Genomic DNA, 52,299 nt, shown 5'->3' on the forward strand with positions numbered 1-52,299 from the left:
GGAGTACAACAAACGACTGCTCGTTGCGACGACCACGTGAACCCGTCTCGAGTTTTCACTCACCTGCGGCGAAGCCGCTCTAGAGGTGCGGCAGCACCTTGTCCAGGGTGATCGGCAGGTCGCGGACTCGGACGCCGGTGGCGTTGTAGACCGCATTGCCGATGGCCGCCGAGGATCCGACCGCACCGATCTCACCGATTCCCTTGCCGCCCATCGGCGCGAGTTCGGTGTCGACCTCCTCGACCCACACGGCCTCGAGATCGGTGACGTCCGCACACGCCGGGATGTGGTACTCGGCGAGATCGTGATTGGCGAACCCGCCGAACTCGTGATCGGTGATGCCGTTCTCCATCAGCGCCATGCCGAGTCCGAACGTCATGCCGCCGATGAGCTGAGACCTCGCCAGCCGAGGATTCATCACCGCGCCGATGCCGAAGACTCCGAGCATCCTGCGGACCCGCACCTCACCGGTGTCGATGTCGACCGCGACCTCGGCGAACTGGGCACCGAAAGCCATGCGCGCCAGCTCCTTCTGCCCCTCGACGTCGTCGGTGGTGTCGGCCTCGGCGGAGTTGCCCGGCTCGTACGAACCCTGAGACTTCAACGAGTGGCAGACCTTGGTGACGGCCCAGCCCCACGACGAGGTGCCCGAGGATCCACCGGCTCCCGGAGCGGTCGGCAGAGCGCTGTCGCCGAGTTCGACGGTCACGCTATCTGCATCGACCTCGAGCGCGTCTGCGGCGATCTGTCGCAGCACGGTGCGCGCGCCGGTACCGATGTCCGACGCGGCGACGGACACCGTGATCGTGCCGTCCGACTCCACTCGCGCCGACGCGGTACTCGGCGAGATCAGCACTGGGTAGCTGGCCGTCGCGACTCCCATGCCGACGAGGGTGTTGCCTTCTCTACGCTGTCCGGGCGTGGGATCGCGGCGGTCCCAGCCGAACTTCTCCGCACCCTCGCGAAGGCACTGCACCACACTGCGTGAGCTGAACGGGTTACCACTGGCGGGATCGACGTCCGGCTCGTTGCGAACGCGCAGTTCGATCGGATCGACGCCGGTGACCGCGGCCAATTCGTCGATGGCCGTCTCGACGGCGAACATGCCGGGTGCCTCGCCGGGTGCCCGCATCCACCGCGGCGTTCCGACGTCCAGCTTCGCGAGACGGTGGGTGGTGCGACGGTTGGGGGCCGCGTAGATGTGCCGAGTCGATTCCGCCGTCTGCTCACAGAACTCGAAGATCGTGCTGGTCTGCTGGAACGAATCGTGTGCGATCGCCTGCAGCGCACCGGTCGAATCAGCGCCCAGACGAACGTGATTGAGCGTCGGAGTGCGGTACCCGACGACATCGAACAACGCCTCCCTCGGCAGCACCAATTTCACGGTGCGGCCGGTGGCTCGCGCGGCCATCGCAGCGAGGATCGCATTGGGCCGAGTACTTCCCTTGGCTCCGAATCCGCCGCCGACGTTCTCCGCGACGACGCGAACGTTCTCGGGCTCGAGGTCGAACGCCGTGGCGAGATCGCCCTGCACACCCGACGGTGCCTGCGTCGAATCCCACAGCGTCAGAACGCCGTCGGCCCACTGCGCTGTGGTGGCATGCGGCTCCATCGGACTGTTGTGCATCGGCGCGGTGGAATACCAGTTGTCGACGACATGCTCGGCAGTCTTCAGCGCTGCATCGGGATCCCCGATCGTCACGTCGGTCGGAAAGCCGGCGTTGACGGACTCGGGTGCGTAGAGCGAGCCGTGCTCGACCGTCAAAGTGTTGTCGGGTGAGCGGACATCGGTGTACTGCACCCGCACTCGGGCTGCGGCGGCGCGGGCGTCCTGAAGAGTATCTGCCACGACGACGGCCACGATCTGACCGCGGTACGCGACGGTGTTCGATTGCAGGACATGCAGTTCGGCGTCCTCGACCTCACCCAGCTTCTCCGCGTTGCCGTGCCAGACGACCGCATGCACCGTGGGGTCGTCGTCCAGTTCGACTCGTTCGACCGTGCCCGCAGGAACTGTCGCGGGCACGTACCAGGCGTACAGCTGCCCGACGGCCGGCGGTTGCTCGGCGGCGTACCGAGCCCGGCCGGTGACCTTCGCGATCGATTCGGTGCGCTGAATCGGTTGTCCGATCGATGCAGTCATGACCGGTCTCCCGACACTGTGAGTTCCGCCAAGGTGCGGGTGACGAGGTTGGTCACCAGTGGGATCTTGAACGCGTTGTCGCGCAACGGTTCCGCCGCGTCGAGTTCCAACGCGATGGCCCGCCGGAACGACGCCTCCTCGGCGGCCGCGCCGAGCAGCGTGTGCTCGGCCGTACGAGCCCGCCACGGCTTGTGCGCCACACCGCCCAGCGCGATCGACACCCCGCGCACGATTCCGTCCTCGACATCGAGAGTGGCGGCGACCGAGGCGACCGCGAATGCGTAGGACTGCCGGTCTCGCACCTTGCGGTAGGTGGAGACGGTGCCGTCCGCCGGTGCCGGTATCTCGATGGCCGTGACGAGTTCGTCCCGCGCGACCGTGTTGTCGCGCTCGGGCGCGTCGCCGGGGAGCCGATAGAAGTCGTCGATCGCGAGGGTGCGCTCTCCGTCGACTCCGCGCACGACCACACGCGCGTCGAGAGCGGACAGCGCAACCGCCATGTCGGAGGGATGCGTTGCCACGCAGGCCTCCGAGGCCCCGAGGATGGCAAGGTTGCGGTGCTCACCGGTCCGGGCCGGGCAGCCCGACCCGGGTTCGCGCTTGTTGCACGGCTTCGATGCATCCATGAAGTACACGCACCGAGTGCGCTGGAACAGGTTCCCGCCGGTGGTGGCCATGTTCCGCAATTGACCCGAGGCACCGGCCAGCACCGCCCGCGAGAGCACCGGATAACGCTGACGCACCACCGGGTGCACCGCGAGATCACTGTTGCTCACGCCGGAACCGACACGAAGCGAGCCGTCGTCCGATACATCGATGTCGTGCAACGGAAGTCGCGTCACGTCGATCAGCGTCGTCGGACCCACGACTCCGAGTTTCATCAGGTCCACGAGGTTGGTTCCCCCGCCGAGCAGCATCGCGTTCTCGTTCTCGGCGAGGCGGGCCACGGCGTCGTCGACGGCGGTGGCTGCGTCGTACTCGAAGGTCTTCACGACGCGTCCCGTACGGCCGACACGATATTGCAGTAGGCACCGCAACGACAGAGGTTGCCGCTCATACGTTCTCGTATTTCGTCGGGATCGAGTTCGACGTCGGCACCCTCGATGTCCTCGGTGACCGCGCTGGGCCATCCCTGCTTGGCCTCTTCGATCACCGCGACCGCCGAACAAATCTGCCCGGACGTGCAGTACCCGCACTGGAACGCGTCGCGATCGACGAAGGCCTGCTGCACGGGGTGCAGGGTGTCGCCATCGGCCAACCCCTCGACCGTGGTGATCTCACGATCCTGCTGCGCCACTGCGAACGTCAGGCAGCTGTTGATCCGCCGTCCGTCCACCAGCACCGTGCAGGCCCCGCACTGCCCGTGGTCACACCCCTTCTTGGCACCGATCAGGTCCAGGTTCTCGCGGAGAGCGTCGAGCAGGGTGGTTCGGGTATCGCAGTCGAAAGCGCGGTCGGTCCCGTTGACACGGAGAGTGACGTTGGTCATGCACGGGCGGATACCCGCGGCCTCGGCCACCAAACGCTCGCGCTTGGGTCGTGCGCGGAAACTCGTAGCGGGCTACGAAGTGCCGTGCACGTGCGCTAGCGCCGCCCCTTGTACTTTCCGCCGCCGCTACGTCCGGGAGGACCGGAATCGGGTTGCAGTTGAATCAGTACGCCACTGATGCGGGTGCGGCGCAACGCCTCGACGGTCTCGTCGGCGAGGTCGGCCGGCAATTCCACCAACGAATGATCGGGCCGAATGCTGATATGGCCGAAGTCGCTTCGACGCAGACCGCCCTCGTTGGCGATGGCACCGACGATCGCTCCCGGGGCGACGTGATGCCGCTTGCCGACGCTGATGCGGTACGTCGCCATCTCCTGGCCGGTCTTGCGATGATGCGAGCTGGCCGCGTCCTCGTCGAACGTGCGCGGTGGCCGGGGTTCGCGCGGTGCCCGTGGCGGGGCAGGCGGCTCTGGCTTGAGCAGGAACGCTTCGCCGTCGCGGGACTGAATGGCCAGAGCTGCCGCGATGTCGACCAGGGGCACGTCGTGCTCGCGCTCGTAGTCCTCGATGAGCCGGCGGAACAGCGCCAGATTCTCGTTGCCGAGGCTCTCGGTGATGGAGTCCTTGAACTTCGTCACGCGCTGCGCGTTGACGTCGTCGACGCTCGGCAGCTGCATCTCGGTGATCGGCTGACGCGTCGCACGCTCGATGGCCTTGAGCAGGTGCCGCTCGCGCGGCGCGACGAACAGCAGGGCCTGCCCGGCGCGGCCGGCTCGGCCGGTACGACCGATGCGGTGCACGTAGGACTCGGTGTCGTGCGGGATGTCGTAGTTGATGACGTGCGAGATGCGGTCGACGTCGAGACCGCGGGCCGCGACGTCGGTGGCCACCAGGATGTCGATCTGACCGTTCTTCAGTTGACCGATGGTGCGCTCACGCTGGGCCTGCACGATGTCGCCGTTGATCGCCGCGGCCGAGAAGCCCCGTGCGCGCAGCTTCTCGGCGAGCTCCTCGGTGGCCTGCTTGGTACGGACGAACATGATCATCGCCTCGAACTCTTCGACCTCGAAGATTCGAGTGAGCGCCTCGAGCTTGCGCTGATGTGCCACCTGGACGTAGCGCTGAGTGATGTTCGGTGCCGTCGACGTCTTGGTCTTGACGGTGATCTCCACCGGATCGTGCAGGTACTGCTTGGAGATCTTGCGAATCGCGGCAGGCATCGTGGCCGAGAACAACGCCACCTGCTTGTACTCCGGGGTTTCGGAGAGGATGCGCTCGACGTCCTCCTGGAAGCCCATCTTGAGCATCTCGTCGGCCTCGTCGAGCACCAGGTACTCGAGCCCGGACAGGTCGAGGGTGCCCTTCTCGAGATGGTCGATGACGCGGCCGGGAGTACCGACGATGATCTGCGCACCCTTGCGCAGACCGGACAGCTGGATGCCGTACGCCTGACCGCCGTAGATCGGCAGGATGTGCAGACCGGGAATGTGGGTGGCGTACTTGCCGAACGCCTCGGCGACCTGGAGCGCCAGCTCGCGGGTCGGGGCCAGCACCAGAGCCTGCGGCACCCGACGCGAGACGTCGAGACGCGAGAGGATCGGCACCGCGAACGCGGCGGTCTTGCCGGTTCCGGTCTGCGCGAGTCCGACGACGTCGTTGCCTGCCATCAGCGGCGGAATGGTGGCCGCCTGAATGGGCGACGGGCTCTCGTAGCCGACATCGCGGAGGGCCTTCAGGACCCGCTCGTCGATCCCGAGGTCGGCGAAGGTGATGTCGTCGCCCGCTGGAACGGCGGACTCCTGCGGGGGCGAATTCGTCTCGTCGGACGTCACGGCGGCATCCTGTTCAGTTTCTGAAGTGCTCATATGTCGCACGAGTTTAGTACCTGCTCGGGCCCCGCGAACCCTTCTACGCTGATCAGGTGACGAAAACGGTCACGACGGCCTGCGGTGCGAGCGGCCTCACACCGACGACCCCACACCCGAACGCGACTGCGGACGGTTAAGTTGTACCCCGAGTCACACTCAACTCCCCCGGACTCGCGGCAAAGTCGACAAACCGGACACCCCGGATGGTGCGCCACGGCCTCGAATGTGATGAAATGCACAACTACCACGCTATTTTTCCGTAAGGGGTCCAGCAGTGCGCGAATATTCTGTGCCGGCGTCGTTCACCATTCCTGACGACGCATCCATGGCCGACACCGTCTACAGGTACGAGAAGGAATCGCCCAACTTCGTACCCTTCCAACGTCTGGTGAACGGCAACTGGACCGATGTCACCGCAGCTCGCTTCGCGACCGAGGTCGCGGCAGCAGCCAAGGGACTGATCGCCTCCGGTATCGAACTCGGCGACCGTGTCGCGATCCTCAGCGCGACGCGCTACGAGTGGGTCGTCCTCGACTACGCCATCTGGTCCGCAGGTGGCTGCACCGTCGCGATCTACGAGACCTCCTCCGCCGACCAGGCGCAGTGGATTCTCGAGGACTCCGCCACCAAGTTGCTAGTCGTCGAGACCGCAGCGCACGCCTCGAACCTCAAAGAGGTCACCGAGGGTGCCAAGGATCTGCGTGAGGTTCTGCAGATCGACGCCGGAGCCATCGACGAGCTGACCACCCGCGGAGCCTCTGTCAGCGACGAGGAACTGCATGCACGACGCCATCAGGTCAGCGCCGCATCGCCCGCGACCCTGATCTACACCTCGGGCACCACCGGACGGCCCAAGGGCGTTCAGCTCACGCACGCCAACTTCTACGCCGAGGTGCAGGCCACCCAGATCGCGCTGCACGACTCGATGAAGGAGGGCAACCGCACGCTGATGTTCCTCCCGATGGCGCACGTGTTCGCCCGCGCCGTCTCGTTCGGCTCGTTCGAGTCCAAGGTCACCGTCGGACACACCTCGGACGTGACGACGCTGGTGGATCAGTTCGCCGTGTTCAAGCCGGACTTCATCCTGTCGGTGCCGCGTGTGTTCGAGAAGGTCTACAACTCCGCCAAGCAGAAGGCACACGACGGCGGCAAGGGTTCCATCTTCGACAAGGCCGCCGCGACGGCCATCGAGTGGAGCGAGGCCCAGGAGAAGGGCGGAGCCGGGCTGGTTCTGAACCTCAAGCACACGGTGTTCGACAAGCTCGTGTACTCCAAGCTGCGCGCCGCACTCGGCGGCAACTGCACCCGCGCGGTGTCCGGTGGTGGACCTCTCGGTGCCCGCCTCGGCCACTTCTTCCGCGGTGCGGGCGTCCCGGTCTACGAGGGCTACGGCCTGACCGAGACCAGCGCGGCCATCACCGTCAACACCACCAAGGAACAGCGCGTCGGTACCGTGGGCAAGCCCATCGACGGCCACTCGGTGAAGGTCGCCGAGGACGGCGAACTGCTGCTCAAGGGACCGGTCGTGTTCAGCGGCTACTGGCACAACGAGAAGGCCACGTCCGAGGCCATCGTCGACGGCTGGTTCCACACCGGCGACCTCGGTGCCATCGACCAGGAAGGCTACGTCTCGATCACCGGCCGCAAGAAGGAGATCATCGTGACCGCGGGTGGCAAGAACGTCGCCCCCGCAGTGCTCGAGGACGCCCTCCGCGCGAACGCGATCATCAGCCAGTGCCTCGTCGTGGGCGACGCCAAGCCGTTCATCGGCGCGCTCATCACCCTCGACCCGGAAGCACTGCCGGGCTGGCTAGAGCGGCACAACCTGTCCGCGGACATTCCGTTCTCCGAATTGTCCAAGAATCCCGACATGGTCGCCGAGATCGACAAGGCCGTCGCCGAGGCCAACAAGAAGGTCTCGAGCCCGGAGCAGATCAAGAAGTACACGATCCTCGAGAACGACTTCACCGTCGAAACCGGTGAGCTCACCCCGACGATGAAGCTCAAGCGCAACATCATTCATGCCGAGCGCGGCAGCGACATCGAAGCCATCTACTCGTAGATCGACCACAAGAGAACGGGCCCGGCGCGATCCTCGCGCCGGGCCCGTTCTTTTTGTTTGTCAGGACATGTGGTCGTCGAGGAATTCCGCCACCACCGACGTCACCTGCAAGTGGATCTTCTCGTGCAGCAGGTCGTGGCCACCGTCCTCGAATTCGCGCAGGGACGCGTCGGGAACGCCGCCGATCCACTCGCGCACCGCATCGACCGGAGCCAGACGATCGTCCACGCCGTGCACGGCCAGCAGCGGAATCACGTTGTCGGCGAGATCGGTGACCGAGCCGGTCACCGACTTGGGCGTTCCGCACAGTACGGCGCACTGCACCGCTTCCGGATGCGCACCGAGGGCTGCGATGGCCGTCGCCGCCCCCAACGAATGCCCCATCAGTGCGAACGACAGCTCCGGGTGTTCGGCCTCGGCGATCTCGAGCAACTGCAGCGCGTTCTGCGCGAGTGCGGGAATCTGAGCGGCGTCCGTCAACTCACCCTCGGTGAGGCCGTGGCCCACGTGATCGACCGCCCACACATCGACTCCGCGTCCGTTGAGGACGCGAGCGAAACGGTGATAATGGCCGCTGTTCTGGCCGAGACCGTGCAGAAAAACGAGACCGAAACGAGCATCGGGGACAGTCCAGTTTCGGTAATGGACCGCGCCGGTGGCTCCGTCGAAAAAAGGCATTCGATCATTTTGCCTCCTCGCGACGGCATCCGCGCGCAACGTGACCGGTACCGCTCGCGGCGGTGACTAGGGTGGGCGCGTGTTCCTCATCGGCGATCGCGTCATCTACAGCGCCAGCGACCTCGCCGCGGCAGCGTCGTGCGAATTCGGACTGCTGCGCCGACTCGATGGCCTCACCGGTCTGATCCCGCGGGCCACCGCCGAGCCGGATCCGATGCTCGACCGCACCTCTGCACTCGGATTCGAGCACGAACGCCGTCAACTCGAGACATTCCAGCAGCGGTTTCCCGGCGGTGTCCTGACGATGGACCGACCGGGACGCACCGCGCAGGAAATGGCCGACGCGGCCTGGTCGACGTTCACTGCCCTGACCTCCCGCACACCCGTGGTCTATCAGGCCACGTTCTTCGACGGCCGATTTCTCGGGTTCTGCGACTTCCTGGTGGCCGAGGGCGATCGGTACGCCGTGTACGACACCAAGCTGTCGCGGCACGCGAAGGTGTCGGCACTGCTGCAGTTGGCGGCCTACGCGGACGCGCTGCGGTCCGGCGGCATCACCCCGAGCGACGAGGTGCACCTGATGCTCGGCGACGGCAGCGACTCTGCGCACTCGCTCGCCGAGATCCTGCCGGTCTACCGACAGTCCAGGGAACACCTGCAACACATCCTCGACGAGCACCACGCCGAGGGGACCGTCGTCGACTGGTTCGACTCGCGCTACTCCGGCTGCGGACAGTGCGAGGCCTGCACGGTCGAGGTGGAACAGCACCGCGACCTGGTTCTGGTCGCAGGCATGCGCGCGAGCACCAGGGACAGACTGCTCGACGCCGGCATCTCGACGGTCGACGAACTGGCTGCATCGACCGGAAGCGTGGACGGCATGTCGTCTCGCACGGTCACGAATCTGCGAGCTCAGGCCGCGCTGCAGGTTCGTCAGGAACACAGCGGCGACGCCGAGTTCGAGATCTTCGACGCCGACGCCCTCGGCGTGATCCCCGAGCCCGATCCGGGCGACATCTTCTTCGATTTCGAGGGCGACCCACTGTGGGCCGAGGCCGGCAGTACCGAGTGGGGACTCGAGTACCTGTTCGGTGTCTACACCGCCGACGGCGATTTCCTCCCGTTCTGGGCGCACGATCGCGCGCAGGAACGCCGCGCCCTGATCGACTTCCTCGACTACGTGACCACCCGTCGCGCCGCCTACCCGAACATGCACGTCTACCACTACGCGCCGTACGAGAAGACCGCGCTGCTGCGCCTCGCCGGACGCTACGGAGTGGGTGAGGACGCGGTCGACGACCTACTGCGGGACGACGTTCTGGTCGACCTCTACCCGATCGTGCGATCTGCGGTGCGCATCGGAGCCAGGTCCTACAGCATCAAGAAGCTCGAACCCCTGTACATGCCCGCGGCCCGCGACGGGGACGTCACCGATGCGGCCGCGTCGATCGTCGAATACGCGAACTGGTGCGATCTACGAGACCAGGGCAAGGACGCCGAGGCTGCTGCGCTCCTCGCCGATATCGCCGAGTACAACCGCACCGACTGCGAATCGACGCTGCGACTGCGGGATTGGTTACTGAGGCGCGCGTCGGATGCCGGTGTGCAGCCGCGGGCTCGGCAGCATCTCGAACTCGAAGACGGTGCGACGGACACCGCGAGCCCGCTGGAGCTCGAACTCGCCGACTACGCCGGTCTGCCGTGGGAGCGCACCTCGACGCAGCAGGCCGTCGCAATGTTCTCCGGTTCCATCGGCTACCACCGACGCGAGCGAAAGCCGTTCTGGTGGGCGCACTTCGATCGCCTCACCCACCCGCTCGACGAGTGGGCCGACGCAGCCGACGTGCTGAAGGTCGAGCGCGCCGAGCTGGTGCACGACTGGATGAAAACTGCACCGAAGCAACGGGTCCTGCGACGACAGATCAAGCTGTTGGGACACCTGAGCAGCGGAGTCCTGTCGAGCTCCAAGGTCAAGCTGCTCTACGAAAACCCGGCCCCGGAGGGATTACCGAAACAGCAGCCGACCCATCGCGCGACCACGACGGTCGAGATCGTGGAGGCGGGCTACGAGGGCACCCTCGACATGGTGGTGGTGCAGGAGAACCTGCGCAAAGGGGTGGACGAGTACCCCGACTTTCCCGTCGCCACCGCACCCGAGCCGCCCCCGGCCACCAAGTATCTGGAGCAGGCGATCGTTGCCGTCGCGGCCGAGGTCCACGCCGCGCTGCCGCACCTTCCGCGCACGGCCGTCGCCGATCTGCTGACGCTGTCGCCGCCCCGAACCCGTTCCGGCACCGGCCTTCCCGAGGTGCGCGCCGGTGACTACGCGACGGCCGTCACGGCGGCGCTGCTCGATCTGGACCGGTCCTACGTTGCCGTGCAGGGTCCGCCCGGGACCGGGAAGACGTACACCGCCGCCCGGGTCATCGCCGAGTTGGTCGGTGTCCATCACTGGAAGGTCGGGGTGGTGGGCCAGTCGCATCACGTGGTGAACAATCTGCTCGACACCATCGTGGCCGCAGGCGTCGACCCGGCTCGGGTGGGAAAGAAAGCCCCGACCGCCCACACCGTCCTGGACCCGACGGACTATTCCCGCTTCGTCACCGAGGCCGAGGACGGCTGCGTCATCGGCGGTACCGCCTGGGATTTCTCCAACCCTGGCCGCATCCCGCCCGAGTCTCTCGATCTGCTGGTCATCGACGAAGCCGGGCAGTTCTCGCTGGCCAACACCATCGCCGTCTCGGTGTCCGCACGCAATCTGCTGCTGCTCGGCGACCCGGCACAGTTGCCGCAGGTCAGCCAGGGCACCCACCCCGAACCCGTGGACGAGTCGGCTCTGGGTTGGATCACCCGCGGTCACCCGACCCTGCCCGCCGACCGCGGGTACTTCCTGGCCACGACGTGGCGGATGCATGCAGATCTGTGTGCGCCGGTGTCGGCACTGTCGTACGAGGGCAAGCTCGAGTCCAACCGTGCTGTGACACAGGCACGTTCACTGGAGTCGCTCGAACCCGGCCTGCACCTCGTCTACCTCGACCACCACGGCAACTCCACCGACTCGGGGGAGGAAGCCGACGAGATCGTCACTCACGTGCAGAATCTGCTGGGCCGACTGTGGAGCGACCCGCAATCCTTCGAGGGTGCGCGGCCGATGGACCAGGGCGACTTCCTGGTCGTCGCGGCCTACAACGCGCAGGTGGCCGTCATCGCCCTGCGACTCGCGGCAGCGGGACTCGACAAGGTCTCGGTGGGCACCGTCGACAAGTTCCAAGGACGACAGGCACCGGTGGTGTTGATCTCGATGGCCGCGTCGGCAATCGAAGACGTGCCACGGGGCATGGGATTCCTGTTGTCCCGCAACAGACTCAACGTCGCCGTCTCGCGTGGCCAGTGGGCCGCGATACTGGTCCGGTCGCGGGCACTGACCCGGTACCTGCCGTCGACCCCGGCCGGACTGGTCACCCTCGGCACTTTCATGAGCCTGTGCGAGAACGGAATTCAGCCGAACGCCATGCCCTCACCACGATAGGTGGGGACCGCCTCGACGGACCCGTCGGCGTGTACCAGATGCAGGGTGTCGAACCGCTCGCACAGCTCGCCGGCCTTGGCATGCCGGAACCAGACGCGATCACCGATCCTGATCTCGCCCGCTCCGCTCACCGGAGTCTGCACCTCGCCCGCACCTTCGTTGCGCAGCAACTTCAAACCGGACGTCACCACGCCCCTGGCCTTTCTCGACCACGCGATCGGCCGCGGGGACCTCGACGTCGACGCCGGGCCCGACGCGATGTAGCCGCCGCCGAACAGCGTCGCGATCTGTGGCGTCGGCTTGCGCACCGCGGGCAGCGCGAAGAACAGCGAGGGCTCGGCCGAGAACGCGCGATACCGATCGAAGAGCGTCGGCGCGAACAGACCCGATCCCGCGGTCACCTCGGTGACGACCGGATCGGCCGCCGAGAACTCGATCGACCCGGTACCGCCACTGTTGACGATCTCGATCCGGCCGACGGCCGCAGTCACGGCCTCGACCACCGCCGTTCTGCGCGTGGAGATCTCACGAGACGACAGCGACTTCATCCATTCCACCGCGAGATTGGCGTCGGGCACACCGGCGATCTGCGCCTCGTAGAACATCAGCCCGACCACCCGGAACCCCCGCGCCTGCGCCGCCCGCGCGAAGGCGGCGACCTGCTCGGGTTCACGCAGCGGCGAACGTCTGACACCGATGTGCAGCGGCCCGATCCGCAGCGAGGCATCGACGTCGAGAGAGATACGGGGCTTGAGAAGATCGCTGGCGGTGGCGTCGCGCACGATGTCCAGCTGTGCGACGTCGTCGACCATCAGCGTGATGCGCCCCGACAGAACACGATCGTTGACGACCTCGGCGAGGGCGGTGCGGTCGACCGTCGGGTACCCCATCAGGATGTCTTCCACGCCGTGGCGTGCCAACCAGATCGCCTCACGCAGGGAGTACGCCATGACCCCGCTCACGCCGTCGGCCGCGAGCACCCGCTCCAGTACCGCCCGGGACCGAACGGACTTGCTCGCGATCCTGATCGGCACTCCGTCCGCCCGTGCTCGCAGCGCCGCAGCATTGGCATCGAGGGCCGCCAGATCGACTGCAGCCAAGGGTGATTCGAACCCTTCGGTGGCAGCGGCGATACGGGACAGTGGTGTCGTGTCGGTGGTTGCGACACCGGCGATCGAACTCATGCGGCTCATTCCTTTGTCGTTGCCAGGTCCGAACAGTCAAACACTCCACAGCCGAGAAGTCCCGGCGAGCATTCAGCGGTCCTGAGCCTTGGCCGCTATCAGACCCGACAGGTCGTCGATCTGCGCCAGCACCTCGAGATCGTCGCCGTCGACCAACCACCGCAGCACCAGGCCGTCGAGGGTGGCCATCCCGAAACGCGCGATCGACGCCACCGGCTCCAGCCAGCGCGTCCCGGTGTGGGCGGAACACTTCTCGAAGAACAACCGGGCCTCGGAGTCCCGGATTCGGTACTGCCCACTGGCGATCTCGGCGGCCGTGGCCGATCCGAGCGCACGATGGCGCAGCAGATATGTCTTGATCTCGTACGCGAGCAACTGCCGACCCGGTGACTTCTCGATCAGCAACCACACCGCGCTCAGACCGCCGTGCACCAGCTCTCGCAGACCACGGACACCCGGAAGTTCGCGCGTGCCCACCGCGCTGTCCAACGCGGCATGCAGAATCTCGGTGACGTCGACGATGAGGTGCTCCCCCATCGCGATCACCAGATCCTGCTTGGTCTCGAAGTGGTACTGCACGATGCCCTTGGTGACGTCGGCGTGCTCCGAGAGAGCACGGACGGTCAGAGACTCGATGCCGACCCGCTCCGCCACATCGATCGCAGACTGCACCAGTTGTGCGCGCCGCACATCAGCGGGCAGCCTCGATTGCATCACCCGATCCTAGGGCGCGGACGAGTTCTGTGCCTCCGATTGACCCACGGGAGTGGAGCCTGCGGAATGACCTGGAGGTTGCAGCAGTGGAGCCTGCGGAATGACCCTGGGGTTTCGGGAGTGGAGCCTGTGGAACGACCCACGGTTCGAGCAGTGCGATAGTGATTCGATGATCGAGCGGTCGTGGCAGAACTGGGCGGGCAACCAGCATGCGTATCCGGTGCATCGAGCCGAGCCCTCGTCGGTGGACGAATTGCGGGCGGTTCTGCGGGATGCCGTCGAACGATCTCGGACGGTGCGGTGCGTCGGAGCAGGCCACTCCTTCACCCCGATCGCGGTCACCGACGGCGTTCAGATCAGCCTGGATTCGCTGCAGGGGATCGACTCGGTGGTGCACGAGGACGACGGCTCCGCCCGGGTGACGGTGCTCGCAGGCACTCGGCTGCGCGATCTGACCGCGCGGTTGTGGGACCTCGGCCTGGCCATGACCAACCTCGGCGACATCGACGAACAATCGGTTGCCGGAGCCATCTCCACGGGCACTCACGGAACCGGGGCCCGCTTCGGCGGCATCGCCACCCAGGTGCGCGCACTGGAGCTGATGACCTCGGACGGCCGGCTCGTGCAGTGCTCTCGCGAAGAGAACACGGAACTGTTCGACGCGGCCCGCGTCGGGCTCGGTGCGCTCGGCGTCATCACCCGAGTCACGCTCGAGTGCGTTCCGGCCTTCGCCCTCCGGGCCGTCGAGGAGCCGTCGACGCTGCGGGCGACGCTCGCCGATCTCGATGCGATCGTGGCAGGCGTCGACCATTTCGAGTTCTACTGGTTTCCGCACACCGACCGGGTGCTGACCAAACGCAACACCCGACTGCCCGGCGACGCTGCGCTGCGTCCGCTGGGAAAGGTGCGGTCGTATCTCGACGACGAATTGCTGTCCAACACGGCCTTCGAGGGCCTCAACCGCGTGGTGACGCGGGTGCCTGCCCTGATTCCGCGCCTCAACTCGGTCTCGGCCCGGGCGCTGTCGGCCCGTGAGTACACCGATCGTTCGTACCGGGTGTTCGCGTCGTCGCGGACCGTCAAGTTCGTCGAGATGGAATATGCCGTGCCTGCAGCCGAGATCGGCCGGGTGCTGCGCGAGGTGGATCGCTGGCTCGAGCGGTCTGCTGTGTCCATCGCGTTCCCCGTCGAAGTGCGGTTCGCCGCGGCCGACGACATCTGGCTCTCCACCGCGTACGGGCGCCCGACGGCCTATATCGCCGTGCACCAGTACCACCGACGCGATCACCGCGAGTACTTCGACGCCGTCGAGGCCATCTGCCGCAGCGTCGGCGGCCGACCGCACTGGGGCAAACTGCATTCCCTCGGCGGCGGCGAGCTGCGCGATACCTACGAACACTTCGACGACTTCCTGCGTGTTCGGGATGCGATGGACCCGATCAAGCTGTTCGGCAGCAGATACCTCGAACACCTACTGTCCTGAGTGGCCTACCGGTGTAGCGCTGCGCGCAATTTTTGCTCCACTCCTGCGACCGTCGAGTGGGTTTCCCCAGGTGAACGCGTCGAGTGGAGTGTCCTGTGCACGCAGCCACTCCTCGCACGCTTACATTGGAACGAGTGAGCACAGGAAAACGCGCGCTGTCCGGCATCGTCGCCGCCGGGGTGGTCCTCGGCGTCGGTGAATTGATCGCCGTCCCCATCGGACCCAACTCGTCACCGCTGACCGCAGTCGGCTCCTCGGCCGTCGACAACAGTCCGGCCCCGATCCGTGAATGGGCCATCGACACGTTCGGCACCTCCGACAAGCTCGCCCTGTTCATCGGCATGGCAGTGGTGATCGGAGCGATCGCCGCGGCGGCAGGCATCGCCCGCAAGCCGATCGGAGCCGTGGTGTTCGCTGCGCTGGGCGTCGTGGGCGTACTCGCGGCGGTGACCCGACCCGACGCAACGGCTCTCTACGCAGTCCCGACCATCGGCGGCGTCATCGTCGGCATCGTCGTGCTGCACGCCCTCATCGGTGCCGCCGCGCCTGCGACCGAAGGAATGAATCGACGCAGCTTCCTCACTCTCGCCGCCGGTGCCGCGGTGCTCGGCGTCGTCGCCGGAACAGCCGGACGGATGCTCACCTCCGCCCGCGCCGTCACCGCCGATCGACTCGGCTTCATGCTGCCCACACCGACGCCGCAACCCCCGATACCGGCCGGGGCTGACCTGCAGATCGACGGCCTCGCGTCGTACATCACCCCGAACGACGACTTCTACCGCATCGACACCGCGTTGGTCGTGCCCCGCGTGGCGTCCGAGGACTGGTCGCTGCGCATCCACGGCATGGTGGACCGCGAGATCGAGCTGACGTTCGCCGACCTCGCCGAGCGCCAGGCAGTGGAGAAGACGGTCACGTTGACCTGCGTGTCCAATATCGTCGGCGGCGACCTCGTGGGCAATGCGACGTGGATCGGCTACCCGCTCAAGGACATTCTCGAAGAAGCGGGCATCTCCCCCGACGCCGACATGGCCCTGTCGTCGAGCAGTGACGCCTTCACCGCGGGCACTCCCCTCGAAGTTCTGCTCGACGGCCGCGACGCCCTCCTGGCCGTCGGGATGAACGGTGCCCCGCTGCCCGTCGAGCACGGCTACCCGGCCCGGCTCGTCGTCCCCGGTCTGTACGGATACGTCTCGGCGACCAAGTGGGTCACCGACATCGAGATCACCCGCTTCGACCGCGCGACGGCATACTGGACCGACCGCGGTTGGGGCGAACGCGGACCGATCAAGACGGCCTCGCGGATCGACACCCCGCGATCGGGCAGTTCCGTGCCGGCCGGGCAGACGGTGATCGCAGGAGTGGCGTGGGACCAGCACACCGGGATCGACGGCGTGGAAGTGCAAGTGGACGAGGGCAACTGGGTGCCAGCCACGCTGTCGGAGGAGTACTCCAAGGACACGTGGCGGCAATGGACGGTCGAGCTCGACCTACCCTCGGGGCAGCATTCGATCCGCGCCCGCGCCACCAACTCCGCCGGAGAACCGCAGACCAACAGAACCGCGGACACCGTTCCCGACGGAGCGACAGGCTACCCCAGGATCTCGGTCACCGCCGACTGATCTGGACAGTCGCGAAACTCGCACGGATCGAATTCTCGGCCAACACGTTTCGCTCCTGCGCGGTCAGCCCCATACCTGCTTCGAGGGCAGCGAAATTGTCGTCGACGTAGCCGCCGAAGTAGGCGGGATCGTCCGAGTTGATCGACACCGACAGGCCCCGCTCGAGCATCTGCCGCAGCGGCAGCTGCTCTACATCGTCGATCACCTTGAGCCGGACGTTGGACAGCGGGCATACCGTGAGCGGAATCTGTTCTTCGACAAGACGATTCACCAGCGCCTCGTCTTCGAGGCACCGCACCCCGTGGTCGATGCGCTCGACCTTCAGCAGATCCAATGCCTGCCAGATGTAGTCGGGTGGACCTTCCTCACCGGCGTGGGCGACGACGTGCAGACCCTCGGCGCGGGCCTTGGCGAACACGTCGACGAACAGCGATGGCGGGTAGCCCACCTCTGCGGAATCGAGGCCGAGACCGATGATCGGGGCCTGCATGGCCAACAGATCGTCCAACAGCTGATTGGCATGCAGCACGGGCTTGTCCCGCAGGATCGACGCGATCAACCCACTGGAGACACCGAATTCGCGCTCGCTGGATGCGCAGGCGTCGGCCAAACCGTCGACGACGGCCTCGAGCGGGACACCACGCTCGGTGTGCGCCTGCGGATCGAAGAAGATCTCCGCGTGCGTCACCCCGGCCTGCGCGGTGCGGCGGAAGTAGGCCCGAGCGAGGTCGGCGAAATCCTCGGCAGTGCGCAGCACGGCCATGTTCGCGTAGTACAGATCCAGGAACGACTGCAGGTCGCTGAACTCGTACTTCGCCCGCAATTCATCGATGTCGTTGTACGGCAGTGACAATCCGTTGCGCTCGGCGAGATCGAATATCAGCGGAGGCTCGAGCGACCCTTCGATGTGCAGGTGCAGTTCGGCCAGCTGATCGGTACTCACTCACCCGATGCTACTTGCCCGTGTACGTAGCCTTCCCCGGGCCGACCTCGAGGAAGCTCTTCACCGCACCCCGCAGATCCTCGGTCTCGAACAGTGCACCCGAGACCTCCGAGGTGATCTCGTCCGCATGGGCCACGCCGCCCGAACGCCACGCTGCCACAATCTGTTTCGTTGCCGCATGCGCGACGGTGGGGCCGTCGGCCAGGCGATGCGTCAGAGCCAGCGCCGCGGCATCGACGTCGTCGTGAATCTGATTGACCACGCCCCACTCCTTCAGCGTCTGCGCGTCGTACAGATCACCGGTCATGACGAGCTCGCGAGCTCGACCCGAACCGGCCCGCTCGGCGAGGCGCTGCGGTCCACCCATCGACGGTGTCAGACCGACGACGGTCTCGACCAGACCGAACTTGGCCTTGGGACCGGCGAGAATGATGTCGCACGCCAGCGAGATCTCGAACGCCGCCGTGAGCGTCAAACCGTGCGCGGCGTAGATCACCGGGCAGGGCAGCGCCTCGAGCGGATGGGCGATCTGTGCGAACAATCCACGCCACAGATCGGCACCCTGCGCAGCGGACAGACCATCGAAGACGTGCACGTCGACGCCCGCAGAGTTCACCTTGCCCTCGGCGCGCAACAACACCGCCCGGGGAGGTCTCGCGACGAGATCGGCAACGTTCGCGGCAACCGCGTCGAACATGGCCTGATCGAACAGGTTGAGCGGACCGTGGTCGAAGGTCAGGACGGCGAGCTCGGCGCCTGCCGCGGTGGTCGATCGAACGAGCGAAGTGGGTGCGTCAGCCATGGTTCGCATAGTGCCACACCGGTCCGGGACGGTTGTTACCAACGAGTATTGTTCGCTGATAACTCACCGTTACCGAGAGGAACAGATAGATGAAGCGCAGCTTGTTCGAGGCCGATCACGAGGACTTCCGCGCGTCGGTACGCGAATTCGTCACCCGGACCATCACACCGGTCGAGGAAAAGCTCGTCGAGCAGCGATACATCGACCGCGAGATCTGGCTCGAAGCCGGACGCAACGGCTTCCTGGGACTGGAAGTACCGGAAGAATACGGCGGCAGCGGAGCCGAGGACTACCGATTCAACGCCGTCCTCGCCGAGGAACTCGCCCGCTCGAGCGCCGCGGTGGCGTCGTGCTTCGGTATCCACGTGGACATCGTCGCGCCCTACTTGGTCAAGCTCACCACCGAAGAGCAGAAGAAGCGCTGGCTGCCCGGCTTCTGCAGCGGCGAGATCCTCACGGCGATCGCGATGACCGAACCGTCCGGTGGCTCCGACTTGGCCGCGCTGAAGACCACTGCTGTCAAGGACGGAGACGACTTCATCATCAACGGTTCGAAGACCTTCATCACCAACGGCAACTCCGCAGACCTGGTCATCGTCGCCACCCGCACCACGCCGGAGAAGAAGGCCAAGGGCATCACGCTGTTCGCCGTCGAGAACGGCACCGAAGGGTTTTCCCGCGGCCGCAAGCTCGACAAGGTCGGTCAGCCCGAATCAGACACGGCCGAACTGTTCTTCGAGAACGTACGAGTCCCGAGCTCGAACATGATCGGCGAGTTCGACGGCGGCTTCATCCACATGATGCAGCTACTCCCCCAGGAACGAATCAGCTGCTCGGTGGCCAACCTCGGACACGTCCGTCCCATTCTCGAGGAGACGCTGCAGTACGCCAAGGACCGCAAGGCCTTCGGCCAGCAGATCGGCTCACTGCAATGGAACAAGTTTCTGCTCGCCGAGCTCGTCACCAAACTCGATGTGGCACAGGCGTACATCGACAATTGCATCGCCGCACACGGGATCGGTGAACTGACCGCCATCGACGCCGCGAAGGCGAAGTGGTGGAGCTCGCAGGTGCAGAACGAAATCCTCGACCACTGCGTCCAGCTACACGGCGGCTACGGATTCATGAACGAATACCGCGCCGCTCGGGCGTGGAAAGACGCTCGCGTGACGAAGATCTGGGCCGGATCGAACGAGATCATGAAGGAACTGATCGGACGCGATCTGGGGCTGTAGGTGAGTGCCTGCGGCAGTGGTGTGAACAAGTGCCCTGGAAGGCACCCAACCGCACCACTGCCGCAGGCACTTCGAAACAGACGAAGACCGGATACTCGGAATTTCTTCCATGTATCCGGCCTTGTCACCGAGTTTCTGGTGGAATTTACTTCGGAAAGGTCACTCCACCAGGAGAAGTCGGGTTACGAAGCTTGAATCAGATGGCGCGGACGCCGGTAGCCTGGGGGCCCTTCTGACCCTGGCCCACCTCGAACTCCACGCGCTGGCCCTCGTCGAGCGACTTGAAGCCGCTACCCTGAATCTCCGAGTAATGAACGAAAACGTCCGGTCCGCCACCATCCTGCTCGATGAAGCCGAAGCCCTTTTCGCCGTTGAACCACTTCACACTGCCCTGCGTCATTCTGTAAACCTTCTGTAAGCGAGCTAGATCTTCACGTCGAAGCTCTAATCTCAAAAGTGAGTCTGCCATCTATCGGCGCTGAGCGAAACACCGGGGGCGAAAAAGTTCGAAAGATTGCTTTTGGACGGTGAAACCGGAACGTCGCTCAGCGCCCCGGTGGCTAGGGTTTCAGACGTGGATCTCCCCTCTCACGATGCCGGCCCTTTCGATCCCCATCGACTCGACATCGTCCGTCTGGCCTGGTGCCGCCGATTGCAGATGGACGATCGGGCCCTCGACACCGACGCCGCGCGCGTCGAACATGTCGGTGCCACCGACGACGTCACCGTGCTGCGACTGGCCGAGACCACCGTGATCGTCGGACCGTCCTGGGCCGTTGATGCCTCTCGCGCGATCAGCGGCCCGGCGACCGCGGATCGAACCTTGATCTCCTCACTGCTCGGCTGCCGTTCGGCGCACTACGAAATCGGCACCCACACGCTGGCGTACGGCTCGGACATCGGCCACACCATCGACGTACACGACCCGCTGATCTCCCACGATGCGCAGCACGCACGCAACCTCGCCGCGCACTGCAGTGACGCCGACGTCGCCGAAGCGTTCGGCGAGCCGGTCTCGCGGAACTGGTTCACGCTGCTCGGCGACGACCGACCCGCCGACTCGGCACATTCCCTCGCATCGGCCGGCTACTCGGAGGAGCAGCTGATTCTGGCCGACATGCGCGTGCTGACCGACCCGAACCATCGCAGACGGGGCCACGCCCAGGTGGTCGGCAGGCTGGCCACCAACGACGCCATCGACGACGGCCTGATTCCGCAGTGGCGATCGCGACCCGAGAACGCCGTTGCTCGACGCCTCGCCGCGCGGCTGGGATATGTGGAAATCGGCGCGTGCCACACCGCAGTGCTCCGACTGTGACCCGGTTGAGCCGGCTCCGAACTGGGTAGCGTCGAGATGAGAGCGATCGATGTGAGGAGTTCGAGAGCATGGCCGACGATGCCGCATATGTGGAACCGGGCAAGGAATTCAAGCGCGACACCAACTACATCCCGACGCGGATCACCGCCGACGGCCGGGACGGGTATCCGGTGGAGCCGGGGCGGTACCGACTGATCGCCGCGCGCGCCTGCCCATGGGCCCATCGATCCATCATCGTCCGACGGCTACTCGGCCTCGAAGATGTTCTCTCGCTGGGCATTCCGGGTCCGACCCATGATCCTCGGAGTTGGAACTTCCAGGACGAGCCCGGCGGCGTCGACTCGGTACTGCAGATCCCTCGACTTCAGGACGCGTTCTTCGCCCGCTTCCCCGATTACGAGCGCGGCATCACCGTCCCCGCGATCGTCGACGTTCCCTCCGGCGAGGTCGTCACCAACGACTACCCGCAGATCACCCTCGATTTCTCGACCGAGTGGACGCAGTATCACCGCGACGGCGCACCCGATCTGTACCCGGAGGCCCTGCGCAGCGAGATCGACGAAGTGGCCCAGCTGGTGTTCGAGGACGTCAACAACGGCGTCTACCGCTGCGGATTCGCTGGATCGCAGGAGGCATACGACAAGGCTTACGACCGACTGTTCGCCCGCCTCGACTGGCTCGTCGAACGCCTCTCCACGCAGCGATACCTGGTCGGCGACCACATCACCGAGGCCGACGTGCGCCTGTTCACCACACTGGTGCGCTTCGATCCCGTCTACCACGGCCACTTCAAGTGCAACCGCAGCAAGCTCAGCGAGATCCCGGTGCTGTGGAACTACGCACGCGACCTGTTCCAGACCCCCGGATTCGGCGACACCGTCGACTTCGACCACATCAAGCGGCACTACTACGAGGTGCACACCGACATCAATCCGTCGGGCATCGTGCCGAACGGACCGGACCTGACCGGGTGGCTCGAACCCCACGGCCGCGAAGCCCTGGGAGGATCACCCTTCGGCGACGGCACCGCTCCCCCGCCGCCGAAGCCCGACGAGCTCGTTCCGCCCGATCACTGGGTGCGTTGACCCCCAGGATCGACCGGCAACCACACACGCGACCGAAAGAGACATCGATGGCAGGCAAGAAGGACGACGCACAGGTCGAGGTCTCGAACGGAGGCAAGCTCGAACGCGCGCTCGTCAACATCCTCGACAACGCCAGCCGCCTCCAGGGACCCGCCGTCGACAAATACGTCGCGCACGTGCGTCGAGCACACCCGTACGACACCCCGGCGCAGATCATCGAACGGCTGGAGAAGCGATTTCTGCTCGCCGTCACCGGCAGCGGCTCCGCGGTGGGCGGGGCGGCGGCGATCCCCGGCGTCGGGACAGTCGCCTCGATCGCGGCGGTGGGTGCCGAAACCGCGTTCTTCATCGAGTCCTCGGCATTGCTGACGCTGTCGGTCGCGGCCGTCCACGGCATTCCCGTCGAAAACCACCAGCAGCGACGCGCCCTGGTGCTTTCGGTCGCGCTGGGCGAATCGGGCATGCAGATCGTGCAGCGAACCGTCGGAAAGACCGCCAAGAACTGGGGACCGCTGATCACGTCTCGAATTCCCGGTGGATCGATGACCAGCATGAACAAGTCCCTGGTGAAGAAGTTCATCACCAAGTACCTCGCCAAACGCAGCGCGTTGTTGGTCGGCAAGTTGCTTCCCGCCGGAATCGGCGCGGCGATCGGCGGGGCGGGAAACCGCGCCGTCGGCAAGGGCGTCATCAAGAACGCCCGCGACGCGTTCGGTCCTCCGCCTGCCCGGTTCCCGGAGAACCGCATCATCGAGCCGGATGCCTGAATCGATGGGGCATCCGCGGAATCATCACGCGAGGACGGCGTTGAACCCGATATGACTTCCACACCTGAACTCGGCAAGTACGGCGTCTGGCGACTGCATTCGGCGTTCACCCCGGAACTGTCACGCGCGATCGAATCCTTCGGCTACGGCACGATCTGGCTCGGCGGCTCACCGCCTGCGGATCTGACCACCACCGAGGAGATCCTCGACGCCACCGAGACGGTCGTCGTCGCCACCGGCATCGTCAACATCTGGTCGGACGCCGCGGCCGACGTCGCCGCGTCGTATCACCGGTTGGAGAGCAAGCACCCGGGCCGTTTCGTGCTCGGGATCGGTGCAGGCCACCCGGAGGCGACGCAGGAATACACCAAGCCGTACGACGCCTTGGTGGCCTACCTCGACGCTCTCGACGAGGCCGGAGTTCCGGTGGAACGACGCGTCCTCGCAGCCCTCGGACCGAGGGTGCTCGCGCTGGCAGCCGACCGCACCGCGGGTGCGCATCCGTACCTGACCACCCCCGAGCACACCCGAGAAGCGCGAGAAGCATTGGGCCCGAGCAAGATTCTGGCACCCGAGCACAAGGTGGTCCTCGAGTCGGATCCGGAGAAGGCGCGCTCGATCGGCCGACCACCGGTCAACAACCCGTACCTACACCTGCGGAACTACACCAACAATCTGAACCGACTCGGCTACTCCGACGGGGAGATCGGCGACGGCGGCAGCGACCGACTGATCGACGCGTTGGTGGCGCACGGCACCGCCGACGCGATCGCAGCACGGTTGAACGAGCACCTCGACGCGGGTGCGTCGCACGTGACACTGCACTCGCTACCCGACCTGGCCGATCCGCTCGAGACGTACCGAGAGATCGCCGCCGCGCTGCGTCGCTGACCGAAGACGGCGCTCTCGAGGGCGATGTCGGGCGTACCCCGTAGCCTCGGGTACCGGTTGCCGCGAGCAGCCGGTACACGAGGTGACCAACGGCCAGGGGGATTGCGCGCAGATGACCAGCTATCCGGGAGCAGCGCTCGAAGCGCAGGCGCTGACCAAGCAGTTCGGCACCGTTCGCGCAGTGTCGGATCTGAGCTTCGTCGTCCCGCGCGGCACCGTCACCGGATTCCTCGGCCCCAACGGCTCGGGTAAGTCGACGACGCTGCGCATGCTCCTCGGGCTCGTTGCACCCACCTCTGGCGTCGGCCTCGTCAACGGCGCGCCGTTCCGCACGACCGAACACCCGGCCCGCACGGTGGGGGCCGTCCTCGACTCGTTGAGCGTGCACCCCAAGCGCAGCGCTGCCCATCACCTGAAGATCTACACCGCCGCGATCGGCGTACCCGACAGCCGCGCCCTCGACGTGCTGCGACTCGTCGGCCTCGGTGACGTTGCCGACCGCGCCGCAGGCGGCTTCTCCCTCGGCATGCGTCAACGCCTCACGTTGGCGACAGCGCTGCTGGGGGATCCGGAAATCCTCGTGCTCGACGAACCCGCGAACGGTCTGGACCCCGAGGGAATCGCCTGGCTGAGGGACTTCCTCAAGGCATACGCCGCATCGGGGCGAACGGTCCTGATATCGAGTCACATTCTGCGCGAGGTCGAGCAGACCGTCGACAACCTGGTGATCGTCAGCGCCGGCTCGCTGAAATACCAGGGTTCCATCGCACAACTGCGATCCACCCGCCCCAGCCGCGTGCTCGTCGCCGCCTCGGATCCGGCGAAACTGGCGCTCGCGTTGGCGTCGAACGGCTTCAACGATTCCCAACTGCTGCCCGACGGACGCATCGGTGTTGCCGGGACCGACGCGGCCACGATCGCCCGCATCGCAGCCGACGCCCAGGTGACGATTTTCGGGACCACGAGTGAACACGTCGACCTCGAGCAGGTGTTCCTGTCCATGACCGCGGGCCAGTACAACGCCGCACCCGTCCAACAGAACCCGTACGGCGGGCCGCAGCAGGGTTACGGCCCGCCGCCGGGTTACGGCCCACCGCCGCCGGGTTACGGCCCGCCGCCGCAGAGTTACGCTCCGCCGCAGAACTGGAACGGGGGCCCGCGATGAACGCGTTGCTGACGTCGGAGATCCGCAAGGTCACGACACTGAAGTTCTGGTGGGCACTGGCGATCGCGCCGATCGTCGTCGGAGTCTTCGCATCCGTCATCACGTCGGTGATCGCGAACCAGCTGGGCGAGTTCGAGGAGGACCTGGACATCTCCGGCGGGGTCGCCTCCATCGGTCTCTACGTCGCCGCCGGTGCCGCGATTCTGTTCGCCGGCATATTCGGTGCCGTCAACACCGGAACCGAGTTCCGCCACCAGACCATCACCACCAGCTTCCTCACCGCTCGCGGCCGAGACGGAGTGATCGCCGCCAAGCTCATCGTCACTGCGTTGTTCGGCCTCGGATACGGCATGGTGGTGCTGCTGGCCAGCCTGATCTGCCTGCTGATCTTCAATGAGCGGACCGTGTTGCTCGACGGCGCGTTCATCGGCGTGGTGGCGTCGTGCCTCCTCGCAGTCGTGCTGTGGTCGATCATCGGTGCCGGCCTCGGTCTGCTGCTCAAATCTCCGACGTGGGCCGCCGTCGTGCTCGTCGCCTGGCTCCCGTTCGGCGAGGGTCTGCTCTCGCTGATCCTGTTCGGACTCGGGCTCGGATCGGTCGCCGTGGCGCTTCCGTCGAACCTGACCCTGCCGACCATGGCGGCGACGCAACTCGACGACGCGGGCGACCTGGCGTCGTGGCCGTGGGCACCGCTTGGCCTCGCGCTGTGGGCGGCGATTCTCACCGGCGTCGGTTGGTTCCTGGCCCGCACTCGCGACATCGACTGAGGTCGGTACCGGGAGTGGAGCCTGCGGAACGACCGCGACAACCGGTCCCCACATTCGCAGGCCGACGCTGTCGGTGCCCGGGTCTACCGTGGTGAATCGATGGCACACAGTAATGCGGTGAAAGACCGTGCAGCGGCACCCCGACGCGGCTCGTCGACACTCGACAGCGCAGAACCCGCGCCGAGTATCCGGCGTGGGTGGATCAGACGTCTGATCGCGCAGTGCCTGCTGCATCGACGTACTGCACTCGGAGCCCTGGGCGTGACGATGATCGCCGCGGTCATCGACATCTCGTTTCCGCTGCTCACCAGGGCGGCGATCGACGACGCGACCGCAGGCAACGGCGAGAAGATCGCCACCGTCGCCGCCGCCATCGCACTGTTGGGTCTGGTCCGGTTCGCATGCCAATTCGGTCGACGCATGCTCGCCGGCCGGCTCTCGATCGACGTTCAGCACGATCTGCGCCTGGACCTGCTCGCGTCGCTGCAGCGGCTCGACGGTCGGAAGCAGGACGAGATCCGCACAGGCCAGGTGGTGTCGAGATCGATCACCGACCTGCAACTCGTGCAGGGTCTGCTGGCCATGGTGCCGCTGTCCGCGGGAGCAGTCCTGCAGTTCGTACTGGCGCTGGCGGTGATGGCGTATCTGTCGCCGCTGCTCACCGTTGTCGCGGTCCTCATCGTTCCTGCGGTCAGCATCGTGGTCTACCGAATGCGGCCCACTCTCTTCGCGGCCACCTGGTCGGCGCAACAACGCGCCGCCGATCTGGCTCAGCACGTCGAGGAAACCGTCACCGGCGTTCGAGTCGTCAAGGGCTTCGGCCAGGAAGCCCGCGCGGTGGATCGCATCGAGACGCTCGGTCGCACGCTCTTCGCCGAGCGCATGCGATCGGCGAAGATCAACTCGCGGTTCGCACCGTCGCTGGCCACCATTCCGCAACTCGGACTCGTCGGAGTCATCGCCCTGGGCGGCTATCTGGCCCTGCAGGGCCACATCACGATCGGCACGTTCCTGGCCTTCGCCACCTACGTCGCAACCTTGTCCGCCGTGACCCGCACCGTCTCGTCGGTGGTGATCATGGCTCAGCTCTCCCGCGCGGCCGTCGAGCGCGTCTACGAGGTGGTCGACACCCAGCCGTCCGACCCGGAACCGGCCGCCCCCGTCGCATTGCCCGACGGCCCGCTCGGAGTCCGCATCTCCGAGGTGACCTTCGGGTTCGAGCCCGAACGCGATGTGCTGACCGGCCTGAATCTGACCATCTCGCCGGGTGAGACTGTGGCCGTCGTCGGCCACGCGGGCTCGGGAAAGACCGCTCTCGCCCTTCTGCTCCCCCGCTTCTATCGCCCCTCCGAGGGACAGATTGCGCTGACATCCGACGGAACGTCGTTCGATATCGAGGACCTCGACTCGACGTCGCTCCGCGAGGCGGTCTCGCTGGTGTTCGACGAGCCGTTCCTCTTCTCGGACACAATCGCCGCCAACATCGCCCTCGGCAGGCCCGACGCCACAGCGGAGGAGATCGAGCGTGCGGCGCGGCTGGCACAGGCATCGACCTTCATCGACGCGCTGCCCGAGGGATACGACAGCCTCGTCGGCGAACGCGGACTCACCCTGTCCGGCGGCCAGCGCCAACGCATCGCACTGGCCCGTGCTCTTCTCTTCGAGCCGCGAATTCTGATCCTCGACGACGCCACCTCGGCAGTGGACGCCGAGACCGAGGCCGCCATCTTCGACGCGTTGCGTGGCGTCCGGACGCGCGCGACCCTCGTTCTCGCTCATCGCCGCTCGACCCTGACCCTGGCCGATCGCGTCGCCGTGCTCGACAACGGCCGCATCATCGACACCGGAACCGTCGACGAACTCGATCGGCGTTGTCCGTTGTTCCGGGCCCTCCTGGCCGGTGGAGACGGCGAGGAGAACGACGATCCCGGTGCGGAGCAGACCGTCGACCCCTCCGCCGACACGCTCTGGCCGGACACGGATCCGGAGTCGACGGTCGAGCCCGGCGCAGTCTCGACACCCGCGCCCGGAGGCGGCGGTGGTCACGGAACTGCGATGGCCGGGGCTTTCGGCTCGCTCGCACCCACACCCGCCATATCCCGGGCAGTCGCGGCCCTGCCGCCTGCGACCGAGGATCCGGGCACATCCGGATCGCAGCTGCGTCGACCCGACCCGGAGTTCCGGCTGTCGAGACTGCTGAGCCCCGTGCGCTCGTTGCTCGCCGTCGTGGTGGTGCTTCTCGCGCTGGACTCACTGGCCTCGATCGCCTTCCCCTCGCTCGTTCGCTACGCGGTGGACAACGGAGTGGCGAGTGGAGACTCGAACACCCTGTGGATCGCCACCTCGATCGGCGTCGTGTTGGCAGCGGCGAGTTGGTTCGTCGTCTGCTGGACGACGGTGATCACCGCGCGGGCGGGTGAGCGAGTGCTCTTCGGACTCCGCGTCCGCAGCTACGCGCACATTCAGCGGCTCGGCCTCGACTACTACGAACGTGAGCTGTCGGGCCGCATCATGACCCGCATGACCACCGACGTCGACGCACTGTCGTCGTTCATTCAAACCGGGGCATCGACGGCGGTGGTGAGCGTGTTGACCGTCGTCGGTATCGCCGCCGCTCTGCTCGTCACCGACCCCACTCTCGGGCTGGTGGCGCTGGCTGTCGTGCCACCGCTTGCCGTGGCCACCGTGATCTTCCGGCGCATCTCCTCGGCGGCGTACTCGACGTCCCGCGAGCGAATCTCCATCGTCAACGCCGATTTCCAGGAGAACGTCACCGGCCTGCGCGCGGCACAGGCCTACCGGCGCGAGGAGTACGCCGCATCCCGATTCGCCGAACGCTCCGACCGCTACCGCGCGAGTCGAATGCGATCGCAGACCGCGATCTCGGTGTTCTTCCCCCTCATCACGTTGCTCTCCGACATCGCCCTCGCCGTCGTCGTGTTCGTCGGCGCGCACCAGATCGCCACCGGCACCACCACAGCGGGCACCCTCGTGGCGTTCGTGCTCTATCTCGGGCTGCTCTTCGGACCCATCCAGCAGCTCTCGCAGGTGTTCGACGGTTACCAGCAGGCACGCGTCGGAGTCGGTCGCATCGGGGATCTCCTGCGCACCACGAGCTCGATCGAAACCTCCGCCGACGCGAACACCACCGCACTTCCCGGCGGACGCCTTCGCGCCGACATAGAACTCGTCGATGTCGGTTTCCGGTATGCCGGGGCCCACTCCGACGCCCTGAGTGAGGTAAATCTCACCATCCCCGCCGGCACCACCGTCGCCTTGGTCGGACGCACCGGCGCGGGCAAATCAACAGTGGTGAAACTGCTGGCCCGCTTCTACGATCCGACCTCCGGATCGGTGCGGGTCGGCGGCCACGATCTACGCGACTATCGCCTCTCGGACTACCGCCACCGACTCGGCGTCGTACCGCAGGAAGCGCACCTGTTCACCGGAACCGTGGCGTCGAACATCGCCTACGGCAGACCCGATGCCAGGCGCACCGACATCGAGAACGCGGCACGCTCGGTGGGTGCTCTGAGCACCATCGCCGCACTTCGCGGCGGCATGCACCAACCCGTCGGTGAGCGCGGCCAAGGACTGTCCGCAGGCCAACGACAGCTGATCGCACTGGCCAGGGCCGAGCTGGTCGACCCCGACCTGCTGCTCCTCGACGAGGCCACCGCCACGCTCGATCCCGCGACCGAACGCACCGTGCTCGCAGCCGGCAGTGCCGTCGCGCGGACCCGCACCGCCGTGGTCGTCGCGCACCGCTTGGCGACCGCCGCGCGGGCAGATCTGATCGTGGTGGTCGACGGCGGCCGTATCGTGGAAGTAGGTCGACATTCGGAGCTACGCACGCAGGGCGGCTTCTACGCGCAGCTGTGGACTGCAGCCGAAACGAACCGAGGGAATAATTCGATAATCGAAGGTGCCATCGACAACGAGGCCGATGGTTACCGGTGAGTACATATCACAGCTACGTCCCGGACGCACGTGAGCTGGACCAACGGTCTAGCCTGGACACGTACGCGCGCTGAACGGGAACGAAGACAGAAACGAGGCGAACTACTGCCGTGAGCAGCAGCTCTACTACCCAATTCGGACAAAACCAATGGCTGGTCGACGAGATGTACCAGCGATTCAAGCAGGACCCTTCATCCGTCGACGCGAGCTGGCACGAGTTTCTGACCGGTTACGACCCCGAGGCAGCAACCGACGAGACCGCCGGATCCAACGGTGCTGCCGGTAACGGCGCAGCCTCGAACGGTAGCTCGACCAAGTCCGCGCCTCCCGCAGCACCAGCGCCACCAGCCAAGCCGGCCGCCTCTGCTCCCGACAAGACCGACGCGCCGAAGGCCGCAGCACCCAAGGCCGCTCCGAAAGCCGCCGCTCCCAAGGCCGAGGCCGCGAAGCCTGCCGCTGCTGCCAAGCCGGCCGAGAAGAAGGCAACGCCGGCCAAGTCCGCTCCCGCGAAGCCCGCCGCAGCCGAGTTCGGTGAAGAGTCGAGCAAGATTCTGCGCGGCGCTGCTGCCGCGGTGGCGAAGAACATGTCCGCCTCGTTGCAGATTCCCACCGCGACCAGCGTGCGTGCGATTCCGGCCAAGCTCATGGTCGACAACCGCCTCGTCATCAACAACCATCTCGCTCGTACCCGCGGCGGCAAGATCTCGTTCACACACCTGCTCGGCTACGCCATCGTGCAGGCCGTCAAGGCGTTCCCGAACATGAACCGCCACTTCGCCGAGGTCGACGGCAAGCCGAACGCCGTCACTCCGGCCGCGATCAACCTCGGTCTCGCCATCGACCTGCCCGGCAAGGACGGCAACCGTTCCCTCGTCGTCGCTGCCATCAAGAACACGCAGGACTTCACGTTCACGCAGTTCTACAACGCGTACGAGGACATCGTGCGTCGCGCTCGCGACGGCAAGCTCACCGGTGAGGACTTCCAGGGCGTCACCATCTCGCTGACCAACCCCGGTGGAATCGGAACCGTGCACTCGGTGCCGCGTCTGATGAACGGCCAGGGAGCCATCATCGGTGCCGGTGCCATGGAGTACCCGGCAGAGTTCCAGGGAGCCAGCGACGAACGTCTCGCCGAGTTCGGCGTCGGCAAGCTCATGACGCTGACCTCGACGTACGACCACCGCATCATTCAGGGTGCGGAGTCGGGTGACTTCCTCAAGACGATCCACAACCTGCTGATCAGCGACGAGTTCTACGACGAGTTGTTCCACTCGCTGAAGATCCCCTACGAGCCCATTCGCTGGCGCAAGGATCTGCCCGAGGGCACGGTCGACAAGAACACCCGCGTGCTCGAGCTCATCGCCGCGTACCGCAACCGCGGTCACCTGATGGCCGACACCGACCCGTTGCAGTTCACCAAGGACAAGTTCCGGATGCATCCGGACCTCGACGTGATCAGCCACGACCTCACGCTGTGGGATCTCGACCGCGAATTCAAGGTCGGTGGATTCCACGGCAAGGACAAGATGAAGCTGCGGGACGTGCTCAGCGTTCTGCGCGACTCGTACTGCCGCCACGTGGGCGTCGAGTACACCCACATCCTCGAGACCGAGCAGGTCACCTGGCTGCAGGAACGCGTCGAGGCCAAGCACGTCAAACCGACTGTGGCGCAACAGAAGTACATCCTGAGCAAGCTCAACGCAGCCGAGGCGTTCGAGACGTTCCTGCAGACCAAGTACGTCGGGCAGAAGCGCTTCTCGCTCGAAGGTGCAGAGTCGGTCATCCCGATGATGGACTCCGTCATCGACCAGAGCGCCGAGTACGCCCTCGATGAGGTCGTCATCGGCATGCCGCACCGCGGTCGCCTCAACGTGCTCGCCAACATCGTCGGCAAGCCCTACTCGAAGATATTCACCGAGTTCGAGGGCAACATGAACCCGGCCGCCGCACACGGCTCCGGCGACGTGAAGTACCACCTCGGTGCCGAGGGCACGTACATCCAGATGTTCGGTGACAACGACATCAAGGTCTCGCTCACCGCGAACCCGTCGCACCTCGAAGCCGTCGACCCGGTTCTCGAAGGCCTCGTCCGCGCCAAGCAGGATCTGCTGGACAAGGGCACCGGCCAGGGCGGTTACTCCGTTCTGCCGCTGATGCTGCACGGAGACGCGGCATTCGCAGGCCAGGGCGTCGTCGCCGAAACCCTGAACCTGTCCGATCTGCGGGGCTACCGCACCGGCGGCACCGTGCACATCGTCGTCAACAACCAGGTCGGCTTCACCACGTCACCGGAGTTCTCGCGTTCGTCCGAGTACTGCACCGATGTGGCGAAGATGATCGCCGCGCCGATCTTCCACGTCAACGGCGACGACCCCGAGGCCTGCGCCTGGGTGGCTCAGCTGGCGGTGGACTTCCGTCAGAAGTTCCACAAGGACGTCGTCATCGACATGATCTGCTACCGCCGTCGCGGCCACAACGAGGGCGACGACCCCTCGATGACGCAGCCGGCGATGTACGACGTGATCGACACCAAGCGCAGCGTCCGCAAGAGCTACACCGAATCGCTCATCGGCCGTGGAGACATCTCGCTCAAGGAAGCCGAGGATGCACTTCGCGACTACCAGGGCCAGCTCGAACGCGTCTTCAACGAGGTACGCGAACTCGAGAAGTACACCCCGGAGCCCAGCGAATCGGTCGAACTCGACCAGCAGTTGCCTGCCAAGCTCACCACGGCCGTCGACAAGGCAGTGCTGCACCGCATCGGCGATGCGCACCTCGACGTTCCCGACGGATTCAACGTCCACCCGCGCGTCAAGCCGGTGCTCGAGAAGCGTCGCGAGATGGCGCACGAGGGCAAGGTCGACTGGGCCTTCGGCGAGCTGCTGGCGCTCGGATCGCTGGTGGACGAGGGACGCAACATCCGCTTCTCCGGCCAGGACACCCGACGCGGCACGTTCACCCAGCGTCACTCGGTGATCATCGACCGCAAGACCGGTGCCGAGTACACCCCGCTGCAGAACATCGGCAGTGACAACCCCGGCAAGTTCATGGTCTACGACTCCGCCCTCAGCGAGTTCGCCGCAGTCGGCTTCGAGTACGGCTACTCCGTGGGTAACCCGGACGCACTGGTGATGTGGGAAGCGCAGTTCGGCGACTTCGTCAACGGCGCGCAGTCCATCATCGACGAGTTCATCTCGTCCGGTGAAGCCAAGTGGGGTCAGCTCTCCGACGTCGTGCTGCTGCTGCCGCACGGCCACGAAGGCCAGGGTCCCGACCACACGTCCGGACGCATCGAACGCTTCCTGACGCTGTGCGCCGAGGGCTCGATGACCGTCGCACTCCCCTCGACCCCCGCGAACTACTTCCACCTGCTGCGCAGGCACGCGCGTGACGGCATCCGTCGCCCGCTGATCGTCTTCACCCCGAAGTCGATGCTGCGCAACAAGGCAGCGGTGAGCAACATCGAGGACTTCACCGACGGCAAGTTCCACTCGGTGTTCGACGAGCCCACCTACGACACCGGCACCGGTGACCGCAGCGCGGTCAAGCGAGTTCTGATGGTCAGCGGCAAGCTCTACTACGAGCTGCTCGCACGCAAGCAGAAGGACAACCGCGACGACGTCGCCATCGTCCGCATCGAGCAGCTCTACCCCGTGCCGGTCCGCCGCATCCGGGAAGCACTCGAAAGCTACCCGAATGCAACGGAATTCCGTTGGGTTCAGGAAGAGCCTGCGAACCAGGGTGCCTGGCCGTTCTTCGGTCTCGCGTTGCCCGAGCTCGTCCCCGAGAAGCTGGTCGGCATCAAGCGCATCTCGCGTCGCGCAATGTCCGCCCCGTCGTCAGGATCGAGCAAGGTGCACGCCGTCGAGCAACTCGAAATCATCGACGAGGCCTTCAACGCAGTCGGCGAAGGCTAGAAAATTCGACAACAACAGCGGCCCACTTCCTCGGAAGTGGGCCGCTGTTGTCGTTTCGGGGCTCCCCGCTCCGCGTCAATGGACCATCACATGCGTCTGAGCAGTGCAACGGTCCATCCACGCAGAGTCAGTGGCTGAGTGAATGGACCGCTGTATTGCACTGGTCCCCGTGCACAACAAAGGGACATTGATCCCAACCGGGGCGGGCGTCGGTCAGGCTGAGGCGTCGGCGTCGGTTCCCAGGAGTGCGGTGATCATTCCTGGTGCCAGTGCGACCGCGGGCAGAGCGTTGACGTTGAGGTCGATCAGTTCGTCGCGGCTCAGTTCGGGCGCGGTGAGCCAGTTGATCGTCGTTTCCTCGACGAATGCGATCCAGCCGCGGACGGCCAGCACGATGGTGGGAGTGACCTCGATGTCGAGTCCCCCGAGTTGCGCGACGGTTCGCTCGGCCATGGCGGAGCGGGTGTCCTCGAACACCGCGCGCATCTGCGGATCACCACTGGGAGTGCCGCGCAGGAGCGAGACGTACATCTGCCGCTTGTCGGTCACGTAATCGACGTAGTTCGCGATGGAATCGCGCAGAATCTCGTACGGTGGCAACGACGGATCGGGTGCGGTGCGCTCGAGCATGACGCGCGAGGATTCACGCACGATCTCGAGGTGGAACTCCTGCTTGGAGGCGAAGTAGTGGAACAGAAGACCTCGGGAGACGCCTGCTTGGTCTGCGATGTCCTCGACGGAGATCTGTTCGAGGGGGCGGTCGGCGAGCATCTCGGTGCCGAGCTCGATCAGTTGGGCTCGTCGTTGCTGCGGACTGAGCCTGGTCCTCTTCGTGGTCGATGCGCCGGGGCTGTTCACGAACGCCATGCAACCACCCTACTGAATGTTAGTCAATAACTATTGACTCACACTCAATAAGCTTCTACGCTCCCCTACATGAGTCTTCCCGTAACAGATACTTCGGACCGTGCAACGACGCCGCGTCACGTCGATACGCTGATCATCGGCAGCGGATTCGCCGGCCTCGGTGCCGCGATCAAGCTGACGAAGGCAGGCAAGAAGGACTTCGTCGTCATCGAACGCGGCCACGATGTGGGTGGCACCTGGCGCGACAACACCTACCCCGGTGCCGCCTGCGACGTGCCGTCGCACCTGTACTCCTACTCGTTCGCGTTGAACCCGAACTGGACGCGTTCGTTCTCCACGCAGCCCGAGATCCAGAAGTACATCGCCGGGGTGGCGCGCAAGTACGGCGTGATGGACAAGCACGTGTTCGGCACGGATGTGACCTCGGCCCGCTGGAACGCCGAGTCCAACCGCTGGGACGTCGAGACCACCACGGGCAACTACACCGCGAAGATCGTCGTCTCCGCCGTCGGCGCGCTGTGTGAGCCGAACCTGCCCGACATCAAGGGAATTCACGACTTCAAGGGCGACGTCTTCCATTCGGCCCAGTGGAATCACGACGTCTCGCTCGCCGGCAAGCGCGTCGCCGTCATCGGTACCGGCGCGTCGGCGATCCAGATCGTGCCCGCCATCGCAGATCAGGTGAAGCACCTCGACGTGTACCAGCGCACCGCGCCGTGGATTCTTCCCCGCGCGGACCGCCCGTACACCAAGCTCGAGCGCTTCGCCTTCAAGCACGTTCCCGGATTCCAGAGGCTCTCCCGCACCGGCATCTACGCGATGCGCGAGACGCAGGTCGTCGGACTGGCGAAGGCTCCGGCCTTCATGAAGCCGCTGCAGTGGGCGTCGGAGAACCACCTGCGCACGCAGATCAAGGACAAGGCCCTGCGCGCGAAGGTCACGCCGAACTTCCGCATCGGCTGCAAGCGCATGCTGATTTCGAACGCGTACTACCCCGCGCTCGCCAAGAGCCACGTCGATCTCGTCACCGACGGCATCGCCGAGATCCGCGAGGGCTCCATCGTCACCAAGGACGGCACCGAACGCCCCATCGACGCGCTCGTCGTCGCCACCGGCTTCCACGTCACCGACTCCCCCGCGTACCACGGCATCACCGGCAAGGACGGCCGCACACTGGCCGAAACCTTCGAGGACGGCGGTCAGCAGGGCTACAAGGGCGCGGCCGTCGCGAACTTCCCCAACATGTTCTTCCTGGTGGGCCCCAACACCGGCCTGGGCCACACGTCGATGGTGTTCATGATCGAGTCGCAGATCAACTACCTGGTCGACGCGTTGAACACCATCGACAAGCACGACATCGGCACCATCGAGGTGCGCAAGGACGTGCAGGACGAGTACAACGTGACGCTGCAGGACCAACTCTCCAAGAGTGTCTGGATGAACGGCGGATGCGCCAGCTGGTACCTCGACAAGCACGGCAACAACACGACGCTGTGGCCGGGCTTCACCTTCGAGTTCCGCAGAATCACCAGGAACTTCGATCTCGATGCGTACCGTAGCGTCGCTACCGCAGACCTGCCCTCCGGACCGTCGGCGACCAACTCCGCCGGCAACAACACAGACAAGGTGTCCGCACGATGAGCACATTCACAGGCAAGGTGGCCGTCGTCACCGGCGCGGGCTCGGGAATCGGCCGCGCGCTGGCCCTCGAGCTGGCCGGCCGCGGAGCGAAGTTGGCATTGTCCGACGTCGACACCGCCGGACTCGACGAAACGGTTCGACGAGTCGAGGCGTTGGGCGCCGAGGTCAAGTCGGACTTCTTGGATGTGTCCCAGCGCGAGACCGTGCTGGATTACGCCGAGGCCGTCGTTGCGCATTTCGGCAAGGTCAACCAGATCTACAACAACGCAGGCATCGCGTACCACGGTGACGTCGACAAGTCCTCGTTCAAGGACATCGAGCGCATCGTCGACGTCGATTTCTGGGGAGTCGTCAACGGCACCAAGGCATTTCTGCCGCACATCCAGGCCTCCGGCGACGGCCACATCATCAATATCTCCAGCCTCTTCGGCCTGCTCGCCATGCCGTCGCAGTCCGCGTACAACGCCGCGAAGTTCGCCGTCCGCGGGTTCAGTGAATCGCTGCGGATGGAGATGTTGATCTCCAAGGCACCGGTGAAGGTGACCGTGGTGCACCCCGGTGGCATCAAGACCGCCATCGCCCGCAACGCGACCGTCGCCGAGAACTTCGATCAGGCAGACGTGGCCAAGTTCTTCGACAGCAAGCTCGCCAAGACCACCCCGATCGACGCGGCCAAGACCATCCTCAAGGGCGTCGAGAAGGGCAAGGGCCGGGTGCTCATCGGGTCCGACGCGATCGCCCTCGATCTGTTGCAGCGCATCACCGGCTCGCGCTACCAGGGCCTGATCGCTGCGGTGTCCAAGCGCGCGCTGCCGCGAACGAAGAAGTAGGCGAGCCCGTGAAGTCCTTCTACGTTCCCCTGCCGATCGTCGCGGCAGCACTCAAGCCCTTCTATCGCCTGGCGCTGAATCCGCGTCTGTCGTTCCGAGCGCAGCGGGCCCTGCTCGAGGCGGCGGCTCCGGCGCAGACTCTTCCGCACGGAACCGTCGCGCAGAAGTTGACGCTCGCCGGACGGCGAGCGGAGCGCATCACCGTCGGGGCAACCGAACGCGACACCGCGATTCTGTACCTGCACGGCGGCGCGTACACGATCGGTTCGATCAACACGCACCGGTCGTTGGCCGCGCATCTGGCGCGGGAATCGGCCAGCGCCGTCTACGTGCTCGACTACCGGTTGGCCCCGGAGAACCCGTACCCGGCCGGTCTGGACGACGCCGTGGCGGCGTTCCGCGAGCTGGTCCGTGTCCACGGATTCACCGCGGACCGCATCGCCATCGCAGGCGATTCCGCCGGTGGAGGTCTGACGGTCGCCACCGCCCGGCGTCTGGTGGACGACGGCACCAGCCCGGCCGCCCTCGGCCTGATCTCGCCCTGGGTCGATCCCGGTGCGCGCGACGCCGCCAAGGACCGCGATCTCGTGGTCAACACCGGGTGGTCGTACAGCTCGGCCGACGCCTATCTGGGCGCGGGCGATCCGCTCGACCAAGGCTTTGCCCCACTGCTGGGCAACCTCGACGGACTGCCTCCGATCGTCATGCACGTGGGCACCGACGAGGTGCTCTACGCGCAGATCACCGCCTTCGCGGACAAGCTGCGTCTGTCGGGCGTGGAGCTCGAACACGTCGAGTACAAGAAGCTCTGGCACGTGGCCCATCTACAGGCGTCGATCCTGCGGGAGGCGGCTCAAGCCGTCCATCACATGGGCTCGTACCTGGGCCGCAAGGTCAGGGCAACGCAGACCGGCACAGTGTCACAGGTTGCGCTCACCGAGCCAGCGGCCGGCGACCTCGCCTGACGGAACGCCGTTGCGGACCTCGCCGATCATGTCGGCGAGGTCCGCAGTCGTCAGCTCCCCCGCCACCACCGAGAACGACCTCAGAGCACTCTCGTTGAGCACTCCGTCGGTGTAGAGCGGAACCACGTTCTGCGCGGGATACACATGATCGTCGTCGGGCAGCGTGGTCAGATCCTTCGCCAACGGGCCGAACGAGGCGGTGCGAATCGCCAGTGCACCGACCTCCCCGGCGTTCAACCCGTCGACGGCGGACTGCGCATCGAAATACGGAGTGAAATCGGTGAACGACGCCCCTGTGAACGTGGGACTCTTCGTGCCTTCGGCCATGACGTCCATCGGATCGACCTGATCGTCCACAATCCCCACGGTCTTTTCTTCACGACCCAGGAATTCGGTCACCGTCTCGTCGCCCGATTCACTGTCCGACGCCACCGCGATCGTAAGTCGATCCTCGGCGGTGGCGTAATCCCCCACCGACAACCCGGCCGGCAGTGATCGGTTCAGTTCGGTGTACACGTCCTCTGCCTCGGTTGCCGCAGACAGAGTGTCGAAGGTGCGCAGCAGCTCTCCGGTCAGATCGGGAACCATCGTCACCTCACCGCGGTCCAGCGCCGCGAGGTAGTCGGCCCGGTCTCCCAGGTCGTCCTTCAGCTCGACGTCCGCTCCCGTCGACCGCAGTCCACCGGCGTAGATCTGCGCGAGCAGACGCGACAGATCCGAGCTGCCTGCTCCGACGACGACGGGCTCGCCGGCAGGGTCGGTCGACTCGCCCGCACTGCAACCGCCGACCAGTCCGGCGATCGACATCACCAGGGCTGCTGCCAGAACCGACGATCGCACTGTCATTTTCTCCTGTTCACTGCCCGGGTGGTTTACCGATCTCGGCCGCGGGGCACTAGTGCGAACGAGACGGTAGTCGAACCAACCTTATGGGCACGCTGAATTCGACTACCATCCCGAGCAGCCCGAGTCCTGGTTTCGACGATGCCCCCGCAGCCCGGTGGCGGCGGTCGGCGATGGGTAGGACTGTGCCCGAACCGATGGAAGGACACCATGACCACCTCCCGAATCACGCGCGCGTTCTCCGCTCCGAGGGCAGTGGCCGCCGTAGCCGCACTCGCTCTCTCGGTCACCGCTCTTACCGCCTGCGGCGGAAATTCGGATCCACTGTCCAGCGGTGGCGGCGAGAGCAACAGCGACACCAACTCGATCATCGTCGGCTCGGCCAACTTCCCCGAGTCCGAGACCGTGGCGAACATCTACGCCGAGGCTCTGCGCGCCAACGGTTTCGAGGTGAGCACCAAGCTCAACATCGGCAGCCGTGAGGCCTACATTCCGGCAGTGCGAGACGGGTCGATCGACCTGATCCCCGACTACACCGGCAACCTGCTGCAGTACTTGGACGAATCCGCGACCGCCACGTCCTCCGAGGACGTCCTGGCCGCACTGCCCGCGGCACTGGGCGACGACCTCACCGTGACGGCGCAGGCACCGGGCGAGGACAAGGACGCCGTCGTCGTCACGCGCCAGACCGCCACCGAGCGCAACCTCACCACCATCGGCGACCTCGCCCCGTTCTCCTCCGAGGTGACCTTCGCCGGTACCCCGGAATTCCAGGAACGCGTCGGCGGCCTGCCCGGTCTGCGAGACAAGTACGGCCTGGACATCTCGCCCGGCAACTACATCCCGATCTCCGACGGCGGCGGCCCGGCCACGGTCGAGGCACTCGTCTCCGGACAGGTCGTCGCCGCGGACATCTTCACCACCGCACCCTCGATCGCACAGAACGATCTCGTCGTTCTCGAGGATCCGGAGAACAACTTCGCCGCCCAGAACATCATTCCGGTGCTGCGTACGGCCAAGCAGTCCGACAAGCTCACTCAGGTTCTCGACGCCGTGTCGGCGCAGATCACCACCGAAGAGCTCATTGCGCTGAACACGCGAGTGTCCGGTGACGAGAAGGTCGAGCCCGCGGCAGCAGCAGCGGATTGGGTCCAGGACAAGGGTCTGGATCAGCCGGTCAGCTGATGATCACCTTCGAGCAGATCAACAAGACGTACCCGGACGGCACCACTGCCGTCGACTCGCTGGACCTGGTGATCGAGCCACACTCGTTCACCGTGTTCGTGGGGCCGTCCGGCTGCGGCAAGACCACCTCGATGCGAATGATCAACCACATGATCACGCCCACCTCGGGCGTCATCACGGTCGACGGGCGCAACATCGCCGATATCGACGCGGTGAAGCTGCGCCGCGGCATCGGATACGTCATCCAGAGTGCCGGGTTGCTGCCGCACCGGACCGTCGTCGACAACGTCGCCACGGTGCCGGTACTCAACGGCGAATCGCGTCGCGCAGCACGCACAGCCGCGCTCGACGTTCTCGAGCGCGTCGGCCTGGACCCGGCATTCGCCTCGCGCTACCCGGCGCAACTGTCCGGCGGGCAGCAACAGCGGGTGGGCGTCGCCCGGGCGCTTGCCGCAGACCCGCCGATCCTGCTGATGGACGAGCCCTTCAGCGCGGTCGACCCGGTGGTTCGGGAAGAACTGCAGATCGAGATGCTGCGACTGCAGGCCGATCTGAAGAAGACGATCGTGTTCGTCACCCACGACATCGACGAGGCCGTACGGCTCGGTGATCGCATCGCCGTGTTCGGACCCCAGGGCCGATTGCAGCAGTACGACAAGCCGGAGACCGTACTCGCCTCACCGGCAACGTCCTTCGTGGCGTCGTTCGTCGGTCGCGATCGTGGCTACCGCGGCCTGTCGTTTCGGTCGGCACAGTCGGTGACCATGCACCCCATCCATACGGCGACGCAGGACGAGATCCACGGTCTGAGGCTGGACCAGGGGCAATGGGTCCTCGTCGTCGATGGGCAGCGCCGTCCACTCGGATGGATCGACGCGACCGGAGTCGAGAAGGTGCGCGACGGCCGGAGCATCGACGAGAGCACGGCGGCGGGCGGCTCCCTGTTCCTCGAGGGCGGCGATCTGCGTCAGGCACTCGACTCGGCGATCTCCTCGCCGTCGGGAATCGGTGTCGCGGTCGATGCATCCGGGGCGGCCGTGGGTAGCGTCGACGGGGCGGAGATACTCGAAAACCTTGCCGCACAACGCAAGTCGGAGGACTCCGAACGCAACCGGCACCACTTCCTCACTACCGGGGACAACGAACAGTGACCTGGCTGCTGGACAACTTCGATGTGGTTCTCGGCTACACGAAGACGCACCTGTATCTCTCGCTCGTCCCGCTGCTCATCGGACTGTTGATCGCCATCCCGTTGGGTACCGTCATTCGCAACACCCGTTGGGTTCGCCGAATCACGCTGACGGTGGCCAGTATTGCGTTCACGCTTCCGTCGCTGGCCTTGTTCGTCACCATCCCCGCGATCGTCGGTCTTCCCGTTCTCGATCCGTTGAACGTGGTGATCGCGCTGGCGGTGTACTCGACCGCGCTGCTCGTGCGCGCAGTACCCGAGGCACTCGATTCGGTGCCGTTCGCCGTGGTCGATTCCGCCGAGGCGATGGGCTACTCGACACTGCGGAGAGCAGTGACCGTCGAACTGCCACTGGCACTTCCGGTGCTCATCGCCAACATCAGGGTCGTCGCGGTCACGAACATCTCGTTGGTCTCGGTGGGCTCGGTGATCGGCATCGGCGGCCTCGGCCAGCTGTTCACCCAGGGCTACCAGCGTGACTATCCCGATCAGATTTTCGCGGGCATCATCTCGATCGTGTTCCTGGCGTTGATCTTCGACGCGGCCCTGTACCTGCTGGGGCGTCGACTCACCCCATGGACGCGGCTGAGCACAGGCTCGTCGAAGAAGAAGGCACGCGCATGAATCTCTTCTCCGAGGCGTTCTCGTACATTCTCGACGGCGGAAATTGGGCCGGTCCCACGGGAATCGGCGCACGGCTGATCGAACACATGTGGTACAGCCTGCTGGCAGTGTTGCTCTCGGCTGCCGTCGCGGTTCCGGTCGGTCTGCTCATCGGTCACCTGCGCCGCGGTGAGGCCGTCATCGTCGGGCTCGTCAACGCATTGCGGTCGCTGCCGACCCTCGGCATTCTCGTCTTTCTGGTTCTGGTGATCGGGTTGGGCCTGATCCCGCCGATCATCGCGCTGGTACTGCTGGGCATTCCTCCGCTGTTGGCCGGCACGTACTCCGGCATCGCGAACGTCGACGCCAACGTCGTCGACGCCGCCCGCGCGATGGGGATGACCGAAACCCAAGTGCTGTTTCGCGTAGAGATCCCCAACGCTCTGCCCCTGATCCTCGGCGGGTTGCGCAACACCACACTGCAGATCATCGCCACCGCGACCATCGCGGCCTACGTCAACCTCGGCGGGCTCGGCCGCTACATCTTCGACGGGCTCGCGCTCTACGACTACGGCCGCGTTCTGGTCGGCGCGATTCTGGTGGCGCTGCTGACCCTGATCGTCGACGGTCTGCTCGCCCTCGCGGTGTGGACGTCCGTCCCGGGAACCGGTCGCCTACGGCGGATGCCGACCGGACTCGCGAAGGTCTGACTCGTCCCACGACGAAAGACACCGGCGAACCGCAGGCCCGGGTGGGGGCCGGGTTCGCCGGTGTTTTCTTTCCGTTTTCCTACGCGACGCCCTCGGCTCGCGCTGCTGCCGCAACTGCGTCCGCAACGGCCGGGGCGACACGAGGATCGAGTGGGCTGGGCACGATTTTGTCCGCAGCCAACTCGTCGCCGAGAACCGAGAGGATTGCCTCGGCAGCGGCGAGCTTCATGCCTTCGGTGATGCGGCGGGCACCTGCGTCGAGCGCGCCCTTGAACACACCGGGGAAGGCGAGAACATTGTTGATCTGGTTCGGGAAGTCGCTGCGTCCGGTTGCCACGATGGCGGCGTACTTCCTCGCCACCTCCGGATGGATCTCCGGATCCGGGTTGGACAGCGCGAACACGATGGAGTCCGGGGCCATCGAGGCGATGTAGCTTTCGTCGACCTTGCCCGCGGACAGACCGAGGAACACGTCTGCTCCGGCCAGGGCGTCGACCGCTCCGCCGGCCAGTGCACGGGGGTTGGTGCGCGCGGCGAGATCGGCCTTGACGCTGGTGAGATCCTGGCGATCGGAAGAGACGATCCCCCGCGAGTCCAGCACCACCACGTCCCGGATGCCGGCCAGGAGGAGCATGTTGGCGCAGGCCACACCTGCTGCCCCGGCTCCGGAGATGACGACCTTCAGTTCGGAGGTGCTCCGGCCCTGCACCTTCGCGGCCCCGTTGAGCGCGGCGAGGACGACGATGGCGGTGCCGTGTTGGTCGTCGTGCATCACCGGGCATTCGAGAGCCTCGATGACGCGGCGTTCGATCTCGAAGCAGCGCGGTGCCGAGATGTCTTCGAGGTTGACGGCACCGAAGCTGTGCCGCATCCGCACGATGGTCTCGACGATCTCGTCGACGTCGTTGGTGTCGAGCACGATCGGGATGGAGTCGAGGCCCGCGAACTTCTTGAACAGTGCGGCCTTGCCTTCCATCACCGGCAGCGACGCGCGCGGACCGATATCGCCCAGGCCGAGCACTGCGGAACCGTCGGAGATGACGGCGACGAGGCGATCGGTCCAGGTGTATCGCTTGGCCAGCGCGGGTTCGGCGGCGATGGCGCGGCTGACCTGGGCCACTCCTGGGGTGTAGGCGATCGAGAGATCGCGCTGGGTCTCGAGCGGTGCCGCCAGCTCGACCGACAGCTTTCCGCCGAGGTGCCCGGCGAAGATCTCCTCGTCGGTGATTCCGGCGGGAAGGGCGGGCGTTGTGGGTGTTGCTGCGGTGTCTTCGACTGCCGTCACGGTGAAAGCTCCTCGCACTGTCGACCTCGACCGGCGAGGCGACGAAATGTCAACGAAGTGAGTGGTGGAAATGAGGGCCGTCGGAGTGCGCCAGTGCTGGCTGCAAACTGCCGAGAGCGTATCTCGCATGTGAGGCGGGTGCGCCTGCACGATCAGCGATGGGCTGTAGCCCTGTCGGTGCCCCAGTGTGCCACATCGCCACCCCACCTGACCACAGAGTCAGAGCGGGCGCTCACTGCCACCATTGTGTCCACAGGACGAGGCCGGTGGCGACGAAGACCACGATCACCCCGAGAACGGCCGAGAATCCGCGACGGTGATCGGTGACGCGCTGCGCGAACACGGCAACGATCGCGGCGACGATGTGTGCGGCGACCGAGAGACCACCAGGACCGGGGAATCCGCGGGAGTGCCCCAGATACTGCGTGACGGCGACGCCGATGGCGAGCACCACCAGTCCTGCGGTGACGATGCCGCTGAGCCCGCGCAGGAATCGGAGCCCGAACGATCCCCCGGTCATCCGCCGGCCACGAATCCGCGAACAGAATCCGCGATCAGCTGCACCGCGATGGCGGCGAGCAACAAGCCGGCGATGCGGGCCAACAGCGAGATGCCGCCCTCTCCGAGGAGCCGGATCAGCGCCGTCGAGAATCGCAGCACCAGGAAGAACAGCACGTGAATGGTGATGATGCCCAACGCAATTGCCAGGAACGAACCGGCGTCACCGTCGGCCTGGCTGACGTAGACGATCACCGCGGCAATGGCACCGGGGCCGGCCATGAGCGGAGTCCCGAGCGGCACGAGCGCGACGTTGACGTCCTCCGCGGCGGTGTCTCCGCCCGCGCCCTTTCCGGTGAGCAGTGACAACGCGATGAGCAGCAGCAACAACCCACCTGCGCCCTGCAGTGCCGGAATGCCGATGTGCAGGTAGCTCAGGATCGCTTGGCCGCCGATCGCGAACACCGAGATGACGGTCAGTGAGACGGCGGGAGCCTGCCACGCGGCCTTGTTGCGTTCTTCTTTGCTCTTGCGGCCCACCAGCGACAGGAACACGGGGATCGCGCCCGGTGGGTCCATGATGACGAACAGGGTGATGAGCACCGTCAGGTAGAGCGTCACGTCGAATGTCATGGGCGTGCCGCCGCTACGAGACGGTCGTATTGCTCTGGGGCCGTGGTGTATTCGCCTAATTTCACCGTCTTGTTGGTGCCGTGGTAGTCCGAGGATCCGGTGACGATCAGGTCCAGTTCGGCAGCGAGATCGGCCATCACCGCGGTGTCCTGCGGCGAGTGGTCCATGTGATGCACTTCCACTCCCCCGAGACCGCGCGCTGCGAGTTCGCGAATGTGATCGAGGTCGAGGATGCGACCGCGGGCACGAGCTCTGGCGTGCGCGAGCACACTGACACCGCCTGCCGCGGCGATCATGTCCACTGCGACCTCGAGGGGGGTGTCGACCTTCTCGACGTAGTACTTGCCGCTCGTCGCCAACGGACCGGCGAACGCGGCGTCCATGTTCGGAACGTAGCCGGCGTCGATCAGCGCGCGACCCAGGTGTGGTCGTCCGGCTGCCGCTCCGGCCGAGGCCAGCACCGCGTCGGGATCGATGGGCAGACCGTCCGCCGCCATCTTCTCGGCGATGGCACGCAATCGAGTGACCCGCTCGCCGCGCAACCGTGCGCGCTCGCCCGCGAAGGCCTTGTTCGCCGGGTCGAACAGATACGCCAGCAGATGCACCGGAACCGGCTCGCCGTCCTCGCCTCGCCCGGTGCAGGAGAGTTCCATGCCGCGCACGAGTGTGAGACCGGACGGCAGTGCCGAGGCCGCTTCGTCCCACCCCGCGGTGGTGTCGTGATCGGTCAAAGCCACCACCGACAGTCCCGCCTCGGCTGCGGCGCGGACCAGCTCGGCCGGGGTGTCGGTCCCGTCGGACGCCGTCGAGTGGGTGTGGAGATCGATGAGCACCTGCACAGTGTTCCAGGCCCACTCTCTCGTCGTTTTGCTGGCGTACGATTGCCCGCCATGCCGTCCCTTCCACCACGCCCGTCGCTGCCGTCACTGCATCGACGTTCGGCCAAGGCCGGTCCCGAGCCGATACCGCGCATTCCGGTGCCCACGGCCCGGGCGATCGTCGACTGCGCGGTCTACGTCGACGGGACTCGACTGCCCGGGAGATTCACGCACACCTCGGCCATCGCGGAGGTCCGTGCCCGCGGTGAGGGATTCGTGTGGGTCGGTCTGCATGCACCCGACGACCACCAGATGAGCGCGATCGCCCAGTGTTACGGCCTGCACGAGCTGATGGTCGAGGACACCGTGCACGCCCATCAGCGGCCCAAGCTCGAGCGCTACGACGACGTCGCATTTCTGGTGCTGCGCACGGTGAAGTACGTCGAGCACGAGTCGGTGACGACCGCAAACGAGATCGTCGAGAGCGGCGAGATCATGGTGATGGTCGGCCGCGACTTCGTCATCACTGTCCGGCACGGGGAACATTCGGGGTTGGCCGGTGTGCGTCAGCGCCTCGAAGCGAACCCGGAACAGCTCGCACTCGGCCCCTCGGCGGTGCTGCACGCGGTGGCCGACCACGTCGTCGACGAGTACCTCGCGGTGACCGACTCGATCGAGCGAGACGTCGACGGCATGGAAGAGGAAGTCTTCTCGCCGCACCACCATGTGCCCATCGAGAACATCTACCTCCTCAAGCGGGAGGTCGTCGAGCTGCGCCGGTCGGTGACACCGCTGTCCACGCCGTTGGCGCGTCTGGTGCAGGAGCCGAGCGTCCCCAAGGCGGTGCGACGCTACCTGCGCGACGTGCAGGACCATCACACGACCGTCGCCGAACGTATCTCCGAGTACGACGAGGTGCTCAGCTCATTGGTCGACGCCGCGCTGGCGCGAGTGACGATGCAGCAGAACCTGGACATGCGCAAGATCTCGTCGTGGGTGGCGATCGCCGCTGTGCCGACGATGGTCGCGGGCATCTACGGGATGAATTTCGACAACATGCCCGAGTTGCACTGGACGTACGGCTATCACCTGATGGTCGCGGTCGTGTTGTGCGTGTGTATCGGACTGTGGCGGACGTTCCACAAGAACGACTGGCTCTAGCGACCTTTCGGAGATTGGACAACGTCCAACAGAGTCCGACGGTCGTTGGTGATTACCCCGACCCCTTCCGGGTCACGATCCCGTCGGTCCTGACCGGATGAGACTGCAGAAGCCCTGCATCCTCGTCCGGAAGGGATCGATGAGAATCCGCTCACTGGTACTGGCCGTCGCGATCATGACCGTCTGCGCGCCGGGTACAGCGCATGCCGGGTCGAACCCCGATCTCGGTCCCGTGCTCACCGTCGCTCCGGCCGCCCTCGACCACGCCCTCACGTGCACCCCCGATCTGCACGACGCCACCCGCGATCCGGTCCTGCTCACCCCGGCCTTCGCCACCGATCAGCAATCGTTCGGTTGGAACTATCTGCAGTCACTGCCCGCCGCTGGGATACCGGTGTGCAGCCTCTCGCTTCCCGACGAGGGCTACGGAGACCTGCAGGTCGCCGCCCAGTACGTGGTGCATGCGGTCCGCACCATGGCAGCCGACAGCGGTCGCCAAGTCGTACTGATGGGTCACCAGCACGGTCCACTCGACGAGCTGTGGGCATTGACGTTCTGGCCGGATCTGCCCGCGCTGGTATCGGATTTCATCTCGCTCGCCACCCCGTACAACGGCACCGACTCGGCGCGCTCGGGATGCGACGACTCGCAGGAGTGCCCGCCGGCGAACTGGCAGATCGCCACCGGATCGAAGTTCCTCACCGCGCTGGCGGCGCGTCCGTTGCCCGCGGGGCCCAGTTACACCTCGATCTACACGACATTCGACCAATTGATCTATCCACAACCGCACGCCAGCACCCTCGCCGGGGCCGCGAACATCGCCGTCCAGGACATCTGCCCGCTCCGGCCCGTCGAACACTTCAACATCATCGGCGACAACGTCGCCTTCAATCTCGTCCTCGACGCGCTCGAACACGACGGACCTGCTGTGCGCGAACGCATTTCGGACGACCTGTGTTTCACCACCACGATGCCGAACCTGCGTTACGACGCGGATGCCGCGATCACCGGACTGAAGTACCTGGCCGAGGTGCCTCTGCACCTCATCTTCGATTCCGTCACTGCCGAACCGGAATTGGCGTCCTACGCGCGATGACTTCTCGTCAGAGACTGGCCGCAGATCGATTCGGATCGCGCACGTCGATCCCAGCCTCGGTCCAGGCCTCCCGCAGGGCCGCGGCACCGCGTAGACGCACCCACGCGGCCTCGGTGCCGGTCAACGGCACGGCGGCCAGAAAGCGAACCGGGTCGTAGGGCTCGGGCAGCGTCAGATCGGCGATATCGCTCTCGCCCAGCAGCACTGCGGTGAACGGCGCGTTGGTCCACAGCGGCTCGCCCAGGTCGAGCAGCGCGTCCTCGACGAGCACGACGCCCTCCACCGCCGGAGAGGCAGCGAGCACGGCCAGGGACTTGTGCCCGCCCGACGCCACGCCTGCCCCACCGCGCAGAGTCAGCACCAGTTCGGCTCGGGGGCCGCGCGAGGGATCGGCGACGAGTTCGTTGGGGTCGGCCATGGGGTGACGAGAACAGCCGAGACTGACGTACCGGACCACGTCGGAATCCGCGCCGAATCTCAGCACGTCCAGTGACTCGAGGCCGAGGAACGTCACCGACGCCGACGACGGATTCTCGTCGCCGATCTCGGTCACCAGATGTGCGCGTACCGCTTCGATGACACTGTCGCTCACCTGACCCATCCAACACCACCGATGCCCGAGAAGTCCGTTCGGAGGTACCACCGCACCGGAGGTGGGTACCGTCGTACCCGTGGTCTCCGTTCTCGCAGTTGCCGACGAAACGATCGAATCCCTGTGGAGTCCGCAGGTGAAGTCGCTCGGAGTCGACCTGATTCTCGGCGCGGGCGACCTCCCGTTCGATTACCTCGAGTACCTCACCGACGCGCTGAACGCACCGTGTGTGTTCGTGCCGGGCAATCACGACGCGGACCTCACCGGATACTCGGCCGGGCGCGCCGGGTGGATGCGTGCCGGGCTGCCCGCCACCTGGCCGGGACCGGTCGGTGCCGTCAACGTCGATCGTCGCATCGTGTCGGCGGCAGGCCTGCGGATCGCCGGTCTCGGCGGGTCCATCCGCTACAACGGTGGGCCCAATCAGTGGACCCAACGGCAGCAGCGACGTCGATCACGAACCCTGACCCGGACGTTCGCGTGGCATCGCAACGTGCGCAAGGACCTTCGGCCCGTCGACATTCTGCTCACCCACAGTCCACCGCTCGGCGTCGGCGACGACACCGACCCGGCGCACATCGGTTTCGACTGTCTGGACGAGGTGACGCGTCGACTCTCCCCACAGTTGTTGTTGCACGGCCACATTCATCCGCACGGTCACACCCCGGACGATCTGACCCTGCACGGCGCGGCGGTGATCAACACCGTCGGATACACCCTCCTCGAGATCGAACCGGGCGGCGAGAGACCGGATTTCGAGACACCCAAGATCGTGAGGCGCAGACATGGCACGTGACACCGGATTTCCGGCCGCCGATGCGGAGAACGACTTCACCCGCCAACGCCGCCGCGCCGACGTCGCACGTCTGGTCGGGTGGCTGCGTCGTCAACCCGACGACGTCAACACCATCCTGCCGTTCGACGAGGTGGTCGCTGCCCTCGGCAAGGTGGGTGAGCGTCACCTCGGCCTGCAGGTCATCCGCGTCGAGACCATCGTCGGCAGTGTCGATCGCACGCGCGATTTCGATCGGTTCTTTCGTCCGACGTCGGCGCGCATCCGCGAACGCTGGCAGCGACTCGCGGCTGCTCAGCGCCGCGGCGAGGCGATGCCGCCCATCCAGGTCTACCGCATCGGCGGAATGCACTTCGTCGTCGACGGGCACCATCGGGTCTCCATCGCCTTCGCGATGCACCGGACGTCGATCGACGCCGTGGTCACCGAGATCATCACGCGCATCTCCCCCGAGGGCATCACCCGACGTGGCGATCTGCTGATCAAGGATCACCGGCGCATCTTCCTCAGTCGTGTCCCGTTGGTGGGCAAGGCACGCGAGGCCGTTCAGGTGACCGATCCGTTCGATTACGCCCAGCTGAGCGAATCGGTGGAGGCATGGGGCTTCCGGTTGATGCAGGAGGTCGGTGAATTCGTCGACCGCGGTACCGTCGCGCGGCGCTGGTTCGGTGAGGAATACCTCCCGGTGGTGCGCATGGTGCGCGCAGCAGAGATCCTCGAGGACCGCACCGACGCCGAGGCGTACCTCTGGATGAGCCGGGAGCGTTACCGCCTGGTGCGCGAGCACGTGTGGAACGACGAGATCGTCAGCGAATTGCGACAGAAGGCGCTGGGCAAGCCCACTCGCCCGCAGTGACACGGTGCCGTCGTCGGGGCCCGCTTCCCTCGTTCGGCGATATCTGATAATCACTTAGATGCATTCAACAATTTATTTGCGTCTGTTCTAGTGCATTTCGATACGTAACGAGGTAGTTCTTCCATGTCCACCCGCCGCATACTGCTGCCCGGACTCTGTTTCATCGTCATGACTCTCGCCGTTCTGCAGACGATGGTCGTCCCCATCGTCGGAACCATCGGCACCCAACTCGGCGTCAGCACCACGGCCGCCGGTTGGGTACTGACGGGCAACCTCCTCGCAGCGGTCATTGCCACCCCCGTCATCGGACGGCTCGCCGACCTGCACGGCAAGCGGCCGGTGCTCATCGGTGTACTCACCGTCGTCCTCGCCGGGTCCTTGCTCGCAGCCCTGACGCACTCGCTGCTCTGGTTGATCGTCGGTCGCGTCCTGCAGGGAGTGTCCTATGCCCTGTTCCCCATTGCGCTGGCGGTACTGCGCGACGAGATGCCCCCACGAAAGCTCGTCGGCTCGATGGCCGTCCTGTCCGGGACACTGGGCGTCGGCGGCGGCTTCGGACTGGTACTGACCGGGTTGCTCACCGCCAACGGAGCCGACTACCACCGCGTGTTCTGGCTCACTGTCGTGTTCGTCGTGCTCGCCCTCGCGATCGCCTGGTTCGGCGTGCCGGCGCGACCGAGGACCAGCGGTGGCACCGTCGACTGGTGGGGTGCCGCAGGACTCGCCGTGACCCTTCTGCTCCTGTTCCTCGCGTTGACGCAAGGCCGCACCTGGGGCTGGGGTTCGGTGGCCACCATCGGCTGCGCCCTTGCCGGTGTACTGACGGGGACGCTCTGGTGGCTGCTCGAGAAGCGCACCGCCGAACCGTTGGTCGCGCCTCGAATGCTCACCCACGGTCCGCTGCTCGCCACCAACGTCGCCACCGTGTTCGTCGGTATCGGGATGTTCGTCAACTTCCTGGCCTGCTCGTACTTCGTGCAGACACCACGAGCTGTGGCGGGCTACGGCTTCACCGCCAACGTTCTCGAGGCGAGCGTCGTCTACCTGCTACCCGGTGCGGCGGTCGGTGTGGTTGCGGCCGTCCTCAGCGGTCGTCTCATCCGGTCCTTCGGGCCGCGTCGAGTTCTGATCGCAGGTGCGGTGATCGGGCTGGTCGGCTTCGTGTTCGTCGCGCTGGCTCACGATCACACCTGGCAACTGATCACTGCCGGTGTGGTCATCAACGTGTTCGTCAGTCTCGCGTTCGCTGCCCTGCCCAACCTGCTCATGGCCGAGGTGGATGCGGCGGACACCGGAGTGGCCAACAGTGTCAACTCGATCGTCAGAACCGTCGGCACGTCGATCGCAAGCGCAACACTGTCCACCGCACTGGCCATGTTCGCCATCGACGGGACCGGGGTCGCCCGTGAAATCGTCTACACCGCGGCCTTCGCCGCCGGTGCGGTGGCCTGTCTCGTCGTCGGACTGGCGGCCCTGGCCATCAAGAGCACTCCGACCACCGGCGAATCGGTGGTCGGCGGCCGCAGCGAACCGGCCGTTCCGGCTGGCAGTACTGCCAGGTCTGCGCCGACGACCTGACCACTGCCCGTGCCGCGACCAGGGAAGACGAACGAAATCACGCGCGACGCTCCTTGGCAGAAAGCTCGTAATGTGCTGGGAGGTAGCAGTTTTCCCTGTCGCGGGCCCACCTCGTCGACCTAACGTCGGAGAAGTACGAACACCGACGAAAGGGAACACATGAACACCCGAAAGATCCTCACCCGCGCAGCAGTGACCGGGGCTCTGGTGGCCATTCCTCTGGTGGCGATGGCAGGCACCGCGTCGGCCGATCCACTGTGGACGGACCGGGGCGACAATCACACCCGATACGACGACAACCGAAACGACGAGCCGAACCAGTTCGAGCTCTCCGAGCTGTTCCCCCAGGCACCGGCGCCGCAGCTGCAGAATCCGGCACCGAACGTGGTGCCGTTCAACTTCTTCCAGGGCTACCAGCTGCCGAGCACCGGCTCTGCGTTCTGAGCCTGCGGCATGTGCGCGGAACTTCGTAGCCCACTTCGGGCGGATTCGAGCGGTGGTCGCAACGGGCCTGATCATTAGGGATGTTTGCGA

Annotated in this window: 43 protein-coding genes; 26 read left to right on the forward strand and 17 right to left on the reverse strand. The window is 65.8% G+C overall.

What is annotated here, in order from left to right; translation table 11 throughout:
* Positions 1-79 precede the first annotated feature (79 nt).
* The 4 genes from QM590_RS20490 to QM590_RS20505 all read right to left on the reverse strand — a co-directional run bounded on the left by QM590_RS20490 (position 80) and on the right by QM590_RS20505 (position 5,497).
* Positions 80-2,143 (reverse strand): xanthine dehydrogenase family protein molybdopterin-binding subunit, encoded by a 2,064-nt coding sequence (locus QM590_RS20490; protein WP_269596214.1) that lies wholly within the window; start codon positions 2,141-2,143, stop codon positions 80-82.
* Positions 2,140-3,135, reverse strand: a complete 996-nt coding sequence (locus QM590_RS20495) for an FAD binding domain-containing protein (RefSeq protein ID WP_269596213.1) — start codon at positions 3,133-3,135, stop codon at positions 2,140-2,142. Before QM590_RS20495 ends, QM590_RS20490 begins: the two co-directional genes overlap by 4 nt.
* Positions 3,132-3,632 (reverse strand): 2Fe-2S iron-sulfur cluster-binding protein, encoded by a 501-nt coding sequence (locus QM590_RS20500; protein ID WP_068053261.1) that lies wholly within the window; start codon positions 3,630-3,632, stop codon positions 3,132-3,134. The genes QM590_RS20495 and QM590_RS20500 overlap by 4 nt, the downstream gene beginning before the upstream one ends.
* A 95-nt stretch (positions 3,633-3,727) precedes the next feature.
* A complete protein-coding gene (locus QM590_RS20505; RefSeq protein WP_269596212.1) occupies positions 3,728-5,497 on the reverse strand; it encodes a DEAD/DEAH box helicase in 1,770 nt (589 codons plus the stop codon).
* A 277-nt stretch (positions 5,498-5,774) separates the two neighbouring features.
* Here QM590_RS20505 and QM590_RS20510 point away from each other — a divergent pair, with 277 nt between their 5' ends.
* Positions 5,775-7,562, forward strand: coding sequence for an AMP-dependent synthetase/ligase (locus tag QM590_RS20510; protein ID WP_269596211.1), 1,788 nt, complete (start codon positions 5,775-5,777; stop codon positions 7,560-7,562).
* 60 nt (positions 7,563-7,622) lie between these two features.
* On the opposite strand, the gene QM590_RS20515 is transcribed toward QM590_RS20510, so the two are convergent.
* Entirely contained in the window at positions 7,623-8,240 is a 618-nt protein-coding gene (locus QM590_RS20515; RefSeq protein ID WP_068053245.1) for an alpha/beta hydrolase, read from the reverse strand.
* Positions 8,241-8,319: 79 nt separating this feature from the next.
* On the opposite strand from QM590_RS20515, the gene QM590_RS20520 reads away from it, so the two are divergent.
* Positions 8,320-11,769, forward strand: a complete 3,450-nt coding sequence (locus QM590_RS20520) for a TM0106 family RecB-like putative nuclease (RefSeq protein ID WP_269596210.1) — start codon at positions 8,320-8,322, stop codon at positions 11,767-11,769.
* Here QM590_RS20520 and QM590_RS20525 read toward each other — a convergent pair.
* Both QM590_RS20525 and QM590_RS20530 read right to left on the reverse strand, forming a co-directional pair.
* Positions 11,739-12,953 carry an alanine racemase gene (locus tag QM590_RS20525; protein ID WP_269596209.1) on the reverse strand — a complete coding sequence of 405 codons (1,215 nt, stop codon included), beginning with the start codon at positions 12,951-12,953 and terminating at the stop codon, positions 11,739-11,741. The two genes, QM590_RS20520 and QM590_RS20525, sit on opposite strands and share 31 nt — an antisense overlap.
* 72 nt (positions 12,954-13,025) lie before the next feature.
* Complete coding sequence (locus QM590_RS20530; RefSeq protein WP_068053247.1) at positions 13,026-13,667, reverse strand: TetR/AcrR family transcriptional regulator; 642 nt, start codon at positions 13,665-13,667, stop codon at positions 13,026-13,028.
* A 169-nt stretch (positions 13,668-13,836) separates the two neighbouring features.
* Here QM590_RS20530 and QM590_RS20535 point away from each other — a divergent pair, with 169 nt between their 5' ends.
* Entirely contained in the window at positions 13,837-15,150 is a 1,314-nt protein-coding gene (locus tag QM590_RS20535) for a D-arabinono-1,4-lactone oxidase (RefSeq protein ID WP_269596208.1), read from the forward strand.
* Positions 15,151-15,284: 134 nt separating this feature from the next.
* Positions 15,285-16,772 carry a molybdopterin-dependent oxidoreductase gene (locus QM590_RS20540; protein WP_269596207.1) on the forward strand — a complete coding sequence of 496 codons (1,488 nt, stop codon included), beginning with the start codon at positions 15,285-15,287 and terminating at the stop codon, positions 16,770-16,772.
* On the opposite strand, the gene QM590_RS20545 is transcribed toward QM590_RS20540, so the two are convergent.
* Entirely contained in the window at positions 16,759-17,715 is a 957-nt protein-coding gene (locus QM590_RS20545) for an adenosine deaminase (RefSeq protein WP_269596206.1), read from the reverse strand. The two genes, QM590_RS20540 and QM590_RS20545, sit on opposite strands and share 14 nt — an antisense overlap.
* Positions 17,716-17,725: 10 nt before the next feature.
* A complete protein-coding gene (locus QM590_RS20550) occupies positions 17,726-18,517 on the reverse strand; it encodes an enoyl-CoA hydratase/isomerase family protein (protein WP_068053232.1) in 792 nt (263 codons plus the stop codon).
* 89 nt (positions 18,518-18,606) lie between these two features.
* Between QM590_RS20550 and QM590_RS20555 the strand changes: the two genes are divergently transcribed.
* Positions 18,607-19,752 (forward strand): acyl-CoA dehydrogenase family protein, encoded by a 1,146-nt coding sequence (locus QM590_RS20555; protein ID WP_032396497.1) that lies wholly within the window; start codon positions 18,607-18,609, stop codon positions 19,750-19,752.
* Positions 19,753-19,948: 196 nt separating this feature from the next.
* Here the strand turns inward: QM590_RS20555 and QM590_RS20560 are convergent, their stop codons facing one another.
* Entirely contained in the window at positions 19,949-20,152 is a 204-nt protein-coding gene (locus QM590_RS20560) for a cold-shock protein (protein ID WP_008714360.1), read from the reverse strand.
* A 174-nt stretch (positions 20,153-20,326) separates the two neighbouring features.
* On the opposite strand from QM590_RS20560, the gene QM590_RS20565 reads away from it, so the two are divergent.
* The 8 genes from QM590_RS20565 (at position 20,327) to QM590_RS20600 (ending at position 33,622) form a co-directional block, all read left to right on the forward strand.
* Positions 20,327-21,070 (forward strand): GNAT family N-acetyltransferase, encoded by a 744-nt coding sequence (locus tag QM590_RS20565; protein WP_269596205.1) that lies wholly within the window; start codon positions 20,327-20,329, stop codon positions 21,068-21,070.
* Positions 21,071-21,138: 68 nt separating this feature from the next.
* Positions 21,139-22,155 (forward strand): glutathione S-transferase family protein, encoded by a 1,017-nt coding sequence (locus tag QM590_RS20570; protein ID WP_269596204.1) that lies wholly within the window; start codon positions 21,139-21,141, stop codon positions 22,153-22,155.
* A 47-nt stretch (positions 22,156-22,202) separates the two neighbouring features.
* Complete coding sequence (locus QM590_RS20575) at positions 22,203-22,922, forward strand: hypothetical protein (RefSeq protein WP_094668546.1); 720 nt, start codon at positions 22,203-22,205, stop codon at positions 22,920-22,922.
* Positions 22,923-22,973: 51 nt separating this feature from the next.
* Positions 22,974-23,813: an LLM class F420-dependent oxidoreductase gene (locus QM590_RS20580; protein WP_269596203.1), complete on the forward strand. Its 840-nt coding sequence runs from the start codon at positions 22,974-22,976 to the stop codon at positions 23,811-23,813.
* A gap of 112 nt (positions 23,814-23,925) precedes the next feature.
* A complete protein-coding gene (locus tag QM590_RS20585; RefSeq protein WP_269596202.1) occupies positions 23,926-24,978 on the forward strand; it encodes an ABC transporter ATP-binding protein in 1,053 nt (350 codons plus the stop codon).
* A complete protein-coding gene (locus tag QM590_RS20590) occupies positions 24,975-25,745 on the forward strand; it encodes an ABC transporter permease (protein WP_068053192.1) in 771 nt (256 codons plus the stop codon). The genes QM590_RS20585 and QM590_RS20590 overlap by 4 nt, the downstream gene beginning before the upstream one ends.
* 99 nt (positions 25,746-25,844) lie before the next feature.
* On the forward strand, positions 25,845-29,705 hold the full coding sequence (locus QM590_RS20595; protein WP_269596201.1) for an ABC transporter ATP-binding protein: 3,861 nt from the start codon (positions 25,845-25,847) through the stop codon (positions 29,703-29,705).
* Between the two features lie 110 nt (positions 29,706-29,815).
* Entirely contained in the window at positions 29,816-33,622 is a 3,807-nt protein-coding gene (locus tag QM590_RS20600; protein WP_269596200.1) for a multifunctional oxoglutarate decarboxylase/oxoglutarate dehydrogenase thiamine pyrophosphate-binding subunit/dihydrolipoyllysine-residue succinyltransferase subunit, read from the forward strand.
* Between the two features lie 213 nt (positions 33,623-33,835).
* Here the strand turns inward: QM590_RS20600 and QM590_RS20605 are convergent, their stop codons facing one another.
* Positions 33,836-34,489: a TetR/AcrR family transcriptional regulator gene (locus QM590_RS20605; protein WP_269596199.1), complete on the reverse strand. Its 654-nt coding sequence runs from the start codon at positions 34,487-34,489 to the stop codon at positions 33,836-33,838.
* A gap of 69 nt (positions 34,490-34,558) precedes the next feature.
* Between QM590_RS20605 and QM590_RS20610 the strand changes: the two genes are divergently transcribed.
* From QM590_RS20610 to QM590_RS20620, 3 genes are read left to right on the forward strand one after another with little or no spacing between them, the layout of a single operon-like run.
* A complete protein-coding gene (locus QM590_RS20610) occupies positions 34,559-36,130 on the forward strand; it encodes a flavin-containing monooxygenase (protein WP_094688038.1) in 1,572 nt (523 codons plus the stop codon).
* Positions 36,127-36,960, forward strand: coding sequence for an SDR family NAD(P)-dependent oxidoreductase (locus QM590_RS20615; RefSeq protein WP_068053168.1), 834 nt, complete (start codon positions 36,127-36,129; stop codon positions 36,958-36,960). Before QM590_RS20610 ends, QM590_RS20615 begins: the two co-directional genes overlap by 4 nt.
* 8 nt (positions 36,961-36,968) lie before the next feature.
* Positions 36,969-37,925, forward strand: coding sequence for an alpha/beta hydrolase (locus QM590_RS20620; protein ID WP_269596198.1), 957 nt, complete (start codon positions 36,969-36,971; stop codon positions 37,923-37,925).
* On the opposite strand, the gene QM590_RS20625 is transcribed toward QM590_RS20620, so the two are convergent.
* Positions 37,881-38,771: a glycine betaine ABC transporter substrate-binding protein gene (locus QM590_RS20625; protein WP_269596197.1), complete on the reverse strand. Its 891-nt coding sequence runs from the start codon at positions 38,769-38,771 to the stop codon at positions 37,881-37,883. The genes QM590_RS20620 and QM590_RS20625 overlap by 45 nt on opposite strands.
* A 207-nt stretch (positions 38,772-38,978) precedes the next feature.
* Between QM590_RS20625 and QM590_RS20630 the strand changes: the two genes are divergently transcribed.
* From QM590_RS20630 to QM590_RS20645, 4 genes are read left to right on the forward strand one after another with little or no spacing between them, the layout of a single operon-like run.
* On the forward strand, positions 38,979-39,953 hold the full coding sequence (locus QM590_RS20630) for an ABC transporter substrate-binding protein (RefSeq protein WP_094641309.1): 975 nt from the start codon (positions 38,979-38,981) through the stop codon (positions 39,951-39,953).
* The gene (locus tag QM590_RS20635) at positions 39,953-41,104 is read left to right on the forward strand and encodes an ABC transporter ATP-binding protein (RefSeq protein WP_269596196.1); all 1,152 of its coding nucleotides are present in this window, start codon (positions 39,953-39,955) and stop codon (positions 41,102-41,104) included. The genes QM590_RS20630 and QM590_RS20635 overlap by 1 nt, the downstream gene beginning before the upstream one ends.
* Positions 41,101-41,766 (forward strand): ABC transporter permease, encoded by a 666-nt coding sequence (locus QM590_RS20640; protein ID WP_068053154.1) that lies wholly within the window; start codon positions 41,101-41,103, stop codon positions 41,764-41,766. Before QM590_RS20635 ends, QM590_RS20640 begins: the two co-directional genes overlap by 4 nt.
* A complete protein-coding gene (locus QM590_RS20645) occupies positions 41,763-42,455 on the forward strand; it encodes an ABC transporter permease (RefSeq protein ID WP_149407944.1) in 693 nt (230 codons plus the stop codon). The genes QM590_RS20640 and QM590_RS20645 overlap by 4 nt, the downstream gene beginning before the upstream one ends.
* A gap of 79 nt (positions 42,456-42,534) precedes the next feature.
* Here the strand turns inward: QM590_RS20645 and QM590_RS20650 are convergent, their stop codons facing one another.
* From QM590_RS20650 to QM590_RS20665, 4 genes are all read right to left on the reverse strand, one after another.
* Positions 42,535-43,740, reverse strand: coding sequence for an NAD(P)-dependent malic enzyme (locus QM590_RS20650; protein ID WP_269596195.1), 1,206 nt, complete (start codon positions 43,738-43,740; stop codon positions 42,535-42,537).
* 232 nt (positions 43,741-43,972) lie between these two features.
* A complete protein-coding gene (locus QM590_RS20655; protein WP_269596194.1) occupies positions 43,973-44,260 on the reverse strand; it encodes a hypothetical protein in 288 nt (95 codons plus the stop codon).
* Positions 44,257-44,871 (reverse strand): MarC family protein, encoded by a 615-nt coding sequence (locus QM590_RS20660; RefSeq protein WP_068053143.1) that lies wholly within the window; start codon positions 44,869-44,871, stop codon positions 44,257-44,259. The genes QM590_RS20655 and QM590_RS20660 overlap by 4 nt, the downstream gene beginning before the upstream one ends.
* Positions 44,868-45,704, reverse strand: coding sequence for a PHP domain-containing protein (locus QM590_RS20665; RefSeq protein WP_269596193.1), 837 nt, complete (start codon positions 45,702-45,704; stop codon positions 44,868-44,870). Before QM590_RS20665 ends, QM590_RS20660 begins: the two co-directional genes overlap by 4 nt.
* Positions 45,705-45,761: 57 nt before the next feature.
* On the opposite strand from QM590_RS20665, the gene QM590_RS20670 reads away from it, so the two are divergent.
* Positions 45,762-46,850 (forward strand): magnesium and cobalt transport protein CorA, encoded by a 1,089-nt coding sequence (locus tag QM590_RS20670; RefSeq protein WP_269596192.1) that lies wholly within the window; start codon positions 45,762-45,764, stop codon positions 46,848-46,850.
* 139 nt (positions 46,851-46,989) lie between these two features.
* On the forward strand, positions 46,990-47,946 hold the full coding sequence (locus tag QM590_RS20675; RefSeq protein ID WP_269596191.1) for a lipase: 957 nt from the start codon (positions 46,990-46,992) through the stop codon (positions 47,944-47,946).
* 7 nt (positions 47,947-47,953) lie between these two features.
* Here QM590_RS20675 and QM590_RS20680 read toward each other — a convergent pair whose 3' ends face one another.
* Positions 47,954-48,547 (reverse strand): suppressor of fused domain protein, encoded by a 594-nt coding sequence (locus tag QM590_RS20680; protein WP_269596190.1) that lies wholly within the window; start codon positions 48,545-48,547, stop codon positions 47,954-47,956.
* A 70-nt stretch (positions 48,548-48,617) separates the two neighbouring features.
* Between QM590_RS20680 and QM590_RS20685 the strand changes: the two genes are divergently transcribed.
* From QM590_RS20685 to QM590_RS20700, 4 genes are all read left to right on the forward strand, one after another.
* Positions 48,618-49,334, forward strand: coding sequence for a metallophosphoesterase family protein (locus QM590_RS20685; RefSeq protein WP_149407938.1), 717 nt, complete (start codon positions 48,618-48,620; stop codon positions 49,332-49,334).
* Positions 49,324-50,187: a chromosome partitioning protein ParB gene (locus QM590_RS20690; protein WP_094641301.1), complete on the forward strand. Its 864-nt coding sequence runs from the start codon at positions 49,324-49,326 to the stop codon at positions 50,185-50,187. Before QM590_RS20685 ends, QM590_RS20690 begins: the two co-directional genes overlap by 11 nt.
* A gap of 123 nt (positions 50,188-50,310) precedes the next feature.
* Entirely contained in the window at positions 50,311-51,765 is a 1,455-nt protein-coding gene (locus tag QM590_RS20695) for an MFS transporter (RefSeq protein WP_269596189.1), read from the forward strand.
* A 159-nt stretch (positions 51,766-51,924) separates the two neighbouring features.
* Positions 51,925-52,209, forward strand: a complete 285-nt coding sequence (locus QM590_RS20700; protein WP_269596188.1) for a hypothetical protein — start codon at positions 51,925-51,927, stop codon at positions 52,207-52,209.
* Positions 52,210-52,299: the final 90 nt, after the last annotated feature.

The organism is Rhodococcus sp. IEGM 1372 (assembly GCF_030056835.1).
GTDB lineage: Bacteria > Actinomycetota > Actinomycetes > Mycobacteriales > Mycobacteriaceae > Rhodococcoides.

Bases quoted from the DNA above. Each gene is read 5' to 3' on its own strand.
- QM590_RS20490 (WP_269596214.1), bottom strand. From the start codon at position 2,143: ATGACTGCATCGATCGGACAACCGATTCAGCGCACCGAATCGATCGCG.
- QM590_RS20500 (WP_068053261.1), bottom strand. From the start codon at position 3,632: ATGACCAACGTCACTCTCCGTGTCAACGGGACCGACCGCGCTTTCGAC.
- QM590_RS20505 (WP_269596212.1), bottom strand. From the start codon at position 5,497: ATGAGCACTTCAGAAACTGAACAGGATGCCGCCGTGACGTCCGACGAG.
- QM590_RS20515 (WP_068053245.1), bottom strand. From the start codon at position 8,240: ATGCCTTTTTTCGACGGAGCCACCGGCGCGGTCCATTACCGAAACTGG.
- QM590_RS20525 (WP_269596209.1), bottom strand. From the start codon at position 12,953: ATGAGTTCGATCGCCGGTGTCGCAACCACCGACACGACACCACTGTCC.
- QM590_RS20530 (WP_068053247.1), bottom strand. From the start codon at position 13,667: ATGCAATCGAGGCTGCCCGCTGATGTGCGGCGCGCACAACTGGTGCAG.
- QM590_RS20535 (WP_269596208.1), top strand. From the start codon at position 13,837: ATGATCGAGCGGTCGTGGCAGAACTGGGCGGGCAACCAGCATGCGTAT.
- QM590_RS20550 (WP_068053232.1), bottom strand. From the start codon at position 18,517: ATGGCTGACGCACCCACTTCGCTCGTTCGATCGACCACCGCGGCAGGC.
- QM590_RS20555 (WP_032396497.1), top strand. From the start codon at position 18,607: ATGAAGCGCAGCTTGTTCGAGGCCGATCACGAGGACTTCCGCGCGTCG.
- QM590_RS20560 (WP_008714360.1), bottom strand. From the start codon at position 20,152: ATGACGCAGGGCAGTGTGAAGTGGTTCAACGGCGAAAAGGGCTTCGGC.
- QM590_RS20570 (WP_269596204.1), top strand. From the start codon at position 21,139: ATGGCCGACGATGCCGCATATGTGGAACCGGGCAAGGAATTCAAGCGC.
- QM590_RS20575 (WP_094668546.1), top strand. From the start codon at position 22,203: ATGGCAGGCAAGAAGGACGACGCACAGGTCGAGGTCTCGAACGGAGGC.
- QM590_RS20580 (WP_269596203.1), top strand. From the start codon at position 22,974: ATGACTTCCACACCTGAACTCGGCAAGTACGGCGTCTGGCGACTGCAT.
- QM590_RS20585 (WP_269596202.1), top strand. From the start codon at position 23,926: ATGACCAGCTATCCGGGAGCAGCGCTCGAAGCGCAGGCGCTGACCAAG.
- QM590_RS20590 (WP_068053192.1), top strand. From the start codon at position 24,975: ATGAACGCGTTGCTGACGTCGGAGATCCGCAAGGTCACGACACTGAAG.
- QM590_RS20595 (WP_269596201.1), top strand. From the start codon at position 25,845: ATGGCACACAGTAATGCGGTGAAAGACCGTGCAGCGGCACCCCGACGC.
- QM590_RS20605 (WP_269596199.1), bottom strand. From the start codon at position 34,489: ATGGCGTTCGTGAACAGCCCCGGCGCATCGACCACGAAGAGGACCAGG.
- QM590_RS20610 (WP_094688038.1), top strand. From the start codon at position 34,559: ATGAGTCTTCCCGTAACAGATACTTCGGACCGTGCAACGACGCCGCGT.
- QM590_RS20615 (WP_068053168.1), top strand. From the start codon at position 36,127: ATGAGCACATTCACAGGCAAGGTGGCCGTCGTCACCGGCGCGGGCTCG.
- QM590_RS20625 (WP_269596197.1), bottom strand. From the start codon at position 38,771: ATGACAGTGCGATCGTCGGTTCTGGCAGCAGCCCTGGTGATGTCGATC.
- QM590_RS20630 (WP_094641309.1), top strand. From the start codon at position 38,979: ATGACCACCTCCCGAATCACGCGCGCGTTCTCCGCTCCGAGGGCAGTG.
- QM590_RS20635 (WP_269596196.1), top strand. From the start codon at position 39,953: ATGATCACCTTCGAGCAGATCAACAAGACGTACCCGGACGGCACCACT.
- QM590_RS20645 (WP_149407944.1), top strand. From the start codon at position 41,763: ATGAATCTCTTCTCCGAGGCGTTCTCGTACATTCTCGACGGCGGAAAT.
- QM590_RS20655 (WP_269596194.1), bottom strand. From the start codon at position 44,260: ATGACCGGGGGATCGTTCGGGCTCCGATTCCTGCGCGGGCTCAGCGGC.
- QM590_RS20660 (WP_068053143.1), bottom strand. From the start codon at position 44,871: ATGACATTCGACGTGACGCTCTACCTGACGGTGCTCATCACCCTGTTC.
- QM590_RS20670 (WP_269596192.1), top strand. From the start codon at position 45,762: ATGCCGTCCCTTCCACCACGCCCGTCGCTGCCGTCACTGCATCGACGT.
- QM590_RS20675 (WP_269596191.1), top strand. From the start codon at position 46,990: ATGAGAATCCGCTCACTGGTACTGGCCGTCGCGATCATGACCGTCTGC.
- QM590_RS20680 (WP_269596190.1), bottom strand. From the start codon at position 48,547: ATGGGTCAGGTGAGCGACAGTGTCATCGAAGCGGTACGCGCACATCTG.
- QM590_RS20690 (WP_094641301.1), top strand. From the start codon at position 49,324: ATGGCACGTGACACCGGATTTCCGGCCGCCGATGCGGAGAACGACTTC.
- QM590_RS20695 (WP_269596189.1), top strand. From the start codon at position 50,311: ATGTCCACCCGCCGCATACTGCTGCCCGGACTCTGTTTCATCGTCATG.
- QM590_RS20700 (WP_269596188.1), top strand. From the start codon at position 51,925: ATGAACACCCGAAAGATCCTCACCCGCGCAGCAGTGACCGGGGCTCTG.